This window comes from Pseudacidovorax sp. RU35E, assembly GCF_900156165.1.
Classification (GTDB): domain Bacteria; phylum Pseudomonadota; class Gammaproteobacteria; order Burkholderiales; family Burkholderiaceae_C; genus Xenophilus.
The window spans coordinates 110199-165947 of record NZ_FTMY01000007.1 but is presented as its reverse complement, the minus strand read 5'-3'; the positions used below and the strand labels follow the sequence as shown (position 1 = coordinate 165947).

Genomic DNA, 55749 nt, shown 5'->3' with positions numbered 1-55749 from the left:
GAGGCCGCGGTAGACGAAGCCGCGCTCGATGACCTTCTTGAAGGCGCGGATCTCGCCGGCCTCGTTGGCGAAGTCCATCGTCTTGTACGGATGGTCCCATTCGCCCAGCACGCCCAGGCGCTGGAAGTCGCTCATCTGCTGCGCGATCTGCTCGGTGGCGTAGGCGCGGCTCTTGGCCTGCATCTCGTCGCGGCTGAGGTTGCGGCCGTGCTTCTTTTCGATGGCGTTCTCGATCGGCAGGCCGTGGCAGTCCCAGCCGGGCACGTAGAGCGCGTCGTAGCCTTCCAGTTGGCGCGCCTTGGTGATCATGTCCTTGAGGATCTTGTTCACCGCATGGCCCATGTGGATCTGGCCGTTGGCGTAGGGCGGGCCGTCGTGCAGGATGAACTTGGGCCGGCCGGCACGGGCCAGGCGCAGGCGCTTGTAAAGGCCCTCGTCGTTCCAGGCCTTGACCCAGCCCGGCTCGCGCTTGGGCAGGTCGCCGCGCATGGGGAAGGGCGTGTCGGGCAGGTTCAGGGTGGCGCGGTAGTCGGGGGTCGCGGAGGAATCGGCAGCGTCGGACATGGGGGCGGAGGGGAAGGCTTCGACAGGCTCGGCCCGTTCGCGGCGAAGGCCCGCGCGGGAGGGGAGGAGGTCAGGCCGCTCGCCCCGAGCTTGTCGGTGGGGCGCCGGCACGGCAGGCGTGCCGGTTAAATTCGGTCGCGCGTGGTCTGGCGCCGCGTTTCCGCGTGGGTGCTGCCCGCCGCGCCGGCACTGCCGGCGGCGAAATACGCGCGTGCGTCGGCCAGGTCCTGGGCGATGCCCGCGGTCAGGGCTTCCAGGCTGGTGTAGCGCAGCTCGTCGTGCAGTTTGTGCAACAGTTCCACGCGCACGATTTTACCGTAGGCCCCCTCCGGGCCCAGGCTGGCCGGCCATTCGAGGCAGTGCGTCTCCAGCAGCACGCGGCCGCCGTTGACGTCGTTCGGGTCCAGCGAGGGCCGCACGCCCAGGTTGGCCACGCCCGGCAAGGGGCGTTCGCCCAGTCCGTGAACCCGCACCGCGAAGATGCCGCTCGCCGCCGGTTTCCAGTGCTTGAAGCGGAGGTTGAGCGTGCGGAAACCATCCGTGCCGCCGGGTGCGCTGGCGCCCAGCGCCCGGCCCAGCTTGCGGCCGTGCACCACATGGCCGGAGATGGCGTAGGGCCGGCCAAGCAGCGCGGCGGCATCGTCCATTCGCCCGGCAGCCAGCGCCTCGCGCACGGCGGAACTGGACACGCGCAGCGCCCGCGGTCCCTCGTCGCTGCCCGGTGCGGCGGGGTAGGAGACCTCGTAGCTGTTCATGCGCGCCACATCGAAGCCGCGCGCGGCGCCCGCCGCGTGCAGCATGGCGAAGTCGCCCGCGCGCTTGGCGCCGAAGCGGAAGTCGTCGCCCACCAGCACGTAGCGCGCGCCCAGGCCGCGCACCAGCACCTCGTCGATGAACTGCTTGGGCGACTGGCTGGCCAACTGCGCATCGAAGGGCAGCACCACGGTCTGCGCCACGCCGCAAGCCTGCAGTTCGCCGAGCTTGTCGCGCAGCGTGGCGATGCGCGCCGGCGCCAGCTCGGGCCGCCTGGCGACGCCGGCGAAGTAGTCGCGGGGATGGGGCTCGAAGGTCAGCACGCAGCTGGGCAGGCCGCGGTGGCGGGCCTCGGTCTGCAGCAGACCCAGCATGGCCTGGTGGCCGCGGTGCACGCCATCGAAATTGCCGATGGTGACGGCGCTGGCAGGCGCAACGCCCGGATGGCGGAAGCCGCGGAAGATCTGCATGGTCCTGTTATCTTTTTGATAGCTGGCCGCGTGCGCTCGGGAATCCTCCGGGCGTGAACGGGCTGTCATGAATGCCGGTTATATTGTGTCGCTTTCCGGCACTGCCGGGCCGCCATGGCGGTCTTGGCCGGCGGTGCGGACGGTTCTGCGTGGCGTACGTTCCCTGTGTTTTCTTCGTTCGACGAGGAGGCGTTTGTGGTGAAGGTATTGAAGCTGTCGGCCCAAGGGCTGCCCCAGTCGTGGATCTCGCTCGAACAGGCGGTGATCCATTACGCGGCCGGCGAGGTGCGCTGGGAGGCCGGCGAACAGGTTGCCCTGTTCCGTGGCGGCCACAACGCGATGACGGGCGAGCAGTCGCAGATCGCCGTCAGCAGCATCATCGGCACACGCGGCGTGCCGCGCATCAGCCCCTTCAGCCTGCGGCCGGGCCTGACCAACAGCAAGCTCTTCGCGCGCGACCGCAACGTTTGCGCCTACTGCGGCGACCATTTCCACGAGGACGACCTGACGCGCGAGCACATCGTGCCCTTCGCGCAGAACGGCGTGGACCACTGGATGAACGTGGTGACGGCCTGCCGGGCCTGCAATCACCGCAAAGGCAACCGCACGCCGGAGCAGGCGCACATGCCGCTGCTCTACACGCCCTACGTGCCCAGCCTGTGGGAGGACTTCATCCTGCGCAACCGCCGCATCCTGGCGGACCAGATGGAGTTCCTGTCGGCGCACCTGCCGTCGAGCTCGCGGTTGCACGGCTAGCTGCAGCAACGCGCAACAGGCTCACGGGCGCCAGGACGGCGCCCGTTTTTCGATGAAGGCCTGCACGCCCTCCTGCGCCGTCGCATCGGCCATGTTGCAGGCCATGGTGCGCGCGGCGTCGTGGAGCGCGGCTTCGAGTCCGGTCTCCAACTGGCGGTAGAAGAGGGCCTTGCCCATCTCCAGCGCGATGCGGGGCTTGGCGACGATGCTGGCCACCAGCGCTTCCACCTCGGCGTCCAGGCCTTCGGCCGGCACCACGCGGTTGACCAGGCCCTGAGCCATGGCTGTCTGGGCGTCGATGAAATCGCCCGTCACCAACAACTCGAAGGCTTTCTTGCGCGGCAGGTTGCGCGACAGCGGCACGCTGGGCGTGGCGCAGAACAGGCCGACGTTGATGCCGCTGGTGGCGAAGGTGGCGGTGTCGGCCGCCACAGCCAGATCGCAGAGCGCGACAAGTTGGCAGCCGGCCGCGGTCGCCAGGCCATGGACGCGGGCGATGACCGGCACCGGCAGCCGGTGCAGCGCCAGCATCATGGCGCCGCAGCGGTCGAACAGCGCCTGGTAGTACGACTGCGAGGGCGATGCCTGCATCTCGCGCAGGTCGTGCCCGGCGCAGAAGGCGCGGCCGTTGGCGGCGATGACGACGGCGCGCAGATCACCGTCCTGCGCCAGCCGGTCGCAGGCGGTGCGCAGGGCGTCGATGAGCGCCTCGGACAGCGCGTTGAAGGCGGCCGGCCGGTTCAGCGTGAGCGTGACCACGCCGCGGGCGTCGCGCGATTCCAGCAGGATGGGTTCGTCGGTGGTCATCGCGTCTCCTTGCTTCACTGGTGATTGCGGGTCGATGCAGTCTCGAGCCCGGCGCGAGCGCTTCGCCGAACCGCCGCCGCGCCGTTCAGTAGGTCAGTTCCAGCAGGCTCAGATGCCCCTCGGCCACCGGCCAGCTGCGCCCGGCAATGCGTTCGCCATTGAATTCGCCTTCCACGGTTCGCGCCGGTCCGGCGGCGAGCCGCAGCCTTGAACTCGCCACGCCCGCCCCGCGCGGCGGCACGCCGGCCAGCTGTGTCTGGCCATCGAAGCGCATGCGGTCGCGCTGGGCATCGAAATAGCCGCGCGGCCGGCTGAACACGACCACCGCACCCGCCTGCCGGTCCGCCGCCGCCAGCCGCTCGGGCCGCAGGTGGATCACGTCGCTGGAGCGCGGGAAGGGGCTGCGGTAGATGTGTGTGGTGGCGTAGCCGGGCGCCACGATCTCGAATTCGTAGCTGGCGCCTGCGCGTGCCGTGAACGGGCCCCAGCGACCATCGGCGCCCACCGTCTTGCGCCAGGCCGGCGCGCCGCGGCGTTCGCCGGTGGTGGGGTCGGTCTCGTAGACATTCAGCTGGGCGCCGGCCAGCGGGAGGTTGTTGACGAATTCACCGCTGGCCGGGTCGGCCGGATTCAGGCCCAGCCCGGTAATGCGCCCGTCGAGCACGATCCGGGGCTCGGCGGCGATGGTCGTGGCGCCCGGCGCGTCGCCGGTCAGGAAGCGCCAGGTGGCGTCGAAGGCCGCGGGCGAGAACGACACCTCGCGGTGGTCCGCGCCCGGCAGCACGATGTTGGTGGCGCCGCGCAGCGCCGGCCCGTCGGCCGTGATGTTCGTGGGCTTGCCCGGCGCACCGATCCACAGGCCGTCTGGCTGGGCGTACTTGTCGTTGCCGTCGGAGCGCAGCGTCAGCCAGCGCGGGCCGGGCGTCACCTCGTCGCCGTTGGGACCCTTGGGCGCGTTCAGCTGCCGCATGAAGGGCGACAGGCCCGAGAACTCGCTGCCCTCGCGCCAGCCGGGAATGGCCCAGATGCCATGCGCCGGGTTGCCGCCCAGCGCGACATGGCTGACCCTGGCCGCACCGCCCCCGTTCTGCACGTAGTTGCGGATCGTGTTGCCGCCGCGCGAATTGCCGACCAGGACGACCTTGGGTGCGCCCGTCTGGCGCAGCACGCGGTCGACCTCCGCACTCAGAAAGGCCATCGACTCGGCCGTGGAACTGCGGCCCGGCTGGGCCACGGCATCGTCGTCGCGGGACAGCGGCATGGGCTGGTCGAGGGCGAACAGCCGCTCAGGGGCCCAGCCGTTGGATTCGAAGCGCCACAGCGTGGTCTGCCACAGCGCGGCGGAGTCGCCGTTGCCATGCATGAAGACGACAGGCGTGTCGCGGCGGCGGCCAGTGCCCGGCGTGGCGCAGGCGGCCAGCGCGAGGCTGGCGGGGGCGGTGAACAACAAGGTGCGGCGTCGGATCATCCGAAGCTCCTGGCAAGAAGAAAGAACGGCGGCGAGGCGCACGGCCGCTCCGCCAGAAAGAAGAAAGGCCCGCCAGCGTATGCCAGCAGGCCTGCGATGTCATGACATGGACGCAACCACGCTCAGGCGAAGACCCCCGCGCTGTCTTCCATGCGCGCCGACACCTCGCCGAGGTGGTGCAGCGTGTCGCCGAACACCATCTCCATCTGCGTCAGTTTGCGGAAGTAGTGGCTGCCCATGTACTCGTCCGTCACGCCGATGCCGCCGTGCAGCTGCACCGACTGCTGGCCGACGAAGCGCATCGACACGCCGAGCTGGTACTTGGCACGGGCCAGCGCCTGGCGACGCTCGGCAGCGGGCGCACCCAGCTTGAGCGTGGCGTAGTAGCTCATGGAGCGGGCCAGCTCCAACTGCATCTTCATGTCGGCCACGCGGTGGCGCAGGGCCTGGAAGCTGCCGATGGTCACACCGAACTGCTTGCGGGTGTTCAGGTACTCCACCGTCAGCGCCAGCGTCTTGTCCATCACGCCCACGCCTTCGGCGCAGGTGGCGGCGATGCCGATGTCCACCGCCTCTTCGAGCACCGGCAGGCCATCGGCCGCCAGGAGCTGCGCGGGGGCCTGGGTAAAGACGACTTCCGCTGCGCGACTGCCGTCCTGCGTGGCATAACCTAAGGCCTTGACGTTACCGTCGGCACGCGGCACCAGGAGGAGGGCGATGCGCCCGTCCAGCTGCGCCGGCACCAGGTAGGCGGCGGCTTGGTCGCCTGCTGGCACCAGGCTCTTGGTGCCGCTGACGGTGTAGCCGTCGCCAGACTTCGTGGCCTGGGTCTCGCAGCGGTCCAGGCGATAGCGCGCGCCGCGCTCCTGATAGGCCAGCACGACCAGCTTCTCGCCACTGGCGATGCCCGGCAGCCATTCGCCACGCAACGCTTCGTCGGCATGGCGGGCCAGCACCGACCCGCTGATGAAGGACTGCGCCAGCGGCTCCAGCACGATGCCGCGACCCAGTTCCTCCATCACGACCATGGCCTCGACCGGGCCCATGCCCAGGCCGCCATCGTCTTCGGGGATGTACAGGCCGCCCAGGCCCAGTTCGGACAGCTCGTTCCAGGCGTCGCGGGAGAAGCCGCCGTCCTTCTCGATGCCGCGGCGGCGGTCGAAGTCGTAGGCCTTCTCGACCCAGCGGCCGACGGCGTCGCGCAGTTGCTGCTGGTCTTCAGTGAAATCGAAATCCATGTCTGCCTCCTGTTAGCCCAGCACCGTCTGAGCCACGATGTTGCGTTGCACTTCGTTCGAGCCGCCGTAGATCGTGGTCTTGCGGTAGTTGAAGTAGGTGGAGGCCAGCGGCGCCAGCGAGGCGTGGCCGCCGGGGAAGTCGCCCTGCCAGCCGGCTGCCATGGCTTCGCGGATGAGCGGCAGCGAGTAGGGACCGCCCGCCAGCATCATCAGTTCGGAATAGCGCTGCTGGATCTCGCTGCCCTTGATCTTGAGCAGGCCGGCGATGTCCAGCGAGTTCTTGCCCGACTTCTCGGCCGAGAGCACGCGCAGCACCAGCATCTCGAGCGCCACGATGTCCACTTCCAGCTTGGCGATCTCGTCGCGGAAGCGCTGGTCGTCGTACACGCCCTCAGCCTTGGCGATGCGCTTGACGCGCTCCAGCTCGCGCTTGGCGCGGTTGACGTCGGCGATGTTGGTGCGCTCGTGGCTCAGCAGGTGCTTGGCATAGGTCCAGCCCTTGTTCTCCTCGCCGATGAGCTGGTCGGCCGGCACCTCGACGTTGTCGAAGAACACGTCGTTGACCTCGTAGCCGCCGTCGAGCAGGCGGATCGGCCGCACGCTCACGCCGGGCGACTTCATGTCCAGCACGATGAAGCTGATGCCGGTCTGCGGCTTGCCCTCGGTGCTGGTGCGCACCAGGTTGAACATCCAGTCGCCGTACTGGCCCAGCGTGGTCCAGGTCTTCTGGCCGTTGATGATGTATTTGTCGCCGCGGCGCTCGGCGCGGGTGCGCAGCGAGGCCAGGTCCGAGCCCGAGCCGGGTTCGCTGTAGCCCTGACTCCACCAGACCTCGCCGCTGGCGATGCCGGGCAGGAAGCGCTCCTGCTGCTCGCGCGAGCCGAAGGCCATGATGACCGGCGCCACCATCACCGGGCCGAAGGGAATCACGCGCGGCGCACCGGCGCGGGCGGTTTCTTCCTCGAACAGGTGCTTCTGCACGGCCGTCCAGCCGGGGCCGCCGAACTGCTTGGGCCAGCCGTAGCCCAGCCAGCCCTTCTTGCCGAGGATCTTCGCCCAGCGCTGGTGGTCTTCCTTGGAAAGCTCCAGGCCTTCGTTGACCTTGTGGGCGATGTCTTGGGGCAGGTTGTCCGCCACCCAGGCGCGGACCTCTTCGCGGAACGTCTGTTCTTCAGGGGTGAATGCCAGATCCATGGGGGTTGTCTCCAGAGAAGCGGGATTTTTAGCACGCTCGTTCGCAAGGCCGAGTCCGCCGTGCGACACACGGATAATCCCGTGCCAGTATGCAGACTTCCCTTCTATGCGGCGCCGGGGTTTTCAACCGGGTGCCAGTCTCCGCCGCAGCGTCCCGCCATCGACGCCGGCTGGCCGCCGGTGCCGGCGAGAAAGGCCGCCGGTGAGCGGCAACATCGTCATTCTCGTCTCCGGCGGCGGCTCCAACATGGCGGCCATCGCCCGCACGGCGCAGGCGCGGCGCTGGGCCGAGCGCTTCGGCGTGCGCGTGGCGGCCGTGGTCAGCAACAAGCCCGAGGCCGGCGGGCTGGCCCTCGGCCGCGAACTGGGCCTGGAGACGGCCGCCGTCGACCACCGCGGCTACGACAGCCGCGAGGCCTTCGACGCCGCGCTGGCCGACACCATCGACCGCTGGCAGCCGGTGCTGGTTGTGCTGGCCGGCTTCATGCGTATCCTCACGCCGGGCTTCGTGGCCCGCTACGAGGGGCGGCTGGTCAATATCCATCCGTCGCTGCTGCCGGCCTTCCCGGGCCTGCACACGCATCGGCGCGCCATCGAGGCCGGTTGCCGGGTCGCCGGTGCCACGGTGCACCTTGTGACGGCCGAACTCGACCATGGCCCGATCCTGGCCCAGGCCGTGGTGCCGGTGCTGACCGGCGACACCCCCGAGGCGCTGGCGGCCCGGGTGCTGAGCCAGGAGCACCGGCTCTATCCCGAGGCCATCGAGGGCTGGCTCACGGCGCGCTGAAGCCCTGGGCAGAGTGGGCGGCGACAATCGCCCCCTATGCATCCCCAAGCCCTGTTGGAAGCCTGCGCCGAACTCACCGGCCGCGTGCTCCGATTCGATCACCCGGCCGACGCCATCGTCTCGCGCTATTTCCGCGAGCACCGGTCGCTCGGCCCCCGCGAGCGCGCGACGCTCGCCGAGACCGTCTACACCATCCTGCGCAAGAAGCTGCTGTTCGAGCACCTCGCCCGCTCCGGCACTGGCGCGCGCGAGCGGCGCTTGGCCATCCTGGGCTTCCATGGCTCGCGCGATTTCCTCAAGACCGTGCTGAGCGACGTGGAAAAGCGCTGGTTGGACGCCTGCGAGGCCGTCGCGCCCGCCGAGCTGATGCCGCATCACCGCCACAACCTGCCCGACTGGCTGGCCCAGCCGCTGCGCGCCCAACTGGGCGACGCCGACTTCATGGTCCTCGCCGATGCGCTGCAGCAGCCGGCGCCGCTGGACCTGCGGGTCAACACCCTGAGCGCCAAGCGCGACGAGGTGCAGCGCGAACTCAAGGCCGCCGGCATCGCCGCCAAGGCGACGCCGTTCTCTCCCTGGGGCCTGCGCGCCGACGGCAAGCCGGCGGTCAACCGCCTGCCCGCCTACGAGCGCGGCGCCATCGAGGTGCAGGACGAGGGCTCCCAGCTGCTGACGCTTCTGGTCGAGGCGCGTCGCGGCGAGATGGTGGTCGATTTCTGCGCCGGCGCTGGCGGCAAGACCTTGGCGCTGGGCGCCGCCATGCGCAGCACCGGCCGGCTCTATGCCTTCGACACCTCCGCCCATCGCTTGGACGCGCTCAAGCCGAGGCTGGCGCGCAGTGGTCTGTCAAATGTGCATCCGGCTGCCATCGCCCACGAGCGAGACGACCGTATCAAGCGGCTGGCCGGGAAGATCGACCGCGTGCTCGTCGATGCCCCTTGCTCGGGCCTGGGCACGCTGCGACGCAATCCCGATCTCAAGTGGCGGCAGTCGCCCGAGGCGGTGCAGGAGCTGATCGCCAAACAGACCGCAATCCTTGCCAGCGCCGCGCGGCTGGTGAAGTCGGGCGGACGCCTGGTCTATGCCACGTGCAGCGTGCTGCCGGAGGAGAACGAGGCCATCGCCGAAGCCTTCGGCGCCGCACACCCCGACTTTCTACCGCTGGAGGCAGCCGACCTGCTGGCTGCCCAGAAGGTGGAGGGTGCTGCCGGGCTGTGCGCCGGCGGCGGAAGTGGCACGCGCTACCTGCGGCTGTGGCCACATCGCCACGCCACCGACGGCTTTTTCGCCGCCGCGTGGAACCGACGCTAGAGCGGGGCATCCAATCCCCAGAGATTCAACGCCGTTACACGAAAAACGGGGTGGATTTCAAGCCCGGCACACTAAAATTGTCGGACTGTTCTGACAGGACGACCCCGTCCGTCCGTGTGGAGTACCCAACTTGATGATTCCTGATTCCGCCGTTTTGAGCTCGGCCCTCGACTGGCTCGCCCATGGCCTGTGGGATCTGTCCTGGTGGCAGATCGTGCTGTACACGCTCGCCACGACGCACATCACCATCCTGGCGGTGACCATCTTCCTGCACCGCACGCAGGCCCACCGCTCGATGGACCTGGGGCCCATTCCCTCCCACTTCTTCCGCTTCTGGCTGTGGGTCGGCACGGGCATGGTTACCAAGGAATGGGTCGCCATCCACCGCAAGCACCACGCCAAGTGCGAGACCGAGGAAGATCCGCACAGCCCGCAGACCCGCGGCATCGACACCGTCATGTGGCGCGGCGCCGAGCTGTACCGCGCCGAGGCGAAGAACAGCGAGACCATCACCAAGTTCGGCCACGGCACGCCCGACGACTGGATTGAGCGCAACCTGTACAGCCGCTTCGGCTGGCAGGGCGTGGGCCTCATGCTCATCCTGAACCTGGCGCTGTTCGGCGGCATCGGCGCCACTATCTGGGCCATCCAGATGCTGTGGATCCCGTTCTGGGCCGCCGGCGTCGTCAACGGCCTGGGCCACTACTGGGGCTACCGCAACTTCGAGGCGCAGGACGCCAGCACCAACTTGGTGCCGTGGGGCATCGTGATCGGCGGCGAAGAGCTGCACAACAACCACCACACCTATCCCACCGCCGCCAAGTTCTCGGTCAAGAAGTACGAGTTCGACATCGCCTGGGGCTACATCATGCTGATGCAGAAGCTGGGCTGGGCCAAGGTCAAGAAGGTGCCGCCGAAGCTTCGCATGGGCGAGGTTCGCCCGGTGGCCGACGAGAAGACGCTCGAGGCCGTCATCGCCAACCGCTACGAAGTGATGGCCGGCTACGCCCGCGAGATGCGCCGTACCTGCAAGCAGGAGCTGTCGCAATTGCAGGCCCGGGGTACTGACCTATCCGTGCTCAAGGCTGCCCGCCGCTGGCTGCACCGCGACGACGACAAGGTGCCGGCCGCCGCCCGTCCCAAGCTCGCCGAGGCCCGCGCTGCCCATCCGGTGCTGGACAAGATGGTCACCATGCGCGAAGAACTGCGCCAGATGTGGATGAACACCTCCCAGTCGCGCGAGCAACTGGCAGCTGACCTGGCCGCCTGGTGCCACCGCGCCGAGGCGAGCGGCATCAAGGCGCTGCAGGATTTCTCGATCCGCCTGCGCGCGGCGCACGTGTGACCTGAACCCCGCGCTTTGCTCGACGCACTGGCGTCGGGCATTCCAAAAAACCGGCTTTGTGCCGGTTTTTTGTTGTCTGGACGGAGGGTTGACCACTGGGCTGAGGCGCAAGGCCGGGGCCACATCCCGCTGCTGCGCACCACGCGCCGCCACGATGCAGGCAACAAAAAACCCGCTGGATCACAGCGGGTTCATTGAAGAAGGCATGGGCCGAATTACTTCAGCTTCACTTCCTTGTATTCGACGTGCTTGCGCGCCTTGGGGTCGAACTTCATGATCAACATCTTTTCAGGCGTCGTCTTCTTGTTCTTGCTGGTGGTGTAGAAGTGGCCGGTGCCCGCGGTGGACTCCAGCTTGATCTTTTCGCGTCCGCCTTTGCTCGTTGCCATGGTGTGCTCCTTTCAGCTCAGGCTTGGCCGCGTGCGCGCATGTCTGCGAGCACGGCGTCGATGCCGTTCTTGTCGATCAGGCGCAGGGCGGCGCTGGAGACGCGCAGACGCACCCAACGGTTTTCGCTCTCGACCCAGAAACGACGGTATTGCAGGTTCGGCATGAACCGGCGCTTGGTTTTGTTGTTGGCGTGGGAAACGTTGTTCCCGACCATCGGGCCCTTGCCCGTGACTTCACATACGCGTGCCATATAAGGACACTCTTTCATGAACAGCCGTCACCAGACGCGGCGGAGGTAGCGCGGCGCGCATTCCGTGGGGTGATTCGGCTTGACCTCGCCAGTACAGAAACGGGTGGCGGTAGCCCGCTTGCCGCGCTGGCCCTTGGGGTCGGCGCGGCAAAGCCAAAGATTATAGGGTGGGCGACCGCGATCTGTCCAACAAGGGCGCTCAGGACGTGCTGTCCTGCTGCTCCAGGAAGCGTTGGGCGTCCAAAGCGGCCATGCAGCCGGTCCCGGCGCTGGTGATGGCCTGGCGGTAGATGTGATCCTGCACGTCGCCGGCCGCAAACACGCCGGAGATGCTCGTCATGGTGGCGAAGCCGTTCAGGCCGGAGCGGGTGACGATGTAGTTGTCCTTGAGCTTCAGCTGGCCCTGGAAGAGGTCGGTGTTCGGATGGTGACCGATGGCGATGAAGCAGCCTTTCAGGTCGAGCTGCTTCTTTTCGCCCGACTGCACGTTCCGCAGTCGGATGCCAGTCACGCCGCTGTCGTCGCCCAGAACTTCGTCCAGCTCGCTGTGCAGTTCCAGAACGATCTTGCCTTCCTTGACCTTCTCATGGACCTTGTCGATCAGGATCGGCTCTGCGCGGAACTTGTCGCGGCGATGCACCAGCGTCACTCGACGCGCGATGTTCGACAGATACAGCGCTTCTTCCACGGCAGTATTGCCGCCGCCGATCACGCAGACATCCTGCTCGCGGTAGAAGAAGCCGTCGCAGGTGGCGCAGGCCGAGACGCCGCGGCCCATGAACTTCTCTTCCGACGGCAGGCCCAGGTATTTGGCCGACGCCCCCGTCGCGATGATCAACGCATCACAGGTATACGTGCCGCTGTCACCGGTCAGGGTGAACGGCCGCTTGCTCAGGTCGACCTTGTTGATGTGGTCGAAGACGATCTGTGTGTTGAAGCGCTCGGCATGCTCCAGAAAGCGCTGCATCAGCTCCGGCCCCTGGACGCCATGCACGTCGGCCGGCCAGTTGTCGACCTCGGTGGTGGTCATGAGCTGGCCGCCCTGCGCAAGGCCCGTGACGAGGAGCGGCTTGAGATTGGCGCGGGCGGCGTAGATCGCGGCGGTGTAGCCAGCGGGGCCAGAGCCCAAAATGAGGACCTGGGTATGCAGGGGAGTGGTCATAAACTGCGAGCCTGAATGGTGAACGGGGGACCGCAACGACATTGGGTCACCGATGGGACGCCAGTATCCTGTTCAGGTTCAATGCATGCGGAGCGCTCTTCTTATGTGCGTGATTGTATTTATTGATGCTGCGCCCCTCGAATGGCACAGCGCAGGGAGGAAATAGATGTCAATGCTCTCGAACCTGGAACTGCTTCGCCGGGTGCCGCTGTTTGCAGCGCTCACGCCCGCCCAGGCGGCCAACATCGCCGACGCGATCGTCAAGCGACGCTTCAAGCGCGGCGAACTCATCGTGGAGCAGGGCAAGAAGACCAATGCGCTCTACATCATCCTGGCGGGCCGCTCCCGCGTGCTCAGCGCAGACAGCCGCGGCCGGGAGGTGATCCTGGCGACGCTGCACTCCGGCGACTACATCGGCGAGATGAGCCTGATCGATGACGAGCCCCATTCCGCGACGGTTCGTGCAGACGTGCAGACCGATGTGCTGGTGCTCGGTCGCGAGGCCTTCTCACGCTGTCTGCCGGACAGCTCGTCCATGTCGTACAACATCATGCGCGGGCTGGTCCGACGCCTGCGCCAGGCGGACCGCAAGATCGAATCGCTGGCACTGATGGATGTTTATGGGCGCGTGGCGCGGGCTCTGATGGATTTCGTCACCGAAGACGGTGCGGGCAACTATGTCGTGCGCGAGCGCATCTCGCGTCAGGATCTCGCCAAGATGGTGGGCGCGTCGCGGGAGATGGTCAGTCGCGTGATGAAGGATCTGGAGGAGCGCGGTTTCGTCCAGACCCAGGAGGACGGCTCCATGCTGGTGAAGGAGCGGCTGTCCACACTGGGTTGATCCAATGTCGGGCGCTCCGAGGGGTTGAGTCCGGGCACCGGCCCCTACGCACCGCAGGCCGCTGACGGTGCAGTGCCGTCAAGATGGTTTAGGCTTGCACATTGCGCGCGGCAGGGCTGCGCGTGTCTGCGTCCATGACCTATTCCTTGCACACACTTCACAACACGGCGGCGCCAGAGACGCCACCCGTGCGCCAGCGCGCCCTGCGGTTCGCGCACGAAATCTCCCTTGTCGCGGGCTTCGCGCTCATGCTGTTCTGGCTCCTCGCGATGCTCAGCTATACGCCGTCCGATGCGGCATGGTCGACCTCCGGCACGGGCGGCGCCGTCAAGAACTGGGGCGGCGCGCTGGGCGCATGGCTTGCTGATGCCAGCTACTACCTGGCTGGCTATTCGATCTGGTGGGCTTTTGCCGCGTCGGTCCGCGTCTGGCTGTCGTCGCTCGCGCAGTGGCTGCGTGGTGGTCGGCCGCAGGGCGAGCCGGAGCCGCCCCGCCTGAACCGCAGCCGGCTTCTCTTCTGGCTGGGCCTCGTCCTGCTGTTGGCGGCCAGCGCCATGCTCGAATGGTCGAGGCTGTATCGCCTGGAATTCCGCCTGCCCGGCCACGGTGGGGGCGTCCTGGGCTATTTCATCGGCCCGGCCGGGGTCCGTTGGCTGGGCTTCACCGGCTCCGCGCTGGTCGCCATCGCGGCAGGCGTGATCGGCAGTGCCCTGGTCTTCCGGTTCTCGTGGGCACAGGTGGCCGAAGTCATCGGCGCGCGCATCTATTCGCTGTTCGAACGCGGCCGCGAGAAGCGGGAACTGGCCCAGGACCTGGCCATGGGCCGCAAGGCGCGCCGCGAGCGGGAGGAGGTGGCCGGCCATGACCGTGAGGTGCCGTTACCCGAAGATGACCTGGAGCCCGCCTTCGACGACGTGCCGCCACCTGCGCCCCGCCGCCGCGAGAAGGCCGCGCCAGTGCAGATCGAGCCGGCTGTCGCCGACGTGCCCAAGAGCGAGCGCGTGGTCAAGGAACGCCAGAAGCCGCTGTTCAAGGAACTGCCCGACAGCAAGCTGCCGCAGGTGGACCTGCTCGATGCGGCCGCCGGCCGTCAGGAGACGGTGTCGCCCGAGACGCTGGAGATGACGTCGCGCCTGATCGAAAAGAAGCTCAAGGACTTCGGCGTCGAGGTGCGCGTGGTGCTGGCCTCGCCCGGCCCCGTCATCACCCGCTACGAGATCGAGCCGGCCACCGGCGTGAAGGGCTCGCAGATCGTCAACCTGGCCAAGGACCTGGCGCGCTCGCTGTCGCTGGTGTCCATCCGCGTGATCGAGACGATTCCCGGCAAGAACTACATGGCGCTGGAACTGCCCAATGCCAAGCGGCAGTCGATCCGCCTGTCGGAGATCCTCGGCTCGCAGGTCTACCACGAGGCCAAATCCATGCTGACCATCGGTCTGGGCAAGGACATCATCGGCAATCCCGTGGTGGCCGATCTGGCCAAGATGCCGCACGTGCTCGTGGCCGGTACCACGGGCTCGGGCAAATCGGTGGGCATCAACGCGATGATCCTGTCGCTGCTCTACAAGGCCGAAGCGAGCGACGTGCGCGTGCTCATGATCGACCCCAAGATGCTGGAGATGTCGGTATATGAGGGCATTCCGCACCTGCTGGCGCCTGTGGTCACCGACATGAGGCAGGCGGCCCATGGCCTCAACTGGTGCGTGGCCGAGATGGAGCGCCGCTACAAGCTCATGTCCAAGCTGGGCGTGCGCAATCTGGCAGGCTACAACGCCAAGATCGACGAGGCCAAGTCGCGCGAGGAGTTCATCTACAACCCCTTCAGCCTCACGCCGGACGATCCGGAGCCGCTGCGCCGCGAGCCGCACATCGTGGTCGTGATCGACGAACTGGCCGACCTGATGATGGTGGTCGGCAAGAAGATCGAGGAACTGATCGCCCGCTTGGCGCAGAAGGCCCGGGCGGCAGGCATCCATCTGATCCTGGCCACGCAGCGACCCAGCGTCGACGTGATCACCGGCCTGATCAAGGCGAACATTCCTACACGCATCGCCTTCCAGGTCAGCAGCAAGATCGACAGTCGGACGATCCTTGACCAGATGGGCGCGGAAGCGCTGCTGGGCATGGGCGACATGCTCTACATGCCGAGCGGCACCGGACTGCCCATCCGTGTCCATGGCGCCTTCGTCAGCGATGACGAGGTGCACCGTGTGGTGGCCTATCTCAAGAGCCAGGGGGAGCCCGACTACATAGAGGGCGTGCTCGAAGGCGGAACTGTGGATGGCGAGGACGGTCCGATGGGAGAGGGTGGCGACGCCGGCGGCGAGAAGGATCCGATGTACGACCAGGCGGTCGAGGTCGTCCTCAAGCACCGCAAGGCCAGCATTTCGCTGGTGCAGCGCCACCTCAAGATTGGCTACAACCGCGCGGCGCGTTTGGTCGAGGACATGGAGAACGCGGGCCTGGTCAGCGCCATGAGCGGGGCCGGCCAGCGCGAGATCCTCGTGCCGGCGCGCAGCGAGTGAAAGGAACGGAATGCGGAAGTTGATGGTGGGCTGTGTTCTTGCGGCCATGGCATGCGGCGCGTGGGCCGGCGGCTTGGATAGCCTGGGTGCGTTTCTCAAGACCGCCCGCTCTGGCAAGGCCGACTTCACCCAGACGGTCACCGCGCCGCCCAAGGATGGTCAGGCGATGCGCGCCAAGACTTCCACCGGCACCTTCGAGTTCCAGCGGCCTGGACGATTCCGCTTCGAGTACCGCAAGCCCTTTGCGCAGACGATCGTGGCCGACGGCAAGACGCTGTGGCTCTACGACGCCGACCTCAACCAGGTGACGCAGCGCCCGCAGGCGCAGGCGCTGGGCTCGACGCCGGCAGCGCTGATCGCCTCGGCGGCGGATCTGCGTGCGCTGGAGTCGGATTTCACGCTGGCCGATGCGCCCGCTCGCGACGGCCTGCAATGGGTCAAGGCCACGCCAAAGTCGCGTGATGCGCAACTGCAGAGCGTGGAGATCGGCTTCCAGGGCGATGCGCTGGCGGCGCTGGACATCCTCGACGCCTTCGGCCAGCGCTCGGTGCTGCGCTTTTCCAACGTGCAGGTCAATCCTTCGCTGCAGGCGGGCAGCTTCCAGTTCAAGCCCCCTGCGGGTGCCGACGTCGTCCGGCAGTGAGGCCATGATGACGGCCGGACAATCGGCGCATGGCCGATCTGTTTGATTCCCCTTCGCCTGCGGCGCCCCTTGCGGAGGCCCTGCGCCCCGCTAGCCTCGACGAGGTCATCGGTCAGAGCCACCTGATCGGCCCTGGCCGACCACTGCGGCTGGCCTTCGAGTCTGGCAAGCCCCATTCCATGATCCTTTGGGGGCCGCCCGGCGTAGGCAAGACCACGCTGGCTCGGCTCACGGCCAAGGCCTTCGGCTATGAGTTCATTGCACTGTCGGCGGTGTTTTCGGGCGTCAAGGACATCCGCGCCGCCATGGAGCGGGCCGAGCAGCACCTGGCGCTGAGCCGCAAGACCATCCTCTTCGTCGACGAGATCCATCGCTTCAACAAGAGTCAGCAGGACGGCCTGCTGCCCTTCGTCGAATCGGGCCTGGTCACCTTCGTCGGCGCGACCACCGAGAACCCGTCCTTCGAGGTCAATTCGGCGCTGCTTTCGCGGGCCCAGGTCTACACGCTGCAGTCGCTCAGCGAGGACGAACTCCGTCAGCTGGTGCGTCGTGCGCAGGACAAGGTGCTCACCCATCTGGCGCTGAGCGATGCGGCCGTGGACACGCTGGTTGGCTATGCGGATGGCGACGCGCGCCGCATGCTCAACCTGCTGGAGCAGACCGACACCGCCGCGCGTGCCGCCGGGGTGGAGGAAGTGACGCCCGAGTTCCTGCAGAGCGCGCTCACGCTCAACGCGCGCCGCTTCGACAAGGGCGGCGACAACTTCTACGACCAGATATCGGCCTTGCACAAGTCGGTTCGCGGCTCGCATCCAGACGCGGCGCTGTATTGGCTCACGCGCATGCTCGACGGCGGTGCCGATGCTCGCTACCTCTCGCGGCGCATCGTGCGCATGGCGTGGGAGGACATCGGCCTGGCCGACCCACGCGCGATGCAGGTGGCCAACGATGCCGCCACCACCTTCGAGCGCCTTGGCTCGCCCGAAGGTGATCTGGCCCTGGCCCAGGCGGTCATCTACCTGGCCATCGCGCCCAAGAGCAATGCGGGCTACAACGCCTACAACCAGGCACGGGCCTTCGTGCGGCAGGACAAGTCGCGCGAGGTGCCCATCCACCTGCGCAATGCGCCCACCAAGCTGATGAAGTCGCTGGGCCATGGCAAGGCCTATCGCTATGCGCACGACGAGCCCGAGGCTTATGCGGCCGGCGAGACCTACCTGCCCGAGGGCATGCCCGAGCCCCGGTGGTACCAGCCCGTGCCGCGCGGGCTCGAAACGAAGATCGCTGACAAGCTCACGCACCTGCGCCAGCTGGACGAACAGGCCCGCAAGGACTGACACCGCCCTGACACCGGGCGCCCGCCGAGCCGCTCCAGGCTTGCGGAAAACCCCACCCTGCCTGCACCAGATTGGCGCGAGGCCGTGTCTACAATCCCGCCCACTTCGACCCGCCGACCACCCATGCTGGCGGGTTTTTTGCTACTTGAACCATGGCGCCAATCCGGTGCTCCGGCTTGGCAAAAGGCGTCCTCACCGGGACGCATAACAAAAGGGACCTCTCTTTATGGAAATATTGCTGCAACAGATCATCAACGGTCTGGTTCTCGGCAGCATGTACGCCCTGATAGCCCTCGGCTACACCATGGTGTACGGCATCATCAACCTCATCAATTTCGCCCACGGCGAGGTCCTCATGGTCGGTGCGCTGACCAGCTGGACCATCATCGGCTGGATGCAGTCGGCCATGCCGGGCACCCCGGGCTGGATCATCCTGATCCTGGCTACGTTGATCGCCTGCGTGGTGGCTGCGACGCTCAACTTCACCATCGAGAAGGTCGCCTACCGACCGCTGCGCAACAGCCCCAAGCTGGCGCCGCTGATCACCGCGATCGGCATGTCGATCCTGTTGCAGACGCTGGCCATGATCATCTGGCGGCCCACCAACAAGGCCTATCCGACGCTGCTTCCCAGCGAGTCCGTCCATATCGCGGGCGCGGCCATCTCGCCGACGCAGATCATGATCCTGGTGGTCACGGCAGTCTCCCTGGCGATCCTGACGTGGCTGGTCAACTACACGCGCCTGGGTCGTGCCATGCGCGCCACGGCCGAGAACCCGCGGGTGGCGGCGCTGATGGGCATCCGGCCCGACACGGTGATTTCCGCCACCTTCATCATCGGCGCCGTTCTGGCGGCCATCGCTGGCGTGATGTACGCGTCCAACTACGGCATCGCGCAACATGCCATGGGCTTCATCCCCGGCCTCAAGGCCTTCACCGCGGCCGTGTTCGGCGGCATCGGCAACCTGGCCGGCGCTGTGGTGGGCGGGCTGCTTCTGGGCGTGATCGAGGCGGTGGGCGCCGGCTATCTGTCGGACGTGACCGGCGGCGTGCTGGGCAGCCAGCACAGCGACATCTTCGCCTTCATCATCCTCATCATCACGCTGACCGTGCGGCCGTCCGGCCTGCTCGGCGAACGTGTGGCGGACCGGGCCTGATGGCCAAGGAGGCTCCATGAAGAATTCCAAGAACCTCGTCGTCTTCCTGATCGCCGCCGTCGCGCTGCTGGCCTTCCCACTGCTGCTGCAGACCCAGGGCAATGCCTGGGTGCGCATCGTCGACATCGCGCTGCTGTACGTGATGCTCGCGTTGGGCCTGAACATCGTGGTCGGCTACGCCGGCCTGCTGGACCTGGGCTACGTCGCATTTTTCGCCATCGGGGCGTACCTCTACGCGCTGCTGGGCTCCACGCAGTTGACGGATTCTTTCCCTGCGCTGCAGGCGATGTTCCCGAACGGCTTCCACACCTCGCTGATTCTGGTGATACCGGCGGCGCTGGTGCTGGCAGGCATCTTCGGCGCCCTGCTGGGTGCGCCCACGCTCAAGCTGCGCGGCGACTACCTGGCCATCGTGACGCTCGGCTTCGGCGAAATCATCCGCGTGTTTATGAACACGCTGGACCATCCCTACAACATCACCAACGGCCCCAAGGGCATCAGCAGCATCGATCCCATCCGGATCTTCGGGCTCAATCTGGGCCGGCCGCTGAAGATCGGCGACTACACCATCTCTTCGGTGTCGCTGTACTACTACCTGTTCCTGGCGCTGGTGATCTTCACCGTCATCCTGTCGCACCGGCTGCAGAACTCGCGTGTCGGCCGTGGCTGGATGGCCATCCGGGAGGATGAGATCGCCGCCAAGGCCATGGGCATCAACACCCGGAACATGAAGCTTCTGGCCTTCGGCATGGGCGCAAGCTTCGGTGGCATGTCGGGCGCCATGTTCGCGGCCTTCCAGGGCTTCGTCTCACCCGAGTCCTTCAGCCTGATGGAGTCGGTGATGATCGTCTCGATGGTGGTGCTCGGCGGCATCGGCCACCTGCCTGGCGTGATCCTGGGTGCCGTGCTGCTCGCGGCGCTGCCCGAGGTGCTGCGCTATGTGGCCGGTCCGCTGCAGGCCATGACGGACGGCCGACTCGACGCGTCCATCCTGCGCCAGCTGTTCATCGCGCTGGCCATGATCGTGATCATGCTGGTGCGTCCGCGCGGCCTGTGGCCCTCGCCGGAACACGGCAAGTCGCTCAAGGGGACGCCGCGGGCGCCCGACCCGGTGTCCGGCTCGGCCCAGGCTGTCACGCCTGGCATCGACACGCCGGCCGAAGAGGTGCCCGGCGGCGCCAACCGGCCCATGTCCATCAACCCTTGAGCCGAAGGAAGGAACACTCTCATGGCAGACACCATCCTTCACGTGAAGGGCATCTCCAAGCGCTTCGGCGGACTCCAGGCCCTGTCGGACGTGGGCATCCGCATCGAGCGGGGCCAGGTCTACGGCCTGATCGGCCCCAACGGCGCGGGCAAGACCACCTTCTTCAACGTCATCACCGGGCTGTACACGCCGGACAGCGGCAGCTTCGAGCTGGCCGGCAAGCCCTACCAGCCCACGGCCGTGCACGAAGTGGCCAAGGCCGGCATCGCACGCACCTTCCAGAACATCCGACTCTTCGCCGAGATGACGGCGCTGGAGAACGTGATGGTCGGCCGCCATGTGCGCACGCATTCGGGCGTGTTCGGCGCCATCTTCCGCACCTCGGGCTTCAAGGCCGAGGAGCGGGCCATCGCCGATCGCGCACGTGAACTGCTCGACTATGTGGGCGTCGGCAAGTACGCCGACTTCAAGGCCCGCACGCTGAGCTACGGCGACCAGCGTCGGCTCGAGATCGCGCGTGCCCTGGCCACCGACCCGCAGCTCATCGCACTGGACGAACCCGCCGCCGGCATGAACGCGACCGAGAAGGTTCAGCTGCGCGAGTTGATCGACCGCATCCGCAAGGACAGCCGCACCGTGCTCATCATCGAGCACGACGTGAAGCTGATCATGGGTCTGTGCGACCGCGTGACGGTGCTCGACTACGGCAAGCAGATCGCCGAAGGCACCCCGGCCGAGGTGCAGAAGAACGAGAAGGTGATCGAGGCCTACCTCGGCACCGGTGGACACTGAAAGGCCGCGCATGGCACAGACTCTGTTGAAAGTGAGCGGCCTGAAGGTCGCATATGGCGGCATCCAGGCCGTCAAGGGCGTGGACTTCGAGGTGCGCGAGGGCGAACTGGTGTCGCTGATCGGCTCCAACGGTGCTGGCAAGACCACCACCATGAAGGCCATCACCGGCACGCTGCCCCCGCTGGCAGGCGAGATCGAGTTCATGGGCAAGTCCATCAAGGGGCGTGGCGCCTGGGACCTGGTCAAGGAAGGCCTGGTGATGGTGCCGGAAGGCCGCGGCGTGTTCACGCGCATGACGATCACCGAGAACCTGCAGATCGGCGCCTACACGCGCAACGACAAGGCCGGCATCGCGCAGGACATCGACCGCGTGTTCACCACCTTCCCTCGCCTGAAGGAGCGGGCCACGCAGCTGGCGGGCACCATGTCCGGCGGCGAGCAGCAGATGCTGGCCATGGGCCGCGCGCTGATGGCCCGGCCCAAGGTGCTGCTGCTGGACGAGCCCACCATGGGCTTGTCGCCCATCATGTGCGACAAGATCTTCGAAGTGGTCAAGCAGGTCTACGACCAGGGCGTGACGGTGTTGCTGGTGGAGCAGAACGCCAGCCGCGCGCTGCAGATCGCCGACCGGGGCTACGTGATGGAGTCGGGCCTGATCACCATGAATGGCGATGCCAAGGTGATGCTGAACGATCCCAAGGTGCGCGCCGCCTACCTGGGCGAGTGACGCTCAGGGCGGCGCACGAGGCCGCCGGTCAAGCAAAGAAACGGGCCGCGCTTTCGCCGGCCCGTTCTGCTTTGGATCTGCGCGCCGCCGCAGCGGCGCCCGGTGCAAGGCTCAGTCCACCTTCGCGCCGGTCGCCTTCACCACCTGCTCGTACTTGGCCAGTTCGCTCTTCATGAAGGCGCCGAACTGCTCGGGCGTGGTCGGCACCGGCTCGGCAAAGAGGGCGGCGAAGCGGGTCTTGGTCTCGGGCGCGTTCAGCGCGCCGACGAAGGCCTGGTTCAGCCGGTCGATCACCTCGCGCGGCGTACCCGCGGGCGCCACCAGCCCCCACCAGGTGTCGATGGAAAAGCCCTTGAGCGTGTCCGCCACCGGCGGCACCTCGGGCAGGAAGGGGCTGCGCTGCAGCGTGGTCACGGCCAGCGCCTTGAGCTTGCCGCCACGGATGTTGGGCGCGGCCGTGGCCAGGTTGTCGAAGTTGAAGTCGACCTGGCCGCTCAGCAGCGCCAGCTGCGCCGGGTTGCCGCCGTTGTAGGGAATGTGCACGGCGAAGATGCCGGCCGCCTTCTTGAACATCTCACCCGCCAGGTGGCCGGCGCTGCCGTTGCCGCCGCTGCCGTAGTTCAGCTTGGCCGGGTTGGCCTTGGCGTAGGCGATCAGGTCCTTGAGGCTGTTGATCTTCAGGCGCTGCGCCGTCTCGGCATTCATCACCAGCACATTGGGCACCCGCACCATCTGCGTGATGGGCGCGAAGTCGGTGGCCGCGTTGTAGGGCATGCGGCTGTAGAGCCAGGGGTTGACCGCATTCGTCGCCGTGGCGGCGATGCCGATGGTCAGGCCGTCGGGTTGCGCCTTGGCCACCATGTCGGCGCCGATGTTGCCGCCGGCACCGGGCTTGTTGTCGATGATGATCGGGCCGCCGAAGGCGTCCTTGGCACGTTCGGCCAGCGCACGCGCAGTCACGTCGATGGGGCCGCCCGCGGCATAGGGCACCACCAGGCGGATCGGCCGGTTCTCGGCGCGCGCCACGAAGGGCAGGGCGGCGCTCGCAGCCAGCAGGGAGAGCACGGGGCGTCGGGTGATCAGGCGGGTCATGGTGTCTCGTGTTGTCTTGTGATCGGACGGCCGCGCGCCGTCAGTCGACGGCAGGCGGCGGAGCAGGCGTTCAGGGCGCGGCCTTGTCCGCCTCGGAGGTGAAGGCGTCGGCGAAGAATTCCTCTTCGGGCAGGCCGGCCTGGGCCACGTAGTCGCGCTGCGCGGATTGCACGACCACCGGCGCGCCGCAGGCATAGACCTGGTGGCCGGAAAGGTCGGGCGTGTCCTCGAGCACCGCCTGGTGGACGAAGCCGGTGCGACCCGTCCAGTTGTCTTCGGGCACGGCATTGCTCACCACCGGCACGTAGCGCAGCTGGGGCATCTCGGCCAGCTGCTCGCGGATCCAGCCGTCCATGTACAGGTCCTGCGGCCGGCGGCCGCCCCAGTACAGCGTGGTCGGCCGCTTGATGCGCTTGAACTTCATGTGCTCGATCAGCGCCTTGATGGGCGCGAAGCCGGTGCCCGAGGCCAGCAGCACGATGGGCTTGGTGCTGTCCTCGCGCAGGAAGAAGCTGCCGTAGGGGCCTTCGACGCGCAGGATCTCCTTTTCCTTCATGGCGCCGAACACGTGGTCGGTGAACTTGCCGCCGGGCATGTGGCGGATGTGCAGCTCGATGCCGGTGCCGGGCTCGGCCAGCGTGTGCGGCGCATTGGCCATCGAATAGCTGCGCCGCGCGCCGTCGCGCAGCAGGAATTCGACGTACTGGCCGGCATGGAACTTCATCGGCTCGCCGGCCGGCAGCTGCAGGCGCAGCCGCATCACGTCGTGCGACAGGCGCACCAGGGTTTGCACCCGCACAGGCATCTTGCGGATCGGGAAGGCGTCGGCGTCGACCACCTGTCGCGATTCGAGCACCACGTCGCTCGTGGCATGGGCACGGCAGGTCAGGATGTAGCCGGCGGTGGCCTCCTCGGCGCTGAGGGCCTTGGACTGGTAGGGCTCCATCGTCACCTCGCCGGAAAGCTTCCTGCACTTGCAGGAGCCGCAGGCGCCGTCCTTGCAGCCGTAGGGCAGGCCGATGCCCTGGCGGATGCCGGCGGACAGGATGGATTCGCCGGCCTCGGCGTCGAAGCGGCGGCCGCTGGGCTCCACGCTCACGGAGAACACGGTGTCGGACATGGGTGGGTATTCTTCGGGGGTTGTGCCGGCGCTGGCGCCGCGTGGGGCGGGCGCGGCCGGTCAAGACTGCGGAAAGCGTTCGATTTTGCCTTCAAACCGTCTTCCCCTCGGTGCGCTGCCGGCGCGCTTCCGCCGCATGCGGCTGCTCGTCGTCGGTTGCGGCGACGTGGGCCAGCGGGTGCTGCGCCAGCTCGGCGGGCGGATGCGGGTGCTGACACTGACCTCCTCACCCGAGCGGGTGCCGGCCCTGCGCGCGGCCGGTGCCGTGCCGCTGGTGGGCGACCTGGACCGGCCCGCCACGCTGCGCCGGCTGGCCGGGCTGGCGCCCCGTGTGCTCCATCTGGCGCCGCCGCCACGCGAGTCGGGTGCTGGCGGCGACCGCGACACCCGCACCCGTGCGCTGTTGCAGGCGCTGGCCTGCGGCGGCGCGATGGCCGCGCCGGACGTGCTGGTCTACGGCTCCACCACCGGCGTGTATGGCGATTGCGGCGGCGACTGGATCGACGAGACCCGCGCCGTGGCGCCGGCCACCGCGCGCGGCCGACGTCGCGTCGATGCGGAACGTGCGGTGCGCGAGGCCGGCACGCGCGGCCTGCGCGCCAGCATCCTGCGCATCCCGGGCATCTACGCGCCCGACCGGCCGGCGGGCACGCCGCGCGAGCGCCTGCTGCGCGGCACGTCAGCCCTGCGGATCGAGGATGACGTGTACACCAACCACATCCATGCCGACGACCTGGCGCGCGCCTGCATCGCCGCACTCTGGCGCGGGAAGGCGCAGCGCGTCTACCACGCGAGCGACGACACACAGATGCGCATGGGCGAGTACTTCGACCTGGCAGCCGGGCTCTACGGCCTGCCGCGCCCCCAGCGGCTGTCGCGCACGGAGGCGGCGCAGCAGCTGTCGCCCATGCAGATGAGCTTCATGGCCGAGTCCCGGCGGCTGCGCAACACGCGGCTCAAGAGGGAGCTGCGCGTACGCCTGGCCTGGCCGACGGTGAACACCGGCCTCTTGGGCTGAGGGCCCGGGCCCGCGAGCCGTGGCTCCAGCGCGCAGTGTGCGCATGGGCTCGGGCGCTGCAGGGGATGCGCTCGCCAGCGCTCGCCGCTCAGGCGGCTGGTGCCGTCGCCAGCGCGGCGAGCGCCTCGCCATCGGTGCGGTACTGCGCGAACAGCGGCCCTGGCGCCAGCAGCCCTGCACGGTCCAGCACCTGCTGGGCCGGGAGCTTAAGACCCGACAGGTGCAGCATCACGCCGCGGCCTTCCAGCAGCCGGCGGATGTTGCCGAAGACCTCAGCGCCGGTCAGGTCCACGCGGTTGATGGGCTGCGCGAACAGGCAGACGTGGCGCAGGTCCGGATGCCTGGCAAGCGCCTCGGTGATGTGACGCTCCAGCGTGCTGGCGGAGGCGAAGTCCAGTTCCGCGTCCATGCGGAGGGCGTAGAGGTCCGGCGCCAGCGGCGGCAGGCGCCACAGGTGGCGGTCTCGCAGGCTGCCGTCCCCGTGCAGCCCCACCTCGATGATGCGCGGATGCAGATGCCGGTACATGTAGTGCGACAGCGCCGCCAGCAGCCCGCCCAGCACGCCCCAGTAGATCGAGGGCGCCGTCGCGATGGTCAGCACGAAGGTGCCGAAGGCGATGCCGGCCTCGATGCGCGAGATGCGCCACAGCTGCACGAAGGAACGCGGCTTGAGCAGCCCGATGGTGGCCGTGGCGACGATGGCCGCCAGCACCGCCTGCGGCACGTGGTAGAGCAGCGGCATGGCCCACAGCAGCGCCACCGCCACCACGGCCACGTTGAACAGCGTCGCCCACTGCGTCTGCGCGCCCGCATACAGCGTGATGGCGGAGCGCGAGAAGGACGAACTCGTCGGGAAGCTGCCCGTGAGGCCCGAGGCCACCTTGGCCAGGCCCTGGCCGATTAGGTCCTGGTTCTCGTTCCAGAGCTTGCCGGCGCGGGCGTTGTCCACCTTGGCACTGGAGGCCGTCTCCAGGAAGCTCACCAGCGTGATCAGGAAGGCCGGCAGCAGCAGCGTGCCCAGCTGATGCCAGCCCAGTAATTGAGGCAGGTAGAAGTCGGGCAGGCCGCCCGGCAGCTCGCCCACCACGGCGCCGCCGCCCAGCGCGTAGCCCAGCAGTGCGCTGATCAGTGCGGTGCCGGCCACCAGCAGCATGGTCGTCGGCATGCGCGGCGACAGCCGCTTGCCGAGGAACAGCAGCGCCATGCTGCCCAGGCCGAAGCCGATCGCGATGAAGTCCGGCGGCGGACCCTGCATCACCTGCAGCGGTGTGCGGCCGGTGTAGCCCAGCAGCGCCGGCAACTGCGACAGCGTGATCAGCACCGCCGCGCCCTGAGTGAAGCCCATCAGCACTGGCGAATTGACCAGCCGCAGCAGCCAGCCGAAGCGCGCGGCGCCCAGCAGGATCTGCATGGCGCCCGAGAGCAGGGTGAGCCACACCGCAAGCGACACCCATTCGGCGCTGCCCGGCACCGCCATGGGCGCGAGCGTCGCGCCCACCAGCAGGCTGGTCAGGGCGGTGGGCCCCACCGACAGTCGTGCCGACGAGCTGAACAGCACCGCGATCAACGCCGGCAGCAGGGCCGCATAGATGCCCGTGACCAGCGGCATGCCGGCCAGCGCCGCATAGGCAACGCCCTGCGGGATCACCATCAGCGCCACGGTGAGTCCCGCCAGCGCCTCGCTGACCAGCAGGCCGCGCGTGGGCCGGGGCCAGTTCAGGAAGGGCAGCCAGTGCTTCAGGGCCCGGGCCCGGCCCATGGGAGGGGACGCGGGCGAGGGGGAGTGGGGGAGGTCGGGATCGGCAGGGGCAGTCATGAAGCGGGCACCGTGCTCAGGCGACGGTGGCGCGCGATTGTCCGCTCACTGGCCTGCCAATCGGCGTCATGCCGGTGTCGGGCACGCCGCTTGCGCGGCGCGGACGCTCAGGGCGCCGGGCAGCTGTCGTCGAGCCCGGCCGCACTGGCCAGCTTGCGCCAGCTGGAGCGCTGTTCAAGGCAGGCCTTCTGCCGGGCCTGCGCCGCCTGGGCCTGTGCCTGTTGGGCGGCCTGGGCGCGCTGCGCCTGCAGTTGCGCCACGCGCTCCTTGATGCGTGGCATGGCGGCCAGCGCCGCTTTCTCGCCTTCGAGGATGGCATTGGCCCGCTGCGTGAAGTCTGCGGCGCCGATGTCCAGCACAGCGGGACGGATCGTCACGTCCGCCCGCGCCAGTTCCGCCTGACCGAGCTTCTGGCCCATGATGGCGATGGACTGGCCCACGGTGCCAAGCATGTCGGCGGGTGAGCGTCCGCGTGCCTTGCTGGAGATGTCGACGGCGATGACGACGTCCGCACCCAGCTGCCGGGCCGCATCCACGGGCACGGGGCTGACCACGCCCCCATCGACATAGTGGTACTTGCCGATGGCCACCGGCTGGAACACGCCCGGCACGCTGCTGGAGGCCCGCACCGCCTGGCCAATGTTGCCGCGGGCGAAGAGGGTGCGCTCGCCGTCCTCCAGCCGCGTGGCCACGGCCACGAAGGGCTTGGCCAGCTGCTCCATGGGCTTGTTGTGGACCTGGGCGTTGACGTAGTCCTCCAGCTTCTGCCCCAGCACCAGGCCGCCGGACGAGAACTGCAGGTCGCGGATGCTGGCCTCGTCGAGCGCGACGGCCTTCTGCTGCAGCTCGAAGGCGTTCATGCCGCTGGCATACAGGGCGCCGACCACGCTGCCGGCGCTGGTGCCGGCCACCACGGCGGGGGCCAGGCCGTTGGCCTCCAGCATCTTGATCACGCCGATGTGGGCGAAGCCCTTGGCCGCGCCGCCGCCGAGGGCGATGCCGATGCGGATGGGGGCGGGCGCGCCGCTGCCGGCGGGCGGGGGAGAGGTCGTGGCACTGGGCGCGGCGCTCGTCGCGGCTGCGGGCGTGCGGGGCGCGCTGCCGCAACCGGTGAGTGCCGCGAGGCCGAGGGCGGCGATGGGCCACCACCCGAGGAACGTGCGGCGGGGAAGGGAAGAAGAGTGTCCTGCTGTCATCGGAGAGGACGGAGTGTGACAGCGGCGAAAAGTGCCCGGAACGCGCGGCACGGGCCTGGATCAGCCGCGGCATTCCTTCTGGCGCCCTCTCCCGCGCGGGGGAGAGGGACTCATGCCTCAGCCCGCGATGTGCCGCGCCACGGCCTCGCCCAGTTCCGTCGTGCTGGCCTGTCCGCCCAGGTCGGGGGTGCGCGGGCCTTCACGCAGCACCGTCTCGATGGCCGCCAGGATGGCGTCGTGCGCCTGGCGGCAGGCGCCTTCGCCGTGGCCCAGGAAGTCCAGCATCATCGCGCCCGACCAGATCATGGCGATGGGGTTGGCGATGTTCTTGCCGTAGATGTCCGGCGCCGAGCCGTGCACCGGCTCGAACAGCGAGGGGAAGGTGCGGTCCGGGTTCAGGTTGCCCGAGGGCGCCAAGCCGATGGTGCCGGTGGTGGCCGGGCCCAGGTCCGACAGGATGTCGCCGAACAGGTTGGTGGCCGCCACCACGTCGAAGCGGCCCGGCTGCAGCACGAAGCGGGCGGACAGGATGTCGATGTGCTGCTTGTCCAGCGCCACGTCGGGGTAGGCCTTCTTCACCTCGTCGGCCTGCTTGTCCCACCAGGGCATGCTGATGGCGATGCCGTTGCTCTTGGTGGCCAGGGTGACGTGCTTGCGGGGCCGCGACTGCGCCAGCTCGAAGGCGAACTTGAGCAGCCGCTGTGCGCCGACGCGGGAGTAGACCGACTCCTGGATCACCATCTCGCGGTCCGTGCCCTCGTACATCACGCCGCCCAGCGAGGTGTACTCGCCCTCGGTGTTCTCGCGCACCACGAAGTAGTCGATGTCGCCCGGCTTGCGGCCCGCCAGCGGGCAGGGCACGCCCTCGAACAGGCGCACCGGGCGCAGGTTGACGTACTGGTCGAACTCGCGGCGGAACTTCAGCAGCGAGCCCCACAGCGACACATGGTCCGGCACCGTGGCCGGCCAGCCCACCGCGCCGAAGAACAGGGCGTCCATGCCCTGCAGCTGGGCCTTCCAGTCGTCCGGCATCATCTTGCCGTGGGCCGCGTAGTAGTCGCAGCTGGCCCATTCGAAGTGGCTGTATTCGATGGCGATGCCGAAGCGCTGGGCCGCGGCGTCGAGGGCGCGCAGGCCCTCGGGCATGACTTCCTTGCCGATGCCATCGCCGGGCAGGACGGCGATGCGGAAGGGACGGGTGGGGGTGGCTGCGGCCATGTGCGGTCTCCAGGTGCGGAAGAGGAAGGAATGGCGTGCATTCTCGTTGCGCACGTAATTCATACAATCCTGCTTCCGTGAAGACATTGGCCACGAATCGTGAGCAATATCCCCGCCAATGAAGACCTGCGCGTCTTCCTCATCGTGGCCCGCCAGTCCAGCTTTGCGGCGGCGGCGGAGCAACTCGGCGTTTCGACCGCCTACGTGAGCAAGCGCATCCGCGTGCTGGAAGACACGCTGGGCGTGCGTCTGCTTCACCGCACCACCCGGCGCGTGAGCGTGACCGACCAGGGCGAGCGCGTCTTCCACTGGGCGCAGCGCGTGCTCGACGATGTGGAGCAGCTGATGCAGGAGGTGGCCGTCACCCGCGGCGAGCCGCGCGGGCTATTGCGCATCAGCAGCAGCTTCGGCTTCGGCCGCCGGGTGGTGGCGCCCATGCTCTCGGCCATGGCGCGCCGCCACGCCGGTCTGCAGGTGCGGCTGGAGGTGCTGGACCGGCTGGTGGACGTGGCGGCCGAGGGCTACGACGTGGACGTGCGGGTGGGCGATGAGATCGCGCCGCACCTCATCGCCCGCCGGCTGGCCGCCAACCACCGCGTGCTCTGCGCCGCGCCCGCCTACCTGGCCCGCCGCGAAGCACCGCGCACCCTGCAGGACCTGGCCAGCCACGACTGCCTGGTGATCAAGGAGCGGGACCACCCTTTCGGCGTCTGGCGGCTGCGTGCCGGCGCGCAGGAAGAGGCGGTGAAGGTCACCGGCCCGCTCTCTTCGAACCATGGCGAGGTGGCGGTGCAGTGGGCGGTCGACGGCCACGGCGTGGTCCTTCGCTCGCTGTGGGACGTCGCACCGCTGCTGGCCGACGGCCGCTTGGTGCAACTGCTGCCCGACTGGCGGCAGGAGGCCAACGTGTGGGCCGTCTACCCGGAGCGCCTGGCCAGCTCGGCCAAGGTGCGCGTCTGCGTCGAATACCTGATCGAGGCCTTCGCCGAGGTCAGCGCCGCCGATGCTGGAAGGCCGTCGGCGACTTCCCCGTCGCCTGCTTGAACATGGCGCAGAAGGCGCTGTCGGTGGCATAGCCGCAGGCCGTGGCCACCTGGCTCACGGCCATGCCGCGGGCCAGCAGCGGCAGCGCGTGGGCCAGCACCGCCTGCTGGCGCCAGGCCTGCCAGCTCATGCCCAGCTGGTCGCGGAACAGGCGCGCCACGGTGCGCTCGCTGGCGCCGATGCCGCGGGCGCGCTCGGCCAGCGTCGCGCGGTCGTCGGGCGCGCGCAGCACGGCCTCGCACAGCTGGCGCAGGCGCTTGTCCTGCGGCAGCGGCACGTCGATGCGGATCTGCTGGGCGCGCTCCAGTTCGTCCACCAGCAGCGGGGCGATCCAGCGCTCGCGCTGCGGCGCGTTGGGGTCCCCAGGCGGCAGGCCGTCGGGCGTGGTGTCCAGGGCCAGCATCAGGGCGCGCAGCAGCGGGCTGATCTCCAGCACCTCGCAGCGCGTCCAGTCCGGGCCCAGCCAGCGGTGCAGGTAGACGGTGCGCAGTTCGGCGTCTTCCACCAGCGTGATGCTGTGCGGCACGTCCGCCGGCACCCAGAGCGCGCGCGAGGGCGGGATGATGTAGCTGCCGTCCCGTGTGGACAGGCGGATCACGCCGCGGGTCGAGAAGGTGAGCTGCGGCCAGGGATGGGTGTGGGGTTCGACCAGCGTGTCTGCCGAAAGGAAATGCTCCTTCGCCCGCAACGGTCGCACTGCGTCGGGCGCGTAGAGGTGCGGCGTGAGCGGGCCCACGCTGTGGGCCAGGGCGGCCGGGGCCACCGCCGGGGGCGCCTTCCGCGCGCCGGACGGGCGCCGTCGCCGGGCGGAGGGGGCCGCGCCCGGCGCGGCTTCGGCAGGCGTCGCAAGATCTGGCATGTTTTCGACAGAGGTTGGCAGGGTGTCGGCATTCTGCCGTTTTCCGGCGCCTACCATGGCGGGGCGCTGCGGAGCCCGGGTCGGGTGACGCAGCCGCTTCCTCCAACGACAAGAAACCCGCCTGCTGCGTTCGCCGGACGCACGGCCCGCTGCCATGACCACTGCTTCCGCGTCGCCCCCGGGCGGCTCCTCCTCCCTTCGCTCGGACGCCACGCTCATCGGCCTGGTCGGCCTGGCGCACGCCATCAGCCATTTCAGCCAGCTGATCCTGCCGCCGCTCTTTCCCTGGCTGAAGGACGCCTTCGGCGTCAGCTACACCGAGCTGGGCGCGGTGCTGACCGTGTTCTTCGTCACCTCCTGCGCGGTGCAGGCGGGCTCGGGCTTCATCGTCGACAAGCTGGGCCCGCGCCCGGTGCTGTTTGTGGGCCTGGGCTGCCTGGGGCTGGCGGCCTTCGGCTACGCGATGGCGCCCAACTACTGGGGCCTGGTCGCGAGTGCCGTCGTGGCGGGCGTGGGCAATGGCGTCTTCCACCCGGTGGACTACACCCTGTTCAACCGCAAGGTGGCGCCCACCCGCCTGGGCCATGCCTACAGCGTGCACGGCATCACCGGCAGCCTGGGCTGGGCGCTGGCGCCGGCCTTCGTGGTGCCGCTGGCCATCGCCTTCTCCTGGCGCGTGGCGCTGGCCAGCGCGGGCGTGCTGGCCCTGGTGGTGCTGGTCGTACTGTGGTTCGGCCGCGCTGCGCTGGCGCTGGACGTGAAGGCGGTGCAGAAGGCGACGGGCCAGGGCCCGGGGACCGACGGCGCCTTCGCCTTCCTGCGCATCCCGGCCGTGTGGATGTGCTTTGGTTTCTTCCTTTTCTACGCCATGGTCATCAGCGTGGTGCAGACCTTCGCGCCCCAGGCCGCCGGCCGGCTGCACGACGTGCCGGTGGCGCTGGTCGCCATCTGCGTGACGGTCTACATGGTGGCCAGTTCGGTCGGCATGGTGCTGGGCGGCTTCCTGGCTTCGGACCCGACCCGCTGCGAGCGCATCGTGGGGGCTGGCTTCGGCGTCGCCGCGGTGCTGGCGCTGGTGCTGGGCCTGGCGAGCTTTCCGCCCGCGGTGGTGCCGGTGCTGTTCGGCGCCATGGGCTTCGCTTCGGGCATTGCCGGGCCCTCGCGCGACCTGATCGTCAAGCGGTCGACGCCGGCCAATGCCAGCGGGCGGGTCTACGGCGTGGTGTACGCGGGCCTGGACATCGGCCAGGCGGTGGCGCCGCTGATCTTCGGCCGCCTGATGGACGCCGGCCAGTACGCCAGCGTGATCCTGGGCCTGGCGCTGGTGCAGGCGGTGCTGATCGCCAGCGCCTTCAATGTGCGCCGGGCACGGCGCGAGCTGCTGACGCCGGCTTCAGCCTGACTCTCCACCGGCGCCGCGGCGCACGGGGGGCGCCGCCGTGGCCTGCCCCGCGCGGCGCGGGTCGCTGGCGCTCAGAGGATCTCCAAAACCACCTCCTTGGGCCGGCACAGCCGCGTGCCCTTGGGCGTGACCACCAGCGGGCGGTTGATCAGCACGGGGTGGGCCACCATCGCGTCCAGCAATTCCTCGTCGCTGCGCGCCGGATCCAGCAGGCCGAGCTCGGCGGCCAGCGCTTCCTTCTCACGCAGCACGCCGCGCGCGCCAAGGCCACTGTCCGCACACAGGCGCTGTAGCGTCTGCCGGTCGGGCGGTGTCTTCAGGTATTGAACGACGACGGGCTCGATGCCCCGTTCGCGCAGCATCGCCAGCGTGTTGCGCGAGGTGCCGCAGGCAGGGTTGTGGTAGATCGTGGTGTCGGTGCTTGGCATCCGTGAATTATTCCCACCATACTCGTCGGATGCGGTGCCGACGCTTCCTGCTTCTGCTGCCTGGGCTCGCGGCGATCGGAGCCGCGTCGCCGGTGTGGGCGCAACCGCGAGCCGCCGAGGCGGGCGCTGCCGCCTCGTTGGTGGCCGCTGAACGGCTCGCACAGGCCGTGGTCCGGCTGGCCGCCCTGCGCACCGACGACCACCTGCTCGACCTCGGCACTGCCGAAGGGCGCGTGGTCGTGGCGGCTGCGCTGGCCGGGGCGCGCGCCACCGGCGTCGAGACCGAACCCGAACTGCTCAACCGTGCCCGCCAGCGGGCCGCCCAGGCGGGCGTGGCCGACCGGGTGGCCTTCCGTGAGGAGGATCTGCTGCGCACCCGCCTGAGTGGTGCCAGCGTCATCGTGATGCACCTGCCGCCTGAGTCGCAGCAGCAGTTACGGCCGGCGCTGCTGCGCCTGGCGCCCGGGACCCGGGTGATCTCCGAGACCGATGGCCTGCCTGGCTGGCCGGCCGAGCAGACACAGGCCGTGGAACTGCCCGACCGCAGCCCCGGGCGCCTGCGCACGCAGCGGATCCACCTCTGGCGCGTGCCTGCCCCGGTCGAGGGCAACTGGTGCGCGCCCGGCGGCTTCCAGCTGAGCTTTCGTCAGTCGATGCTGGAGTACCGAGCCACCTTTGCGCGCGGTGGCGGCACGCCGGTGCAGTGGCGGGGCCGCATCGATGGCGCCAGCCTGCCGCCACCGGTCGGCGGCGCACTCCGGCCCTGGCTCATCTGGAGCGACGGCCAGTTGCTCGTGCGGCGTGGCATTCCGGGCCTGCCGGACGGCGTCCGATTGAGCCGTCGGCCCGCCGCCGGATGTCAGGGCTGAGGGGGGGCTGCCCGGACAATGCCGCGATGAGTTTCCGCTACTGGTTGATGAAGTCGGAGCCCGACGAGTGCTCCATCGACGATGCCCTGGCCGCGCCGGCGCAGACCGTGCCCTGGACGGGCGTGCGCAATTACCAGGCGCGCAACTTCATGCGCGATGGGATGCAGGTCGGCGACGGCGTGCTCTTCTACCACTCCAGCTGCCCGCAGCCGGGTGTGGCCGGCATCGCGCGCGTGGCCTCGGGTGTGCGGCCCGATCCGACGCAGTTCGATGCGGCATCGCCGTACCACGACAGCGCTTCCAAGCCCGATGCGCCGCGCTGGCTGCTGCTGGACGTGCAGGCGGTGCGCAAGACGCGGCTGCTCGGCCTGCCCGAGCTGCGCGCCGAGCCGGCATTGGCCGACATGCTGCTGCTGCGCAAGGGCAACCGGCTGTCGATCACGCCGGTGACGCCGGCCGAGTGGGCGGCCGTGCTGGCGTTGGCGGATCGCTGAGCCAACGCGAGGCCAGGGCGGCCCGCTGCCAGGCCGCCCCGCCAGTGCGCCCCTTCAGGCGGTGAGCAGCGCGTCCAGCCGCGAGAGCCCCGCGATGGTCTTCACGCAGGCCTCTGCCGCCTCGGTGCCCTTGACCGCGAAATGGCGATGGAAGTACTTGCGGTGCTCGATGTGCTCGTGGAAGTGGTGCGGCGTGAGCACGGCCGAGATCATGGGCACCTCGGTCTCGAGTTGCACCTGCATCAGCGACTCGACCACCGTGCTGGCCACGAACTCGTGGCGGTAGATGCCGCCATCGACCACCAGCGCGCAGCACACCACGGCGGCATAGCGGCCGCTGCGGGCAAGCCGCTTGGCATGCAGCGGGATCTCGAATGCGCCGGGCACGTCGAAGATGTCGATCTGCGAGGCAGGCACGCCCAGGCGTTCCATCTCGGCAAGGAAGGCGTCGCGCGCCTGGTGGACGATGTCCGCATGCCACTGGGCCTCGACCAGCGCGATGCGCCGGTCGCCCAAGGCGGGCAGGATCTGGAGGGGAAGGTCGTTGAGCTGACTCATGGTGTTGCCTTTGAACAAAGGGTGGGCCTGAATCAGGGCATCGAGAACACGCACGAAAAGCCGCGCCCGGCCCGCCGGCTGCGCGCGGCATGGCGCCGCACGCAGCCAGGGGCCTGGCCGCATCTCGCGCTCTCTTTCATCCGGACTGTGACCGTCGGCTTCGGAATCGCACCGAAATCTGCTGACCCCGCCACCGCGGCCCGAAGGCTGCGGCAGCGGGCGCTCGCGGGCTCGTGCGGAAGTCGCCTTCCACCATGACCGCCGGTAGGGAATTCCACCCTGCCCTGAGAACGCTTGACGGCCACCCGAGGGTGGCCGCGGGCGGATTCTAGGAGCGGCGCAATGGCCTTGCTGTCGCCTTCATTCCGCCTGCGCCTCCAGCGTGCGCACCGGTTGGCGGTTGCGCTCGCTGCGGATCACCTGCAGGCCCGAGCCCACCAGCAGCGCGATGCCGGCCCAGGCCCAGGCGTTGGGCACGTCGCCCCACACGGCATAGCCCAGCCCCACCGCGAAGAGCAGGGCCGAGTAGCGGAAGGGCGCGGTGAGGGACACCTCGCCCTGGCGCATGCACTGGATCAGCAGGAAGTAGGCGGTGGCCAGGAAAGCGGACGACAGCGCCAGCAGCCCGAGTTGCCCGGCCGTGGCCGGCTGCCAGCCCTCGGCCACCGACAGCGCGCCCGACAGCAGCGTGACGGCCAAGGCGGTGGAGAGCGTGACCACAATGGAGGGAATGGCCGGGTCCAGCCCGCGCGTGAGCAGGTCGCGCGTCGCATGGAACAGGGTGGCCGAGAGGCACAGCAGTGCCCAGGCGTTGAAGCCGTCGCCGCGCGGCTGCACCACCAGCAGCACGCCGACGAAGCCGATCCCCACGGCCCACCAGCGCGCCGCGCCCGGCCGCTCGCGCAGGAAGATGGCGGCGAACACCGTCATGAAGAGCGGTGCCGCGAGGTTGATGGCGGTGGCATTGCCCAGCGGCAGGCGGAACAGCGAGAGCAGGTACATCACCGTCGCGCAGGCATCCACGCCGGCGCGCAGCAGCACGCGCGGGTGACCGATGCTGCCCAGGCGCCGGTGCTCGCCGAGCACGACGGCCACGGCCAAAACCAGCAGCGTGGCCATCAGCCCGCGCAGGAAGATGAGCTGCCCGGCCGGCAGGCCCTGGCTGACGAACTTGCTGAGGGCGTCGTTGACGACGAAGCAGGCCATGGCGCCGAGCATGCAGCCGATGGCGCGTCGGCCGCGGCGGGCCGGATCGGAGGAGAGGAGGGAAGGCACGGAGGGCGAGGGTAACGCGGCCCAAATCCGTTCGCCCTGAGCCCGTCGAAGGGCCGAACGGCGCGCGCCCCTCACACCACGCTGCGATGCCGCTCGATGCAGATGCGCAGCGTCTCTTCCCCGTCGCGCTGCCACCAGTCCTGCGTCGAGAAGATCTCCACCTCGCAGTGCCCCGCGTAGCCCGCGGCCTCGACCCAGCTGCGCAGTTGCTGCAGCTCGATCACGCCGTCGCCCATCATCCCGCGGTCGTTGAGCAGGTCGCGCGTGGGCGTGAGCCAGTCGCACACGTGGTAGGCCAGCAGGCGGTCCCGGCCCGCGCGGGCCGTCTGCGCTTCGAGCTTCGGGTCCCACCAGCAGTGGTAGGCATCCAGCGCCACACCCAGCATGCCAGTGCGGTCCGGGTCGAGTTCGTCGCACAGGTCCAGCGCCTGCTCCAGCGTGTTGACGCAGGCCCGTTCCGCGGCCTGCATGGGGTGCAGCGGTTCGATGGCCAGCGGCATGCCGACGCTGCGCGCGTACTCCAGCGAGGCCGCGATGCCATCGCGCACCTCGCCGCGGGCGCGGGCCATGTCCTTATGGACCGGCTTGCCTTCGAGGGCGCCGGGCAGTGCGCCCACCACCAGCACCAGGCAGGGCGCATTCAGCGCCTTGGCCTCGTCGATGGCGCGGCGGTTGTCGTCCAGCGCGGCGCGCAGGCCGGCCGCGTCGGCCGCGGGGTAGAAGCCGCCGCGGCAGAAGCCCGACAACTGCATGTCCAGCGCCCGCAATTGCCGACCCACGGCCTCCAGCCCGGCGGCGGCGACCTGGTCGCGCCAGGGGCTGATGGCGCGGATGCCCTGCGCGGCGCACTGGTCGATGATGCGCGCCAGCGGCACTTCGGCACCGCGCTGGCGGCGGATGGTGGCGGTGTTGATCGACAGCCAGCGGCTGTCCTGCGACAGGTCGCGCATCAGCCCTCCACCCCGTGCGTGGCCAGCAGTGCCTTCATGCGACGCATGGCCAGGTCCGGGTCGGCCAGCAGGTGGGCCGCGTCGGCCAGGCGGAACAGCTCGGCCAGGTGCGGCAATGAGCGCGTGCTCTGCTGGCCACCCACCATCGTGAAGTGCGACTGGTGGCCGTTGAGCCAGGCCATGAACACCACGCCCGTCTTGTAGAAGCGCGTGGGCGCCCTAAAGATGTGGCGCGACAGCGGCACCGTCGGCGCCAGGATCTCGTGGAAGCGCGCCGTGTCGCCCTGCGCCAGCGCAGCCAGAGCCGCGCTCGCCGCGGGCGCGATGGCGTCGAAGATGCCCAGCAGCGCATCGCTCCTGCCGTGCGTGGGCTCGGTGCCGGCACCGTCGCCCGCAATCAGCTCGGCATAGTTGAAGTCGTCGCCGGTGTACATCCGCACGCCCGCGGGCAGCCGGCGGCGCATGGCGATCTCCTTGTCCTTGTCGAGCAGCGAGATCTTGATGCCGTCCACCTTGTGCGGATGGGCCGCGATGATGCCCAGGGCCGTGTCCATGGCGGCGTCCACGTCGCTGGTGCCCCAGTAGCCGGCCAGTGCCGGGTCGAACATGTCGCCCAGCCAGTGCAGCACCACCGGCTGCTTCGCCTGACTCAGCACGCGGTCGTAGACGCGCTCGTAGTCGGCCGGGGACTTCGCCACACGGGCCAGTGCGCGGCTGGCCATCACGATCAGCTTTCCGCCCAGGGCCTCGATGGCGGCCATCTGCGTCTCGTAGCCGCGGATCACGTCGTCCACGCTGCGGACCTCGGCCAGGTCCAGGTGGTCGGTGCCGCAGCCGGAGGCGAGGAAGGCACCCGGCACGTCGCGCGCTGCGTCGATGGAGCGGCGGATGAGTTCCAGCGACGTGGGCCAGTCCAGGCCCATGCCGCGCTGGGCGGTGTCCATGGCCTCGGCCACGCCCAGGCCCAACGACCACAGGTGGCGGCGGTAGGCCAGGGTGGCGTCCCAGTCGACGGCGCATTGCAGCCAGGGGTCGACGGCCGCCAGCGGATCGGCCACGACGTGCGCGGCGGAGTAGGCGATGCGGTCGAAGCGGGCGCCCGGCTGCGGCTGCACCGGCGTGGCGCCGCTGAGCGTGTAAGCGGCCAGACGGCCGTCGGCGTCGGGCAGGCGAAGGGTCAGGGCCATGGGGGGTTCCTTGTCGGCGCGGCCATCAGACCTCGAGCGGCGGCACATCGATCCAGCGCCGCTCCTTCCAGGAGTCGAGCGCGGCCTCCACCAGTTGCACGCCCTTGGCACCCTCGGGCAGCGTCCACTTGTACGGCGCGTCCTCCACCACGTGGCGGATGAAGTGCTCCCACTGGATCTTGAAGCCGTTGTCGTAGGTCTCGACATCCGGGATCTCCTGCCACTGGTCGAAGAAGTTCATCGTCTGCTTGATGTCGGGGTTCCACACCGGCCGCGGCGTGGCCACGCGCGACTGGGCGCGGCAGCTCTGCAGGCCGGCGACGGCCGAGCCCTCGGTGCCGTCGACATGGAAGGTCACCAGGTCGTCGCGGCGCACCCGCGTGACCCAGCTCATGTTGATCTGCGCGATCACCGGCTCGCCGTTGTGGCCGGTGAGCTGGCAGGTGGCGTAGGCCGCGTCGTCGGCCGTGGCCTCGTAGGGCTGGCCGGCCTCGTCCCAGCGCCTGGGGATGTGGGTGGTGCCCAGGCAGCTGACCGACTGGACCTCGCCGAAGAGGTTGTCCAGCACGTAGCGCCAGTGACACATCATGTCCAGGATCATTCCGCCGCCGTCTTCCTTGCGGTAGTTCCAACTCGGGCGCTGGATGGGCTGCAGGTCGCCCTCGAACACCCAGTAGCCGAACTCCAGCCGCACCGACAGCATGCGGCCGAAGAAGCCGGCGCGGCGCAGCATGTCCAGCTTGCGCAGGCCGGGCAGGAAGAGCTTGTCCTGCACGGCGCCATGCTTGATGCCCTTCGTGCGGCCGGCCTCGTCGGCCAGGCGGGCGATCTCCACCGCCTCGTTGAGGTTGGTGGCGATGGGCTTCTCGCAGTACACGTGCTTGCCGGCGCGGATGGCCTGGGCCAGCAGTTGGGGGCGCATCTGCGTGGTGCCGGCGTCGAAGAAGACGGTGTCCTGCGGATTGGCCAGCGCCGCCGCCAGGTCGGTGCCCCAGCGCTCGATGCCGTGGGCGCGGGCCAGCGCCGCGATCTTGTCGGCATTGCGGCCGATGAGGATGGGGTCGGGCATCACACGGTCGCCGTTGGCGAGCGGGACGCCGCCCTGCGCACGGATCGCGCAGATGGAGCGGATCAGGTGCTGGTTCATGCCCATGCGTCCGGTGACGCCGTGCATGATCAAACCGAGTCTTTGAGTGGCCATGGGAAGAAGCTGTTCTGCGAGGGAAGAAGAGGGCGGTTGGCTTGGTGCGTGCGCAGGCTCACTGCTGCGCCGAGAGGCCGGCGGCCTTGACCACCGCGGCATTGCTGACGATCTCGTCCTTGATGTAGGCGTCGAACTGCTCGGGCTTGAGCGTCCACGCATCGGCGCCCAGCTTGGCGAAGCGTTCCTTCACCTCGGGCGTGGCCAGGGCCTTGAGTACCTCGGCATGCAGCCGCTCGATGACCGGACGCGGCGTCTTGGCCGGGGCCATCATGCCGATCCAGAAGTTGAACTCGGAGCCGGGCACACCCGCCTCGGCCGTGGTCGGCACATCGGGCAGGGCGCTGGCGCGCTTCGGCGAGCCGACGGCCAGTGCCAGCAGCTGGCCTTCACGGATCTGGCCGATCACCGGCGCGATGGGCGAGAAGTAGTAGTCCACCCGACCGGCGAGCACCTCGGTCACCGCCTCGGCCGAACCTTTGAAAGGAATGTTGGTGGCATCGATGCGGGCGGCCAGTTTGAACTTCTCGGCATTGAGATGCGTGGCACTGCCCTGGCCCGCCGAAGCGAAGTTGAGCTTTCCGGGCTGGGCGCGTGCCGCTGCCAGCAGATCGTTCAGCGTGCGATAGCCCTTCTGCGGCGACACGACCAGCGCGTTCGACAGGGAGGAGATCGGCGTCACGCCCGCGAAGTCGCGCACCGTGTCGAAGGGCAGCTTGGCAAAGGTGGACGGGCTGACCGTGTGCGAGGACGAATGGATCATCACCGTATAGCCGTCCGGCGCGGCGGAGGCCACTGCCGCCTGCCCGATGGTGCCGCTCGCGCCGCCGCGGTTCTCGATCACCAGCTGCTGGCCCATGCTCTGGCTCATCTTGTCGGTGATGGCGCGGGCAATGATGTCGGTGGTGCTGCCGGCAGCGAAGGGCACGATCACGCGGATCGGCTTGCTGGGGTAGGCCGTGTCGGCGAGTGCGGGGAGGGTCGCCGCAGACAGGGCGAAAAGGGCTGCTGCGGCGGTGCGGGTGAAAGGACGCATGTCGATGTCTCCTGTTTTTATTCACCAATCGGTGAATTGCAGGCGATTCTGTGCGCTGACCGCTTGCACGTCAACGCAGCGCGGCCGATGAGGTCTTGGTGGAATCCCGGATGAGCGACCCCCGCAGCGCGGTGTCCGAAGGGGCTGCGCGCGCCGCCTGGCGCTCGCGCGATCAATCAGTGCAGCAGGTAACCCAGCACCAGTTCGGTCATGTGCGACAGCCGCTGCGCCATGGCCTTCGGTGCGCGCAGGTCACGCCCGAAGATGGCGGAAAGCGTGTGGTTGTTCGACAGATAGAAGTAGCACAGCGAAGCGATCGAGATGTAGAGCTGGATCGGATCGACCCCGGCGCGGAACACGCCTTCGCGCCGGCCTCGCTCGAGTACGCCGTCGAGCAGCTGCACCAGCGGCGAATTCATCTCCTGGATGCGCTCGGAGCGCCGCAGGTGCTCGGCGCGGTGGAGGTTCTCGCTGTTGAGCAGCGTGATGAACTCCGGGTGTTCCAGGTAGTAGTGCCAAGTGAAGGAGACCAGGCGGCGAACGGCTTCCACGGGCTCGACCGCGTCCAGGTGCAATTGCTGCTCGGCAGTGCGGATGTCGGCATACACCCCCTCGAGCACGGCAAGGAACAGGTCGTCCTTGCTGCCGAAGTAGTAGTAGATGAGGCGCTTGTTGACGTCGGCGCGCTCGGCGATGCGGTCCATCCGCGCGCCGGCGAGGCCGTGGCTGGCGAACTCCTCGCGCGCGGCCAGCAGGATGGCGGCCTGGGATCGGTCGGCATCGCGTGGGCGCGCTTCAGGGAGGGGGGTATCGTCGCGCATCGTTCAATTCACTATATGGTTAACTAGAGTCGTCCGCAACGCGGGCTCCCGATAATCGCCCAACTTTTCGTGGCTATCGGCGTGCGCGCCTCCTTCACCTCATGACCGCTTCTCGTCCTGCCGGCCATCTGCTGGTCGAATGTCTCGTCGCCCAAGGCGTCTCCCACGTGTTCGGCGTGCCGGGTGAAAGTTTCCTGGCGGCACTCGACGGCTTCCATGACCACGGGGCGCAGATCCGCTTCGTGGCCTGTCGGCAGGAAGGGGGCGCGGCCTTCATGGCCGAAGCGCACGGCAAGCTGAGCGGACGACCGGGCGTGTGCTTCGTCACCCGCGGTCCGGGCGCCACCAATGCGTCCATCGGCGTGCACACCGCCTTCCAGGATTCGACGCCGATGGTGCTGCTGGTCGGCGACGTGGGCAGCGACTTCCGCGACCGCGAAGCCTTCCAGGAAGTGGACTTCGCCAGCTTCTTTGGCCCGAGCACCAAGGGCTTCGCCAAACGGGTCGAGCGTGTGGACGATGCCGACCGGCTCCCCGAATACGTGGCCCGCGCCTTCGCGACGGCCATGAGCGGCCGGCCGGGTCCGGTGGTGCTGGTGTTGCCCGAGGACATGCTGCGCGCACCGACCGCGACCCAGCCGCTTCCACGCGTCGAGCCGCCCCAGGCCTGGGCCGACCCTGGCGGCCTTCGTACCCTGCGCACCATGCTGCTCGCGGCCGAGCGCCCCATCGTGGTCGCGGGCGGGGGCGGTTGGACGCCTCAGGCCGCGCAGGCCCTGCAGCGTTTCGCCGAGAACTGGCAGTTGCCGGTGGCCAATGCCTTCCGCTTCCAGGACACCTTCGACAACCACCATCCGCTCTATGCCGGCGACGTGGGCATCGCCATCAATCCACGACTGGCGGCCCATGTGCGCGAGAGCGATCTGGTCATCGCCATCGGCCCGCGCCTGGGTGAGATGACGACCGGCGGCTACACCCTCCTGGAGGCGCCGCGCAGTCGGCAGAGGCTGGTGCATTTCCATGCCAGCGCCGAGGAACTGAACCGCGTCTATCAAGCCGATCTCGCCTTCAACACGACCATGAACGCGGCGGCCCGATCGCTGGAAGTTCTGACCGCGCCGCCCGAGGTGCCCTGGAGCGCCTGGGCGCAGCAGTTGCACGCCAGCTACGAGGCCAATCTGGTGCCGCAGTCGCTGCCGGGGCCGGTCGACATGGCGGCCGTCGTCAACATCGTGCAGAAGCACCTGCCGGCCGACGCCGTGGTGACCAATGGCGCCGGCAACTTCGCCAGCTGGATGCATCGCTTCTTCCGCCATCACGGTCTGGCCAAGGGCTTCAAGACGCAGTTGGCGCCCACCAGTGGCGCCATGGGCTACGGCGTGCCAGCGGCCATCGCGGCCAGCATCGTGTCGGGCCGGGTGGCCTTCACGGTGGCGGGCGATGGCGACTTCCTGATGAACGGCCAGGAGCTGGCCACGGCCATGCAGCACGGGGGGCGCAGCATCGTCGTGCTGCTCAACAACGGCATGTTCGGCACCATCCGCATGCACCAGGAGCGCGAGTACCCGACGCGCATCAGCGGCACGGCCTTGGGCAACCCGGATTTCTGCGCGCTCGCGCGGGCCTATGGCTATGCGGCGGAGCGGGTCACTTGCACGGAGGATTTCGAGGCGGCGCTGCTGCGCGCGCTGGAAGCGCCGACGGGCACGCTGATCGAGATCCCGCTCGACCCGGAGGTGATCACCACGCGGACGACGCTGGGTGCGATCCGCGAAGCCGCCATCGGCAAGGATGCCGCCGCAGGCTGATGCGCTGTGCGCGGCTGGCCTTCGGTCTGCCAGTCTCGCCGGCTCTCAAAACCGCCGTGCAAATGAAAAGGGACGTGCATCGCACGTCCCTTTTGGCTGGCGGGTGGCGCGTCTTACTTGACGTGCGCGCCGATCAGCGAGGCCAGCTCGAACATCGAGACCTGTGCCTTGCCAAAGATTTCCTTCAGCTTGGCGTCGGCGTTGATCATCCGCTTGTTGGCCTTGTCCTGCAGGTTGTTCTTCTTGATGTAGTCCCACAGCTTGCTCACGATGGCGGTTCGCGGCAGCGGGGTGCTGCCCACCACGGCGGCCAGCGCGGGGCTGGGCGTGAGCGCCTTCATGAAGGCGGCGTTGGGGGTGCGCTTGGCCGCGGGGGCCTTCTTGGCGGCGGGCGCCTTCTTCGCCGGTGCGGCAGCCTTCTTGGCCGGCGCTGCCTTCTTCGCTGGAGCCGCCTTCTTGGCGGGCGCGGCGGCCTTCTTCGCCGGCGCCTTCGCCGGTGCTTTCTTTGCAGTTGCCATGGTTGAGTCCTTGTCTTTGGAGAGATGCAGTCTTCCCAATGAAAAGCGTGTCTTCTTGGGTGTCGCTGATGCTAAAGGAGAAGAAACGCCTTTCCAAGGGAGATCAAGGCTTTTCCGAGGGGCGCGTTGCTTTTTTTCAGAGGGCAAACCGCGCGGCGTCGCTCAACGTTGCGCGGGCACGGGCCGGCCGCTGCGCGAGGGCCAGGTGGCCAGCACGACCCCTGCGAGTGCTGCAGCAAAAGCAAGCAGTTGCAGCGTCGACAGCGACTCGCCCAGCACGAACACGCCCACGAGCGCTGCTGCCACCGGCAGCATCACCGTGAAGACACCGGCCTGAGATGCGGGCACGCCTCCCTGTAGGCCTGTCATCCAGAGCCACACGGTCCAGATGCTGGCGGCCAGGGCGTAGGCCACCAGCAGCATCCACATCCCCCCGGGTACGGCGGAGAAGTCGAAGTGCCAGGCGAGCGCGAGACCGAAAGGCGTGCTCAGCGCGAAGCCCCACAGGTTGATCAGTGCCGAGATGCGACGGGGTCCCAGTCGCCCTGTGAGCGACTTGCCGATCACCGCATACGCCGCCTCGCACAGGACCGCGCAGAACACCAGCAGGTTGCCCAGCCAGGGCCAGGCTGGCGTGGGGCCTGTCGGGTCCGCGTGGGCCGGATGCGGGGCCAGCGCCAGCAGGCCGATGCCCGCAGCGGCGCATCCGATGGCGGCCACCACCCGTGCGCCGATGCGTTCGCGCAGGAACAGCCAACTGCCGATGGCCACCACCGCAGGGATCGCCGCCATGATCACGCCTGCCGAGACGGCGCTGGTCATGCGTACGCCGAACAGCATGAAGATGGAGAACAGGAAGTTGCCGAGGAAGGATTCCAGGAACACCAGGAATCGCGTGCGCGCAGTCATCGGTGGTTCGTCGGCCGGCCTGCGCAGCCAATGCGGCATCGCCAGCGCCGCGATGCCGAAGCGCAGCCAGGCCAGCAGCAGTACCGGAAAGGTCGCGGCCAGCGGCTTGGACAGGGCCACATAGCTGCCGACGAGCGTCATGCTGAGCGCCAGGCAGCCATACGAGAGGAGACGATGGGGCGAAGTGGGCGCGGGGGACGGCGTCACTAGACTGGTCTTTCTTGTCTTCACGTTCCGCGTCTGCGTGCGCGGGATCGATCCATCATGCCTGAGCCATTGAACGCCCTTCTGCCGCGGCATTCCTCGGACCCGCCACGTTCCGTCTTCGTGTACGGCACCTTGCGGCGTAGCGGCAGCAACGACATCCACCGCTTCGGACCGCCGGCGCCCTGCTTTCGCGGCGCAGGCTGTATCGCGGGCACGCTGCATGACCTGGGCGCCTATCCAGGCGTGGTCCTGGGCGGTCCCGGTCGGGTGTGGGGCGAGGTGTACGAGATCGCGCCCGCGGTCGAGCGGGCGCTCGATGCCCTGGAAGAGGTCCAGGACGATGACGAAGGCGAGTACCGCCGAAGGCACGTGAGCGTGGTGATGGAGGGCGGTGGCAGTGTGGATTGCCTGGTCTATGAGATCCATCCACGACGCGCCCGAGGCAGACCTGTCATCGCCTCTGGCGATTGGATTGCACACCTGGCAGGAGCAACGGTTGCGAGGTGATGGGCAGCCGGTTGTCCCCGCCCCCGACGCACCATCCGACGGCTCGGCATTGCGGGCGGCCACCACACGACGCCGTCCAAGTCCCAGTCACGTGTCCGACGCTTCCGCGCTGGGAAAAAGCGTTTCTCATTGTGGAATTTCGGCGCGGCAGGTTTGGATCATGCCTTTCAGAAAGAAGAAACGCGTTTCTTATCGCGAAAATATCATCTTAAGTTGTTGAAATTATTGGCTTTAATAAAGTCTTATATAAGACATAAGACACAAGAGATGCTCGTACAGTAGAGCCAAGCAGCGAAGACCGCCGCTCAGCCTTCCGACCCGTCATTGCAACCTTGGAGTCCACCATGCCTCAAGCCATCACCGAACAACTCAGCCGCGACCAGCAGATCAGTGCCCTCGAGAAGGACTGGGCGACCAATCCGCGCTGGAAGGGCGTGAAGCGCGGCTACAGCGCGGCCGACGTGGTCCGCCTGCGCGGTTCCGTGCCGATCGAATACACCCTGGCCCAGCGCGGTGCAGAAAAGCTGTGGGAGAAGATCAACGGCGGCGCCAAGAAGGGCTATGTGAATGCCTTCGGCGCCATCACCGCCGGCCAGGCCATGCAGCAGGCCAAGGCCGGCCTGGAGGCCGTGTACCTGTCGGGCTGGCAGGTCGCCGCCGACGGCAACACGTCCGAGACCATGTACCCCGACCAGTCGCTGTACGCGTACGACTCGGTGCCGACCATGGTCCGCCGCATCAACAACACCTTCAAGCGTGCCGACGAAATCCAGTGGGGCCGCGGCATCAACCCCGGCGATGCGGAGTTCGTCGACTACTTCCTGCCGATCGTGGCCGATGCCGAAGCCGGCTTCGGCGGCGTGCTCAACGCCTTCGAACTGATGAAGAACATGATCGCGGCCGGCGCTGCGGGCGTGCACTTCGAAGACCAGCTGGCCGCCGTCAAGAAGTGCGGCCATATGGGCGGCAAGGTGCTGGTGCCCACGCAGGAGGCGGTCGAGAAGCTGATCGCCGCGCGCTTCGCCGCAGACGTGATGGGCGTGCCCTCCATCGTGTTGGCCCGCACCGACGCCGAGGCTGCCAACCTGATCACCAGCGATCATGACGCCAACGACAAGCCCTTCCTGACGGGCGAGCGCACGCAGGAAGGCTTCTTCCGCGTCAAGAACGGCCTGGAGCAGTCCATCAGCCGCGGCGTCGCCTACGCACCTTATGCCGACCTGGTGTGGTGCGAGACCGGTGTGCCCGATATCGGCTTCGCCCGAGAATTCGCCCAGGCCGTGCACGCCGCCTGCCCCGGCAAGCTGCTGAGCTACAACTGCTCGCCCTCGTTCAACTGGAAGAAGAACCTGAACGAAAAGCAGATCGCCTCGTTCCAGGAAGACCTGTCGGCCCTGGGCTACAAGTTCCAGTTCATCACGCTGGCCGGCATCCACATCAACTGGTTCCAGACCTTCCAGTTCGCCCATGCCTATGCCCGCGGCGAAGGCATGAAGCACTACACCGAGATGGTGCAGGAGCCCGAATTTGCTGCGCGCGAAAAGGGCTACACCTTCGTGTCGCACCAGCAGGAAGTCGGTGCCGGTTATTTCGATGACGTGACCACCGTCATCCAGGGCGGCTCGTCCAGCGTGAAGGCGCTGACGGGCTCGACGGAAGAAGAGCAGTTCCACTGATCAGCGCATTGCGCCGCATTTGGCGCGAGCAAGGCCCGGCAATCGCCGGGCCTTTTCCGTTGGCCGTCGCTACAATCGCCGGCTCACCGGCTGTCCACCAACAAGGGCGAGAAAGGCAAACTGGTTATGACACCGCGAACTACTGGCACCGCAACGTTCGGTCCGCTTCCCGTGGGGAGTGGCCGGTAGCACCGCGCAGCGCCGGCAGGTCCGGCCCGTTCATTCAGCACGAAGCGCGGCTCATTCCCGCGCTTTTTTGTTTTCCGCTCCGAGGTTTTCCATGATCCAGATCACGCTCCCCGACAACTCCCGCCGCGAATATCCCGGTCCCGTGACGGTGGCCGAGGTGGCCCAGTCCATCGGCCCCGGCCTCGCCAAGAACACGGTGGCGGGCAAGGTGGACGGCAAGCTGGTGGACGCCAGCGACCTCATCGACCACGACGCTCGCCTGCAGATCATCACGCCCAAGGATGAGGAAGGGCTGGAGATCATCCGCCACTCCTGCGCCCACCTGGTCGGCCATGCGGTCAAGCAGCTCTATCCCACGGCCAAGATGGTGATCGGCCCGGTGATCGACGAGGGCTTCTATTACGACATCTCGTACGAGCGCCCCTTCACGCCGGACGACATGGCGGCCATCGAGCAGCGCATGAAGGAGCTGATCGCGCAGGACTACGACGTCATCAAGAAGATGACGCCGCGCGCCGAAGTGATCGACGTCTTCAAGTCCCGTGGTGAAGACTACAAGCTGCGCCTGGTCGAGGACATGCCCGAGGAGCAGGCCATGGGCCTGTACTACCACCAGGAATATGTGGACATGTGCCGCGGCCCGCACGTGCCCAACACGCGCTTCCTGAAGGTCTTCAAGCTTACGAAGCTGGCCGGCGCCTACTGGCGCGGTGATGCCAAGAACGAACAGCTGCAGCGCATCTACGGCACGGCCTGGGCCGACAAGAAGCAGCTCGATCAGTACATCCAGCGCATCGAGGAGGCCGAGAAGCGCGACCACCGCAAGCTGGGCAAGGAACTCGACCTGTTCCACATCGACGACGTCGCACCCGGCGTGGTCTTCTGGCATCCCAAGGGTTGGGCCCTGTGGCAGGCCGTGGAGCAGTACATGCGCCAGGTCTACAAGGACACGGGCTACCAGGAAGTGAAGGGCCCACAGATCCTCGACAAGAGCCTGTGGGAAAAGACGGGTCACTGGCAGAACTACCGCGAGAACATGTTCGTCACGGAGTCGGAGAAGCGCGACTATGCGCTCAAGCCGATGAACTGCCCCGGCCATGTGCTCATCTTCAAGAGCGACCTGCGCAGCTACCGTGAACTGCCGCTGCGCTATGGTGAGTTCGGTCAGTGCCACCGCAATGAGCCTTCGGGCGGCCTGCATGGGATCATGCGGGTGCGCGGCTTCACGCAGGATGACGGCCACATCTTCTGCACGGAGGACCACATCCTCGAGGAATGCGTGGCCTACACGTCGCAGTTGCTCAAGGTGTACGCGGATTTCGGTTTCACGGACATCCTCTACAAGGTGGCGACGCGCCCCGAGCACCGCATCGGCTCCGACGAGCTCTGGGACAAGGCCGAAGGCGCGCTGATGGAAGCGCTGCGTCGCTCGGGCGTGGACTTCGTCATCGCCCCGGGCGACGGGGCCTTCTATGGCCCCAAGATCGAGTACACGCTGCGCGACGCGATCGGCCGTCAGTGGCAATGCGGCACGATGCAGGTGGACTTCAACATGGCCGAGCGTCTAGGCGCCGAGTACGTGACGGAGTCGAGCGGTCGCGCCCACCCCGTGATGCTGCACCGTGCCATCGTCGGCAGCCTCGAGCGCTTCATCGGCATGCTGATCGAACACCACGCCGGCGCGATGCCCGCGTGGCTTGCCCCGGTCCAGGTTTCGGTGCTCAACATCACGGATTCACAGGCCGACTATGCGGCCGAAGTTGCGAAAACGCTGCGCCATCAAGGGTTTAGAGTGCAGCTGGATCTGCATAACGAAAAGATCACGTATAAAATACGAAAGCACTCGCTGCAAAAGCTTCCCTACATCCTCGTCGTCGGCGACAAGGAACGGGAGGCCGGTGCCGTCGCAGTGCGCGCCCGGGGCAATGTCGACCTCGGGGTCATGTCGATTGAGGCGTTCTCCCAAAAGATCGCCGACGACATCTCCAACAAGCGTTGACAAACCTCGGGGCCGGATTTCAATGTCCGGCTCTGCGCATCGCTTGAGCGCGCGCCAAAGCGGTTTTAGCTACAGAATCTGTAGCATCTGATGAAGGACTGAAGCCATCGCTACTGCATTTCGCGACCGTCGCCAACGCGAGGAACGCCAACACCGCCTGAACCGGGAAATCATGGCCCCGGAAGTTCGCCTGTTCGGACCCGACAACGAGGCCCTGGGCGTCGTGAGCCTGTCCGAGGCCCTGCGTCTTGCCGGCGAGAGCGACGTGGACCTGGTCGAGGTCGTCGCTGCCGCCAATCCGCCGGTCTGCCGGTTGATCGAGTACGGCAAGTTCAAGTTCCTCGAACAGAAGAAGGCCGCCGAGGCGAAGTCGAAGCAGAAGGTCATCGAGGTTAAGGAAGTCAAGTTCCGACCCGGTACCGACGATGGCGACTACAACATCAAGATGCGCAACATCCGTCGTTTTCTGGACGACGGCGACAAGTGCAAGATCACGCTGCGCTTCCGTGGCCGCGAGATCACGCACCAGGAGCTGGGCCTGGCCTTGCTGCAGCGCATCCGGGACGAACTGGGCGACGCCATCGTGGTCGAGCAGTTCCCCAAGCTGGAAGGCCGGCAGATGATCATGATGATCGCGCCGGGCCGCAAGAAGGGTGGGGCGGCTCCCAAGGCCGCCGAGCCGGCAACGTCCGGCCAGGCTTGAAGCGCGAGCTTCGCCTGCCTACAAAGGATTTCGCCGCTGGCGCCGCAAGGCGCGGGTGGCGGGATGAAGAAGTGCCTCGAAGGCCAACAAGTTCGGGAAGGATTCCCGGCGCCTTGCGAGCACAAGTAAAAGGAGCATTCACATGCCCAAGATGAAGACCAAGAGCAGCGCGAAGAAACGCTTCCGCGTTCGTCCCGGTGGCACCGTCAAGCGCGGTCAAGCCTTCAAGCGTCACATCCTGACCAAGAAGACCACCAAGAACAAGCGCCACCTGCGCGGTGCGGTGACGGTTCATGAGACCAACATGGTTTCGATGGCCGCCATGCTGCCCGGCCAAGGCATTTGATCAACCGACGAACTAGGAAGGATTCAATATGCCTCGCGTCAAACGTGGTGTAACCGCTCGCGCCCGCCACAAGAAGGTTCTCGCCCTTGCCAAGGGCTTCCGCGGTCGTCGCGGCAACGTCTTCCGCATCGCCAAGCAGGCGGTGATGAAGGCGGGCCAGTACGCCTACCGTGACCGCCGCGCCAAGAAGCGCGTTTTCCGTCGTCTGTGGATTGCGCGTATCAACGCCGCCTCCCGTGAACTGGGCCTGACGTACAGCCAGTTCGCCAACGGCATCCGCAAGGCCGGCATCGAGATCGACCGCAAGGTCCTCGCCGACATCGCCGTGCACGACAAGGCGGCTTTTGCCGGCATCGTGGAGCAGGTCAAGGCCAAGCTGGCTGCTTGATTCCGCCCCGTGCGCGTCCGCTCCGGCGGAGACGCGCACACCCACGGTTCCAGGGCTGGCGCTTGAAAAAGCTCCGGCCCTTTTTCATGGGCCCCGCGGCGCGCGCATCGACTCCCGGTCGGTGCCCTCGCGTCCCGCGGTCACGGCCCTCTCCATTTCTCCGCATCGCACGCATTCCATGAACGAACTGGACACCCTGGTCGACCAAGCCCGTGCCGCCTTCGCTGGCGCCCGGGCACCCGCTGAGCTCGAAAACGCGAAGGCGCAGTTCCTCGGCAAGTCCGGCCGGGTCACGGAACTCATGAAGGGCCTGGCCCAGCTGCCGGTCGACGAGAAGAAGAGCCGCGGCGCCGCCATCAACGTGGCCAAGCAGGCGATCGAGGCCGCGCTCAATGCCCGTCGTCAGGAACTGGCCGATGCGGAACTCAATGCCCAGCTGCAGGCCGAGGCGCTGGACGTCACGCTGCCGGGCCGCCGCCGCGCCGGGGGTGGCTTGCACCCGGTGGCGCGTGCGCAGGAGCGCATCGAGGCCATCTTCGCCAGCATGGGCTTCGACGTGGCCGATGGCCCCGAGGTCGAGACTGACTGGTTCAGCTTCACCTCGCTGAACAACCCGCCGAACCATCCGGCGCGGTCGATGCAGGACACCTTCTACGTCGACATGAAGGACGATGACGGCCAGCTGTTCAACCTGCGCCCGCACACCTCGCCGATGCAGGTGCGTTATGCCCAGGCCCATGCGCGCCAGTACGCCGGCCAGGAGAGCATGCCCGACATCCGCGTGATCGCACCGGGCCGCACCTACCGTGTGGACAGCGACGCCACCCACTCGCCCATGTTCCACCAGGTCGAGGGGCTGTGGATCGGCCAGAACGTCAGCTTCAAGGACCTGAAGGTGATGTACCTGGACTTCATCCAGGCCTTTTTCGAGACGAGCGCGCTCAAGCTGCGCTTCCGCCCCAGCTACTTCCCCTTCACCGAGCCCAGCGCCGAAATCGACATCATGTTCGAGAAGGGGCCGCTGGCCGGGCGTTGGCTGGAGGTCTCGGGCTCGGGCCAGGTGCATCCGCAGGTGGTGCGCAACATGGGCCTGGACCCGGAGAAGTACATCGGCTTCGCCTTCGGCTCGGGTATCGACCGCCTGGCCATGCTGCGCTACGGCGTGAGCGACCTGCGCCTCTTCTTCGACGGCGACCTGCGCTTCCTGAACCAATTCCAATAAGACGAGGGCGACCCGATGCAATTCCCCGAATCCTGGCTGCGCGCCTTCTGCAATCCGCCGCTGTCCTCCGAAGCCCTGGCCGATACGCTCACCATGGGCGGCTTTGAAGTCGAGGAGCGCCGTCCCGCTGCGCCGCCCTTCACCAAGATCGTCGTCGGTGAGATCAAGGAGGCCGTGCAGCATCCCAATGCCGACCGCCTGCGCGTGTGTCAGGTGGACGCCGGCCATGGCGCCCTGCTAAACATCGTCTGTGGCGCACCCAACGCCCGTGTGGGCATCAAGGTGCCCTGCGCGCTGGTCGGCGCCGAGCTGCCGCCCGGCGAGGACGGCAAGCCTTTCAAGATCAAGCTGGGCAAGCTGCGTGGCGTGGAGAGCCAGGGCATGCTGTGCTCCGCCCGCGAGTTGGGCCTGAGCGACGACCACGGTGGCCTGCTCGAACTCGCTGGCGATGCGCCGGTGGGCGCCGACGTGCGCGAGCTGCTGCAGCTCGACGACGTGCTGATCACCATCAAGCTCACGCCCAACCTGGCGCATGGCCTGTCGGTCTACGGCATCGCGCGCGAACTGTCGGCGCTGACCGGTGCGCCGCTGCAGACGCCGGCCATCGAGCCGGTGCAGCCGCAACTGGACGACAAGCTGCCGGTGCGCGTCGAGGCCGCTGACCTTTGCGGTCGCTTCTCGGGACGCATCGTGCGCGGCGTCAACACCCGCGCGGCCACGCCGGCCTGGATGGTCGAGCGCCTGGCGCGCTGCGGCCAGCGCAGCGTGTCGCCGCTGGTGGACATCTCCAACTACGTGATGTTCGAGTACGGCTCGCCCTCGCACATATTCGACCTCGACAAGATCCATGGCGGCCTCACGGTGCGCTGGGGCAGGCCAGGCGAGCAGCTCAAGCTGCTCAACGGCAACACCGTCACGGTCGACGCGCAGGTGGGCGTGATCGCCGACGAGCGCGAGGTCGAGTCCCTGGCCGGCATCATGGGCGGCGACGCCACGGCCGTGTCCGACGACACGAGCAGCATCTACATCGAGGCTGCCTTCTGGTGGCCGGCCGCCATCCAGGGCCGCTCGCGCCGCTTCAACTTCTCGACCGACGCCGGCCATCGCTTCGAGCGCGGTGTGGATCCGAGCCGCACCGTGGCCATGATCGAGCGCATCACCCGCCTGGTGCAGGAGATCTGCGGCGGCCAGGCCGGCCCCATCGACGACCAGGTCCTCAAGCTGCCCGAGGCCACGCCCGTCACGCTGCGCGTCGCGCGTGCCGAGCGCGTGATCGGTATGCCGATCACCCAGGCCCAGTGCGCCGACGTGCTGCGCAAGCTGCACCTGGACTTCACCGAGGGCGAGGGCACGCTCACCGTCACGCCGCCGCCGCACCGCTTCGACATCGCCATCGAGGAAGACCTGATCGAGGAGGTCGCGCGCCTCGTCGGCTACAACAACCTGCCGTCCACGCCGCCGCTGGCGCCCATCCGCGCCCGCGTGCTGTCGGAAGCGCAGCGCAGCCGCTTCGCCGTGCGCCATCGGCTGGCCGACCTGGGCTACCAGGAGACGATCAACTTCAGCTTCGTCGAAGCGGCATGGGAGCGCGATCTGGCGGGCAACGCCAACCCGGTGCAGCTGCTCAACCCCATCGCCAGTCAGATGAGCGTGATGCGCTCGTCGCTCATGGGTTCGCTGCTGGCCGTGCTCAAGTTCAACCTGGACCGCAAGGCGCCGCGCGTGCGCGTGTTCGAGGTGGGCCGTGTGTTCGCGCGCGACGATGCCGTCGTGACCAGCGATAGCAGCGTCAAGGGCGTGCGCCAGCCGGTGCATGTGGCGGGCCTGGCCTGGGGCGACGACGAGGCTGCGCGCTGGGACGGCAAGCCGCAGCGTGTGGATTTCTACGACGCCAAGGGCGATGTCGAAGCGCTGCTCGCGCCGCGCGCCGTGCGTTTCGAGAAGGCGGAGCATCCCGCGCTGCATCCGGGCCGCTGCGCCCGGGTGCTCGTGGATGGTCAACCGGTCGGCTTCATTGGCGAGCTGCACCCGCGCTGGCGCCAGCAGTGGGACCTGCCCTTCGCGCCCATGCTGTTCGAGTTGTCGCTCGACGCCGTGACGGCGCGGGCCATGCCGGCCCTGCGTCCGGTGCCGCGCCACCAGTCCGTGGAGCGCGACATCGCCGTGGTGGTGGCCGAATCGGTGAGCCACGACGCTCTGCTGGATGCCGTGCGCACTGCAGACACCGGCGGCCTGCTGCGCGATGCGGCGCTGTTCGACATCTACCGGCCGGCGCCTGAGGCAAACGCTGCTGCGCCCGGCACCCTCGCTGCGGGCGAGAAAAGCATGGCCGTGCGCCTGGCCTTCCTGGGCGAGGCCACGCTGACCGACGAACAGGTGGATGCCGCCGTGTCGGCCATCCTCGCGAAGGCCCAGCAAGAGGTGGGCGCGCGCCTGCGCGGCTGAAACCCAGGACGACGACGACATGGAATTCAAGATCGACGCCATCGAGACGCCCGCGCTCACCAAGGCGCAGCTGTCGGAACTGCTGTTCGAACAGATCGGCCTGAACAAGCGTGAGGCCAAGGACATGGTGGAAGCCTTCTTCGACGTCATCGGCCAGCGGCTGATCGAGGGCGACGAGGTGAAGATTTCCGGCTTCGGCAACTTCCAGATCCGCACGAAAGCCGCGCGACCCGGCCGCAATCCCCGCACGGGTGAGTCGATTCCGATCGGTCCTCGCCGCGTGGCGGTCTTCCACGCCAGTGCCAAGCTCAAGGAGCAACTGCACGAGGCCGTGGCGGCCGACGCGCAGACGCCCATGGCGGTGGCCCCGGCCGAAGTCCGGCGCGGCGCAGAAGTCGACTGACGCCCACCCGAGCGCCGTCGTCACATCTTTGTGCACTTTGGACATTCGGCGGCTGGTATGTGCAGCGGTGCTGGAGTAACCTCGCACGTTTGCCTCGCACCGTGTTGATTTCGATGGAGAACAGCCTCCCTCCGATTCCCGTCAAGCGCTACTTCACCATCGGTGAGGTGGCCGAACTGTGCGGGGTCAAGCCCCACGTGTTGCGCTACTGGGAGCAGGAATTCACGCAGTTGCGGCCCATGAAGCGGCGGGGCAATCGCCGCTACTACCAGCACCATGAGGTGCTGATGATCCGGCGCATCCGGGATCTGCTGTATGAGCAGGGCTTCACGATCAGCGGTGCACGCAACCGGCTCCAGGAACTGGCCCAGGCCGAGCGCGATCGTCGCCGCCGTGGCGAGTTGGCCGGAGACGATGCCGAGGCTCAGCTCACCTTTGCCGAGCAGCCTTTCGATGACGATCCGGCGTTCGACGAGGCAGTGTCGCCGGCGGTGCCGGCGGAGGGCGCACGCCACTCGGCGCATCGTGTGGCGGCCGATGCCGAACTCGTGGTGGGTTCGCCCTTGCCTGTGATCTCCGATGCCTATCCCGTGGCGCTGCTTCGACGCGAACTGGTGGAGCTGCGCGAACTGTTGAGCCTCTACTGACGAGGCTTGGATTTCTCAGTGCCAAGTTCGTGAGGCTCGCGAATTTCGGTATATACTTTATGGCTTCGGTGTGTGGCGCAGCCTGGTAGCGCACTTGCATGGGGTGCAAGGGGTCGAAGGTTCGAATCCTTTCACACCGACCAATAAAAAAAGCTGAAAGCCGCTGCGGAGTCATTTCCTCAGCGGCTTTTTTGTTGTCTGCGCTGCAGCTGTTCCCCGGACCCGACCAGGGTCCGACCGTCGATCAAGGAGTTCCGTTTGGACATCGTTCTGCTGGTCAAGGCCGCCATCATGGGCATCGTGGAAGGGCTCACCGAGTTCCTCCCGATTTCCTCCACCGGCCACCTCATCCTGGCCGGCTCGCTGCTCGGCTTCGACGACGGCAAGGCGAAGGTCTTCGACATTGCGATTCAGACCGGTGCGATCTTCGCGGTGATCCTTGTGTACTGGCAGAAGATCCGTTCCACCGTCGTGG

At 67.9% G+C, this 55749-nt stretch carries 53 protein-coding genes, 1 tRNA gene, 1 pseudogene and 1 riboswitch (2 of these 56 running past the window's edge); of the genes and pseudogenes, 30 read left to right on the top strand and 25 right to left on the bottom strand.

What is annotated here, in order from left to right:
- Positions 1 to 564, bottom strand: partial view of an isoleucine--tRNA ligase gene (gene ileS, locus BXA03_RS14360; protein ID WP_076508932.1) — the beginning only. 2289 nt of this gene lie to the left of the window's left edge; the window shows 564 of its 2853 coding nt (coding positions 1–564); the start codon lies at positions 562 to 564; its stop codon lies off the left edge, out of view.
- A gap of 125 nt (positions 565 to 689) precedes the next feature.
- On the bottom strand, positions 690 to 1787 hold the full coding sequence (locus tag BXA03_RS14355; protein ID WP_076508930.1) for a bifunctional riboflavin kinase/FAD synthetase: 1098 nt from the start codon (positions 1785 to 1787) through the stop codon (positions 690 to 692).
- A gap of 198 nt (positions 1788 to 1985) precedes the next feature.
- Here BXA03_RS14355 and BXA03_RS14350 point away from each other — a divergent pair, with 198 nt between their 5' ends.
- Positions 1986 to 2543 (top strand): HNH endonuclease, encoded by a 558-nt coding sequence (locus BXA03_RS14350; protein ID WP_043118462.1) that lies wholly within the window; start codon positions 1986 to 1988, stop codon positions 2541 to 2543.
- Positions 2544 to 2564: 21 nt separating this feature from the next.
- Here BXA03_RS14350 and BXA03_RS14345 read toward each other — a convergent pair whose 3' ends face one another.
- From BXA03_RS14345 to BXA03_RS14330, 4 genes are all read right to left on the bottom strand, one after another.
- Positions 2565 to 3350, bottom strand: coding sequence for an enoyl-CoA hydratase (locus BXA03_RS14345; RefSeq protein ID WP_076508928.1), 786 nt, complete (start codon positions 3348 to 3350; stop codon positions 2565 to 2567).
- An 85-nt stretch (positions 3351 to 3435) separates the two neighbouring features.
- Positions 3436 to 4818 (bottom strand): alpha/beta fold hydrolase, encoded by a 1383-nt coding sequence (locus BXA03_RS14340; RefSeq protein ID WP_076508926.1) that lies wholly within the window; start codon positions 4816 to 4818, stop codon positions 3436 to 3438.
- Positions 4819 to 4940: 122 nt separating this feature from the next.
- Complete coding sequence (locus BXA03_RS14335; RefSeq protein WP_076508924.1) at positions 4941 to 6056, bottom strand: acyl-CoA dehydrogenase family protein; 1116 nt, start codon at positions 6054 to 6056, stop codon at positions 4941 to 4943.
- A gap of 12 nt (positions 6057 to 6068) precedes the next feature.
- Positions 6069 to 7250, bottom strand: coding sequence for an acyl-CoA dehydrogenase family protein (locus tag BXA03_RS14330; RefSeq protein WP_076508922.1), 1182 nt, complete (start codon positions 7248 to 7250; stop codon positions 6069 to 6071).
- 202 nt (positions 7251 to 7452) lie between these two features.
- On the opposite strand from BXA03_RS14330, the gene purN reads away from it, so the two are divergent.
- The 3 genes from purN (at position 7453) to BXA03_RS14315 (ending at position 10693) form a co-directional block, all read left to right on the top strand.
- Positions 7453 to 8037, top strand: a complete 585-nt coding sequence (gene purN, locus BXA03_RS14325; RefSeq protein WP_255377176.1) for a phosphoribosylglycinamide formyltransferase — start codon at positions 7453 to 7455, stop codon at positions 8035 to 8037.
- Positions 8038 to 8073: 36 nt separating this feature from the next.
- Positions 8074 to 9348, top strand: coding sequence for an RsmB/NOP family class I SAM-dependent RNA methyltransferase (locus tag BXA03_RS14320; RefSeq protein WP_076508920.1), 1275 nt, complete (start codon positions 8074 to 8076; stop codon positions 9346 to 9348).
- 130 nt (positions 9349 to 9478) lie between these two features.
- The gene (locus tag BXA03_RS14315) at positions 9479 to 10693 is read left to right on the top strand and encodes a DesA family fatty acid desaturase (protein WP_076508918.1); all 1215 of its coding nucleotides are present in this window, start codon (positions 9479 to 9481) and stop codon (positions 10691 to 10693) included.
- Between the two features lie 215 nt (positions 10694 to 10908).
- Here BXA03_RS14315 and rpmG read toward each other — a convergent pair whose 3' ends face one another.
- The 3 genes from rpmG to trxB all read right to left on the bottom strand — a co-directional run bounded on the left by rpmG (position 10909) and on the right by trxB (position 12495).
- Positions 10909 to 11082, bottom strand: a complete 174-nt coding sequence (gene rpmG / locus BXA03_RS14310) for a 50S ribosomal protein L33 (protein WP_017757249.1) — start codon at positions 11080 to 11082, stop codon at positions 10909 to 10911.
- 17 nt (positions 11083 to 11099) lie between these two features.
- Positions 11100 to 11333, bottom strand: a complete 234-nt coding sequence (rpmB, locus tag BXA03_RS14305; protein ID WP_043118471.1) for a 50S ribosomal protein L28 — start codon at positions 11331 to 11333, stop codon at positions 11100 to 11102.
- Positions 11334 to 11532: 199 nt separating this feature from the next.
- Positions 11533 to 12495, bottom strand: coding sequence for a thioredoxin-disulfide reductase (gene trxB, locus BXA03_RS14300; RefSeq protein WP_076508916.1), 963 nt, complete (start codon positions 12493 to 12495; stop codon positions 11533 to 11535).
- 166 nt (positions 12496 to 12661) lie between these two features.
- Between trxB and BXA03_RS14295 the strand changes: the two genes are divergently transcribed.
- The 8 genes from BXA03_RS14295 to BXA03_RS14260 all read left to right on the top strand — a co-directional run bounded on the left by BXA03_RS14295 (position 12662) and on the right by BXA03_RS14260 (position 21723).
- Positions 12662 to 13336, top strand: a complete 675-nt coding sequence (locus BXA03_RS14295; RefSeq protein WP_076508914.1) for a Crp/Fnr family transcriptional regulator — start codon at positions 12662 to 12664, stop codon at positions 13334 to 13336.
- A gap of 134 nt (positions 13337 to 13470) precedes the next feature.
- A complete protein-coding gene (locus BXA03_RS14290; RefSeq protein ID WP_076508912.1) occupies positions 13471 to 15861 on the top strand; it encodes a DNA translocase FtsK in 2391 nt (796 codons plus the stop codon).
- A gap of 10 nt (positions 15862 to 15871) precedes the next feature.
- On the top strand, positions 15872 to 16504 hold the full coding sequence (gene lolA, locus BXA03_RS14285) for an outer membrane lipoprotein periplasmic chaperone LolA (protein ID WP_076508910.1): 633 nt from the start codon (positions 15872 to 15874) through the stop codon (positions 16502 to 16504).
- A gap of 29 nt (positions 16505 to 16533) precedes the next feature.
- A complete protein-coding gene (locus tag BXA03_RS14280; RefSeq protein ID WP_076508908.1) occupies positions 16534 to 17841 on the top strand; it encodes a replication-associated recombination protein A in 1308 nt (435 codons plus the stop codon).
- A 226-nt stretch (positions 17842 to 18067) separates the two neighbouring features.
- On the top strand, positions 18068 to 18997 hold the full coding sequence (locus tag BXA03_RS14275) for a branched-chain amino acid ABC transporter permease (protein ID WP_076508906.1): 930 nt from the start codon (positions 18068 to 18070) through the stop codon (positions 18995 to 18997).
- Between the two features lie 16 nt (positions 18998 to 19013).
- Positions 19014 to 20204, top strand: coding sequence for a branched-chain amino acid ABC transporter permease (locus tag BXA03_RS14270; RefSeq protein WP_076508904.1), 1191 nt, complete (start codon positions 19014 to 19016; stop codon positions 20202 to 20204).
- Positions 20205 to 20225: 21 nt separating this feature from the next.
- Entirely contained in the window at positions 20226 to 20996 is a 771-nt protein-coding gene (locus BXA03_RS14265; protein ID WP_076508902.1) for an ABC transporter ATP-binding protein, read from the top strand.
- A 10-nt stretch (positions 20997 to 21006) separates the two neighbouring features.
- A complete protein-coding gene (locus BXA03_RS14260) occupies positions 21007 to 21723 on the top strand; it encodes an ABC transporter ATP-binding protein (RefSeq protein WP_076508899.1) in 717 nt (238 codons plus the stop codon).
- Between the two features lie 111 nt (positions 21724 to 21834).
- On the opposite strand, the gene BXA03_RS14255 is transcribed toward BXA03_RS14260, so the two are convergent.
- The gene (locus BXA03_RS14255; RefSeq protein WP_234983691.1) at positions 21835 to 22815 is read right to left on the bottom strand and encodes a Bug family tripartite tricarboxylate transporter substrate binding protein; all 981 of its coding nucleotides are present in this window, start codon (positions 22813 to 22815) and stop codon (positions 21835 to 21837) included.
- Between the two features lie 70 nt (positions 22816 to 22885).
- Complete coding sequence (locus BXA03_RS14250) at positions 22886 to 23935, bottom strand: CDP-6-deoxy-delta-3,4-glucoseen reductase (protein ID WP_076508897.1); 1050 nt, start codon at positions 23933 to 23935, stop codon at positions 22886 to 22888.
- A gap of 85 nt (positions 23936 to 24020) precedes the next feature.
- Between BXA03_RS14250 and BXA03_RS14245 the strand changes: the two genes are divergently transcribed.
- Positions 24021 to 24953 (top strand): SDR family oxidoreductase, encoded by a 933-nt coding sequence (locus tag BXA03_RS14245; RefSeq protein ID WP_076508893.1) that lies wholly within the window; start codon positions 24021 to 24023, stop codon positions 24951 to 24953.
- A gap of 88 nt (positions 24954 to 25041) precedes the next feature.
- Here BXA03_RS14245 and BXA03_RS14240 read toward each other — a convergent pair whose 3' ends face one another.
- The 3 genes from BXA03_RS14240 to BXA03_RS14230 all read right to left on the bottom strand — a co-directional run bounded on the left by BXA03_RS14240 (position 25042) and on the right by BXA03_RS14230 (position 29183).
- Complete coding sequence (locus BXA03_RS14240) at positions 25042 to 26712, bottom strand: SulP family inorganic anion transporter (protein ID WP_076508890.1); 1671 nt, start codon at positions 26710 to 26712, stop codon at positions 25042 to 25044.
- 164 nt (positions 26713 to 26876) lie between these two features.
- Complete coding sequence (locus tag BXA03_RS14235) at positions 26877 to 27965, bottom strand: patatin-like phospholipase family protein (RefSeq protein ID WP_076508887.1); 1089 nt, start codon at positions 27963 to 27965, stop codon at positions 26877 to 26879.
- Between the two features lie 117 nt (positions 27966 to 28082).
- Positions 28083 to 29183, bottom strand: coding sequence for a tartrate dehydrogenase (locus BXA03_RS14230; protein ID WP_076509320.1), 1101 nt, complete (start codon positions 29181 to 29183; stop codon positions 28083 to 28085).
- 99 nt (positions 29184 to 29282) lie between these two features.
- Here BXA03_RS14230 and BXA03_RS14225 point away from each other — a divergent pair, with 99 nt between their 5' ends.
- A complete protein-coding gene (locus BXA03_RS14225) occupies positions 29283 to 30227 on the top strand; it encodes a LysR substrate-binding domain-containing protein (protein WP_076508885.1) in 945 nt (314 codons plus the stop codon).
- Here the strand turns inward: BXA03_RS14225 and BXA03_RS14220 are convergent.
- Complete coding sequence (locus BXA03_RS14220) at positions 30175 to 30990, bottom strand: AraC family transcriptional regulator (RefSeq protein ID WP_076508882.1); 816 nt, start codon at positions 30988 to 30990, stop codon at positions 30175 to 30177. The genes BXA03_RS14225 and BXA03_RS14220 overlap by 53 nt on opposite strands.
- Before the next feature lie 250 nt (positions 30991 to 31240).
- Between BXA03_RS14220 and BXA03_RS14215 the strand changes: the two genes are divergently transcribed.
- Complete coding sequence (locus tag BXA03_RS14215; protein WP_076508880.1) at positions 31241 to 32488, top strand: MFS transporter; 1248 nt, start codon at positions 31241 to 31243, stop codon at positions 32486 to 32488.
- Positions 32489 to 32562: 74 nt separating this feature from the next.
- On the opposite strand, the pseudogene arsC reads toward BXA03_RS14215, so the two are convergent.
- Positions 32563 to 32916: pseudogene (gene arsC / locus BXA03_RS14210) on the bottom strand (arsenate reductase (glutaredoxin)); the annotation flags it as partial.
- Positions 32917 to 33008: 92 nt separating this feature from the next.
- Between arsC and BXA03_RS14205 the strand changes: the two are divergent.
- Both BXA03_RS14205 and BXA03_RS14200 read left to right on the top strand, forming a co-directional pair.
- A complete protein-coding gene (locus tag BXA03_RS14205) occupies positions 33009 to 33785 on the top strand; it encodes an SAM-dependent methyltransferase (RefSeq protein ID WP_159444721.1) in 777 nt (258 codons plus the stop codon).
- Between the two features lie 26 nt (positions 33786 to 33811).
- The gene (locus BXA03_RS14200; RefSeq protein WP_076508871.1) at positions 33812 to 34279 is read left to right on the top strand and encodes an EVE domain-containing protein; all 468 of its coding nucleotides are present in this window, start codon (positions 33812 to 33814) and stop codon (positions 34277 to 34279) included.
- Between the two features lie 54 nt (positions 34280 to 34333).
- Here BXA03_RS14200 and BXA03_RS14195 read toward each other — a convergent pair whose 3' ends face one another.
- The 7 genes from BXA03_RS14195 to BXA03_RS14165 all read right to left on the bottom strand — a co-directional run bounded on the left by BXA03_RS14195 (position 34334) and on the right by BXA03_RS14165 (position 41307).
- Positions 34334 to 34837: a 6,7-dimethyl-8-ribityllumazine synthase gene (locus BXA03_RS14195; protein WP_076509318.1), complete on the bottom strand. Its 504-nt coding sequence runs from the start codon at positions 34835 to 34837 to the stop codon at positions 34334 to 34336.
- A gap of 124 nt (positions 34838 to 34961) precedes the next feature.
- Positions 34962 to 35133: riboswitch (FMN riboswitch) on the bottom strand.
- 64 nt (positions 35134 to 35197) lie between these two features.
- Positions 35198 to 36112 (bottom strand): DMT family transporter, encoded by a 915-nt coding sequence (locus BXA03_RS14190; protein WP_143476314.1) that lies wholly within the window; start codon positions 36110 to 36112, stop codon positions 35198 to 35200.
- Between the two features lie 71 nt (positions 36113 to 36183).
- Positions 36184 to 37062, bottom strand: a complete 879-nt coding sequence (locus BXA03_RS14185) for a sugar phosphate isomerase/epimerase family protein (protein ID WP_076508865.1) — start codon at positions 37060 to 37062, stop codon at positions 36184 to 36186.
- On the bottom strand, positions 37062 to 38249 hold the full coding sequence (locus BXA03_RS14180) for a dihydrodipicolinate synthase family protein (RefSeq protein WP_076508857.1): 1188 nt from the start codon (positions 38247 to 38249) through the stop codon (positions 37062 to 37064). The genes BXA03_RS14185 and BXA03_RS14180 overlap by 1 nt, the downstream gene beginning before the upstream one ends.
- Before the next feature lie 25 nt (positions 38250 to 38274).
- On the bottom strand, positions 38275 to 39450 hold the full coding sequence (locus BXA03_RS14175) for a Gfo/Idh/MocA family protein (RefSeq protein WP_076508854.1): 1176 nt from the start codon (positions 39448 to 39450) through the stop codon (positions 38275 to 38277).
- A gap of 58 nt (positions 39451 to 39508) precedes the next feature.
- Positions 39509 to 40486, bottom strand: a complete 978-nt coding sequence (locus BXA03_RS14170; protein ID WP_076508852.1) for a tripartite tricarboxylate transporter substrate binding protein — start codon at positions 40484 to 40486, stop codon at positions 39509 to 39511.
- Positions 40487 to 40662: 176 nt separating this feature from the next.
- Positions 40663 to 41307, bottom strand: coding sequence for a TetR/AcrR family transcriptional regulator (locus BXA03_RS14165; RefSeq protein WP_076508849.1), 645 nt, complete (start codon positions 41305 to 41307; stop codon positions 40663 to 40665).
- A 101-nt stretch (positions 41308 to 41408) separates the two neighbouring features.
- Between BXA03_RS14165 and BXA03_RS14160 the strand changes: the two genes are divergently transcribed.
- The gene (locus tag BXA03_RS14160; protein ID WP_076508847.1) at positions 41409 to 43115 is read left to right on the top strand and encodes a thiamine pyrophosphate-binding protein; all 1707 of its coding nucleotides are present in this window, start codon (positions 41409 to 41411) and stop codon (positions 43113 to 43115) included.
- A 113-nt stretch (positions 43116 to 43228) separates the two neighbouring features.
- Here BXA03_RS14160 and BXA03_RS14155 read toward each other — a convergent pair whose 3' ends face one another.
- Both BXA03_RS14155 and BXA03_RS14150 read right to left on the bottom strand, forming a co-directional pair.
- Entirely contained in the window at positions 43229 to 43633 is a 405-nt protein-coding gene (locus tag BXA03_RS14155; RefSeq protein ID WP_076508844.1) for an SWIB/MDM2 domain-containing protein, read from the bottom strand.
- A gap of 162 nt (positions 43634 to 43795) precedes the next feature.
- A complete protein-coding gene (locus BXA03_RS14150; protein WP_234983690.1) occupies positions 43796 to 44683 on the bottom strand; it encodes a DMT family transporter in 888 nt (295 codons plus the stop codon).
- 123 nt (positions 44684 to 44806) lie between these two features.
- On the opposite strand from BXA03_RS14150, the gene BXA03_RS14145 reads away from it, so the two are divergent.
- The 12 genes from BXA03_RS14145 to BXA03_RS14090 form a co-directional block, all read left to right on the top strand.
- A complete protein-coding gene (locus tag BXA03_RS14145) occupies positions 44807 to 45256 on the top strand; it encodes a gamma-glutamylcyclotransferase family protein (protein WP_076508839.1) in 450 nt (149 codons plus the stop codon).
- A 344-nt stretch (positions 45257 to 45600) separates the two neighbouring features.
- Positions 45601 to 46932, top strand: coding sequence for an isocitrate lyase (gene aceA / locus BXA03_RS14140; protein ID WP_043113209.1), 1332 nt, complete (start codon positions 45601 to 45603; stop codon positions 46930 to 46932).
- Between the two features lie 280 nt (positions 46933 to 47212).
- Positions 47213 to 49120, top strand: a complete 1908-nt coding sequence (gene thrS, locus BXA03_RS14135; protein WP_076508836.1) for a threonine--tRNA ligase — start codon at positions 47213 to 47215, stop codon at positions 49118 to 49120.
- Positions 49121 to 49226: 106 nt separating this feature from the next.
- Positions 49227 to 49823, top strand: a complete 597-nt coding sequence (gene infC, locus BXA03_RS14130) for a translation initiation factor IF-3 (RefSeq protein WP_076508833.1) — start codon at positions 49227 to 49229, stop codon at positions 49821 to 49823.
- Positions 49824 to 49965: 142 nt separating this feature from the next.
- Entirely contained in the window at positions 49966 to 50169 is a 204-nt protein-coding gene (gene rpmI / locus BXA03_RS14125; RefSeq protein ID WP_017758898.1) for a 50S ribosomal protein L35, read from the top strand.
- Between the two features lie 28 nt (positions 50170 to 50197).
- A complete protein-coding gene (gene rplT, locus BXA03_RS14120) occupies positions 50198 to 50557 on the top strand; it encodes a 50S ribosomal protein L20 (protein ID WP_017758897.1) in 360 nt (119 codons plus the stop codon).
- A gap of 178 nt (positions 50558 to 50735) precedes the next feature.
- The gene (pheS, locus tag BXA03_RS14115) at positions 50736 to 51779 is read left to right on the top strand and encodes a phenylalanine--tRNA ligase subunit alpha (RefSeq protein WP_076508830.1); all 1044 of its coding nucleotides are present in this window, start codon (positions 50736 to 50738) and stop codon (positions 51777 to 51779) included.
- Between the two features lie 15 nt (positions 51780 to 51794).
- Positions 51795 to 54224, top strand: coding sequence for a phenylalanine--tRNA ligase subunit beta (gene pheT / locus BXA03_RS14110; RefSeq protein WP_076508828.1), 2430 nt, complete (start codon positions 51795 to 51797; stop codon positions 54222 to 54224).
- Positions 54225 to 54243: 19 nt separating this feature from the next.
- Entirely contained in the window at positions 54244 to 54627 is a 384-nt protein-coding gene (locus tag BXA03_RS14105; RefSeq protein ID WP_083716086.1) for an integration host factor subunit alpha, read from the top strand.
- A 113-nt stretch (positions 54628 to 54740) separates the two neighbouring features.
- Positions 54741 to 55274: a MerR family transcriptional regulator gene (locus BXA03_RS14100; RefSeq protein WP_076508825.1), complete on the top strand. Its 534-nt coding sequence runs from the start codon at positions 54741 to 54743 to the stop codon at positions 55272 to 55274.
- 66 nt (positions 55275 to 55340) lie between these two features.
- Positions 55341 to 55417 (top strand) — tRNA-Pro (locus BXA03_RS14095).
- Between the two features lie 115 nt (positions 55418 to 55532).
- Positions 55533 to 55749: the beginning of an undecaprenyl-diphosphate phosphatase gene (locus tag BXA03_RS14090; protein ID WP_076508822.1), read on the top strand. It continues 608 nt past the right edge of the window; only the first 217 of its 825 coding nucleotides appear in the window; it begins with the start codon at positions 55533 to 55535; its stop codon lies off the right edge, out of view.

What these genes read in the sequence shown, in the direction of transcription:
- BXA03_RS14175 (WP_076508854.1), bottom strand. Translation starts at nt 39,450, where the DNA reads ATGGCCACTCAAAGACTCGGTTTGATCATGCACGGCGTCACCGGACGC.
- BXA03_RS14230 (WP_076509320.1), bottom strand. Translation starts at nt 29,183, where the DNA reads ATGGCCGCAGCCACCCCCACCCGTCCCTTCCGCATCGCCGTCCTGCCC.
- BXA03_RS14155 (WP_076508844.1), bottom strand. Translation starts at nt 43,633, where the DNA reads ATGGCAACTGCAAAGAAAGCACCGGCGAAGGCGCCGGCGAAGAAGGCC.
- BXA03_RS14265 (WP_076508902.1), top strand. Translation starts at nt 20,226, where the DNA reads ATGGCAGACACCATCCTTCACGTGAAGGGCATCTCCAAGCGCTTCGGC.
- BXA03_RS14250 (WP_076508897.1), bottom strand. Translation starts at nt 23,935, where the DNA reads ATGTCCGACACCGTGTTCTCCGTGAGCGTGGAGCCCAGCGGCCGCCGC.
- BXA03_RS14290 (WP_076508912.1), top strand. Translation starts at nt 13,471, where the DNA reads ATGACCTATTCCTTGCACACACTTCACAACACGGCGGCGCCAGAGACG.
- BXA03_RS14145 (WP_076508839.1), top strand. Translation starts at nt 44,807, where the DNA reads ATGCCTGAGCCATTGAACGCCCTTCTGCCGCGGCATTCCTCGGACCCG.
- BXA03_RS14185 (WP_076508865.1), bottom strand. Translation starts at nt 37,062, where the DNA reads ATGCGCGACCTGTCGCAGGACAGCCGCTGGCTGTCGATCAACACCGCC.
- BXA03_RS14240 (WP_076508890.1), bottom strand. Translation starts at nt 26,712, where the DNA reads ATGGGCCGGGCCCGGGCCCTGAAGCACTGGCTGCCCTTCCTGAACTGG.
- BXA03_RS14255 (WP_234983691.1), bottom strand. Translation starts at nt 22,815, where the DNA reads ATGACCCGCCTGATCACCCGACGCCCCGTGCTCTCCCTGCTGGCTGCG.
- BXA03_RS14330 (WP_076508922.1), bottom strand. Translation starts at nt 7,250, where the DNA reads ATGGATCTGGCATTCACCCCTGAAGAACAGACGTTCCGCGAAGAGGTC.
- rpmI (WP_017758898.1), top strand. Translation starts at nt 49,966, where the DNA reads ATGCCCAAGATGAAGACCAAGAGCAGCGCGAAGAAACGCTTCCGCGTT.
- BXA03_RS14275 (WP_076508906.1), top strand. Translation starts at nt 18,068, where the DNA reads ATGGAAATATTGCTGCAACAGATCATCAACGGTCTGGTTCTCGGCAGC.
- BXA03_RS14270 (WP_076508904.1), top strand. Translation starts at nt 19,014, where the DNA reads ATGAAGAATTCCAAGAACCTCGTCGTCTTCCTGATCGCCGCCGTCGCG.
- thrS (WP_076508836.1), top strand. Translation starts at nt 47,213, where the DNA reads ATGATCCAGATCACGCTCCCCGACAACTCCCGCCGCGAATATCCCGGT.
- BXA03_RS14295 (WP_076508914.1), top strand. Translation starts at nt 12,662, where the DNA reads ATGTCAATGCTCTCGAACCTGGAACTGCTTCGCCGGGTGCCGCTGTTT.
- pheS (WP_076508830.1), top strand. Translation starts at nt 50,736, where the DNA reads ATGAACGAACTGGACACCCTGGTCGACCAAGCCCGTGCCGCCTTCGCT.
- BXA03_RS14235 (WP_076508887.1), bottom strand. Translation starts at nt 27,965, where the DNA reads ATGACAGCAGGACACTCTTCTTCCCTTCCCCGCCGCACGTTCCTCGGG.
- BXA03_RS14180 (WP_076508857.1), bottom strand. Translation starts at nt 38,249, where the DNA reads ATGGCCCTGACCCTTCGCCTGCCCGACGCCGACGGCCGTCTGGCCGCT.
- BXA03_RS14345 (WP_076508928.1), bottom strand. Translation starts at nt 3,350, where the DNA reads ATGACCACCGACGAACCCATCCTGCTGGAATCGCGCGACGCCCGCGGC.
- pheT (WP_076508828.1), top strand. Translation starts at nt 51,795, where the DNA reads ATGCAATTCCCCGAATCCTGGCTGCGCGCCTTCTGCAATCCGCCGCTG.
- BXA03_RS14215 (WP_076508880.1), top strand. Translation starts at nt 31,241, where the DNA reads ATGACCACTGCTTCCGCGTCGCCCCCGGGCGGCTCCTCCTCCCTTCGC.
- BXA03_RS14150 (WP_234983690.1), bottom strand. Translation starts at nt 44,683, where the DNA reads ATGACGCTCGTCGGCAGCTATGTGGCCCTGTCCAAGCCGCTGGCCGCG.
- rpmG (WP_017757249.1), bottom strand. Translation starts at nt 11,082, where the DNA reads ATGGCAACGAGCAAAGGCGGACGCGAAAAGATCAAGCTGGAGTCCACC.
- BXA03_RS14195 (WP_076509318.1), bottom strand. Translation starts at nt 34,837, where the DNA reads ATGAGTCAGCTCAACGACCTTCCCCTCCAGATCCTGCCCGCCTTGGGC.
- BXA03_RS14200 (WP_076508871.1), top strand. Translation starts at nt 33,812, where the DNA reads ATGAGTTTCCGCTACTGGTTGATGAAGTCGGAGCCCGACGAGTGCTCC.
- BXA03_RS14170 (WP_076508852.1), bottom strand. Translation starts at nt 40,486, where the DNA reads ATGCGTCCTTTCACCCGCACCGCCGCAGCAGCCCTTTTCGCCCTGTCT.
- BXA03_RS14340 (WP_076508926.1), bottom strand. Translation starts at nt 4,818, where the DNA reads ATGATCCGACGCCGCACCTTGTTGTTCACCGCCCCCGCCAGCCTCGCG.
- BXA03_RS14160 (WP_076508847.1), top strand. Translation starts at nt 41,409, where the DNA reads ATGACCGCTTCTCGTCCTGCCGGCCATCTGCTGGTCGAATGTCTCGTC.
- rplT (WP_017758897.1), top strand. Translation starts at nt 50,198, where the DNA reads ATGCCTCGCGTCAAACGTGGTGTAACCGCTCGCGCCCGCCACAAGAAG.
- BXA03_RS14165 (WP_076508849.1), bottom strand. Translation starts at nt 41,307, where the DNA reads ATGCGCGACGATACCCCCCTCCCTGAAGCGCGCCCACGCGATGCCGAC.
- BXA03_RS14105 (WP_083716086.1), top strand. Translation starts at nt 54,244, where the DNA reads ATGGAATTCAAGATCGACGCCATCGAGACGCCCGCGCTCACCAAGGCG.
- rpmB (WP_043118471.1), bottom strand. Translation starts at nt 11,333, where the DNA reads ATGGCACGCGTATGTGAAGTCACGGGCAAGGGCCCGATGGTCGGGAAC.
- lolA (WP_076508910.1), top strand. Translation starts at nt 15,872, where the DNA reads ATGCGGAAGTTGATGGTGGGCTGTGTTCTTGCGGCCATGGCATGCGGC.
- aceA (WP_043113209.1), top strand. Translation starts at nt 45,601, where the DNA reads ATGCCTCAAGCCATCACCGAACAACTCAGCCGCGACCAGCAGATCAGT.
- BXA03_RS14280 (WP_076508908.1), top strand. Translation starts at nt 16,534, where the DNA reads ATGGCCGATCTGTTTGATTCCCCTTCGCCTGCGGCGCCCCTTGCGGAG.
- trxB (WP_076508916.1), bottom strand. Translation starts at nt 12,495, where the DNA reads ATGACCACTCCCCTGCATACCCAGGTCCTCATTTTGGGCTCTGGCCCC.
- BXA03_RS14260 (WP_076508899.1), top strand. Translation starts at nt 21,007, where the DNA reads ATGGCACAGACTCTGTTGAAAGTGAGCGGCCTGAAGGTCGCATATGGC.
- BXA03_RS14355 (WP_076508930.1), bottom strand. Translation starts at nt 1,787, where the DNA reads ATGCAGATCTTCCGCGGCTTCCGCCATCCGGGCGTTGCGCCTGCCAGC.
- BXA03_RS14320 (WP_076508920.1), top strand. Translation starts at nt 8,074, where the DNA reads ATGCATCCCCAAGCCCTGTTGGAAGCCTGCGCCGAACTCACCGGCCGC.
- BXA03_RS14335 (WP_076508924.1), bottom strand. Translation starts at nt 6,056, where the DNA reads ATGGATTTCGATTTCACTGAAGACCAGCAGCAACTGCGCGACGCCGTC.
- BXA03_RS14100 (WP_076508825.1), top strand. Translation starts at nt 54,741, where the DNA reads ATGGAGAACAGCCTCCCTCCGATTCCCGTCAAGCGCTACTTCACCATC.